55 protein-coding genes and 1 pseudogene (2 of these 56 cut by a window edge) are annotated in these 56,633 nt (G+C 58.0%); 25 read left to right on the top strand and 31 right to left on the bottom strand.

From position 1 onward, the window contains the following. The 4 genes in view from AC1ECK_RS16210 to AC1ECK_RS16195 are tightly spaced (at most 18 nt apart) and all read left to right on the top strand, a layout consistent with a single transcriptional unit that may run on beyond the window. On the top strand, positions 1-509 hold the final stretch of the coding sequence (locus tag AC1ECK_RS16210) for an NAD(P)/FAD-dependent oxidoreductase (RefSeq protein ID WP_480320837.1). The gene continues 679 nt to the left of window position 1, outside the view; only the last 509 of its 1,188 coding nucleotides appear in the window; its start codon lies off the left edge, out of view; the stop codon is at positions 507-509. Between the two features lie 10 nt (positions 510-519). Next, positions 520-1,119 carry a HutD/Ves family protein gene (locus AC1ECK_RS16205; protein ID WP_480320835.1) on the top strand — a complete coding sequence of 200 codons (600 nt, stop codon included), beginning with the start codon at positions 520-522 and terminating at the stop codon, positions 1,117-1,119. Positions 1,120-1,137: 18 nt separating this feature from the next. Continuing rightward, positions 1,138-1,887 carry an electron transfer flavoprotein subunit beta/FixA family protein gene (locus AC1ECK_RS16200; protein WP_480320833.1) on the top strand — a complete coding sequence of 250 codons (750 nt, stop codon included), beginning with the start codon at positions 1,138-1,140 and terminating at the stop codon, positions 1,885-1,887. Then, positions 1,888-2,817 carry an electron transfer flavoprotein subunit alpha/FixB family protein gene (locus AC1ECK_RS16195; RefSeq protein ID WP_480320831.1) on the top strand — a complete coding sequence of 310 codons (930 nt, stop codon included), beginning with the start codon at positions 1,888-1,890 and terminating at the stop codon, positions 2,815-2,817. Positions 2,818-2,925: 108 nt separating this feature from the next. Here the strand turns inward: AC1ECK_RS16195 and hutG are convergent, their stop codons facing one another. The 12 genes from hutG to AC1ECK_RS16135 form a co-directional block, all read right to left on the bottom strand. Further along, positions 2,926-3,726: an N-formylglutamate deformylase gene (hutG, locus tag AC1ECK_RS16190; RefSeq protein WP_480321071.1), complete on the bottom strand. Its 801-nt coding sequence runs from the start codon at positions 3,724-3,726 to the stop codon at positions 2,926-2,928. A gap of 7 nt (positions 3,727-3,733) precedes the next feature. After that, a complete protein-coding gene (locus AC1ECK_RS16185; protein WP_480320829.1) occupies positions 3,734-4,921 on the bottom strand; it encodes an alpha-hydroxy acid oxidase in 1,188 nt (395 codons plus the stop codon). Then, a complete protein-coding gene (locus AC1ECK_RS16180; RefSeq protein WP_480320827.1) occupies positions 4,921-6,372 on the bottom strand; it encodes an FAD-binding oxidoreductase in 1,452 nt (483 codons plus the stop codon). Before AC1ECK_RS16180 ends, AC1ECK_RS16185 begins: the two co-directional genes overlap by 1 nt. A 7-nt stretch (positions 6,373-6,379) precedes the next feature. Then, positions 6,380-7,483, bottom strand: a complete 1,104-nt coding sequence (locus tag AC1ECK_RS16175) for an ABC transporter ATP-binding protein (protein WP_480320825.1) — start codon at positions 7,481-7,483, stop codon at positions 6,380-6,382. A gap of 92 nt (positions 7,484-7,575) precedes the next feature. Then, positions 7,576-8,430 (bottom strand): ABC transporter permease, encoded by an 855-nt coding sequence (locus AC1ECK_RS16170; RefSeq protein WP_480320823.1) that lies wholly within the window; start codon positions 8,428-8,430, stop codon positions 7,576-7,578. Next, positions 8,427-9,263, bottom strand: coding sequence for an ABC transporter permease (locus AC1ECK_RS16165; RefSeq protein WP_480320821.1), 837 nt, complete (start codon positions 9,261-9,263; stop codon positions 8,427-8,429). Before AC1ECK_RS16165 ends, AC1ECK_RS16170 begins: the two co-directional genes overlap by 4 nt. A gap of 58 nt (positions 9,264-9,321) precedes the next feature. After that, positions 9,322-10,392, bottom strand: coding sequence for an ABC transporter substrate-binding protein (locus AC1ECK_RS16160; protein WP_480320819.1), 1,071 nt, complete (start codon positions 10,390-10,392; stop codon positions 9,322-9,324). Positions 10,393-10,420: 28 nt separating this feature from the next. After that, complete coding sequence (gene dapA / locus AC1ECK_RS16155; protein ID WP_480320817.1) at positions 10,421-11,320, bottom strand: 4-hydroxy-tetrahydrodipicolinate synthase; 900 nt, start codon at positions 11,318-11,320, stop codon at positions 10,421-10,423. A 450-nt stretch (positions 11,321-11,770) separates the two neighbouring features. Beyond that, positions 11,771-13,381, bottom strand: coding sequence for an L-glutamate gamma-semialdehyde dehydrogenase (gene pruA / locus AC1ECK_RS16150; protein ID WP_480320815.1), 1,611 nt, complete (start codon positions 13,379-13,381; stop codon positions 11,771-11,773). A gap of 255 nt (positions 13,382-13,636) precedes the next feature. Beyond that, complete coding sequence (locus AC1ECK_RS16145) at positions 13,637-14,638, bottom strand: LysR family transcriptional regulator (RefSeq protein WP_480320813.1); 1,002 nt, start codon at positions 14,636-14,638, stop codon at positions 13,637-13,639. Between the two features lie 77 nt (positions 14,639-14,715). Further along, positions 14,716-15,567, bottom strand: coding sequence for an N-formylglutamate amidohydrolase (locus tag AC1ECK_RS16140; RefSeq protein WP_480320811.1), 852 nt, complete (start codon positions 15,565-15,567; stop codon positions 14,716-14,718). Between the two features lie 251 nt (positions 15,568-15,818). Further along, positions 15,819-16,973 (bottom strand): porin, encoded by a 1,155-nt coding sequence (locus AC1ECK_RS16135; protein WP_480320809.1) that lies wholly within the window; start codon positions 16,971-16,973, stop codon positions 15,819-15,821. A 538-nt stretch (positions 16,974-17,511) separates the two neighbouring features. Between AC1ECK_RS16135 and AC1ECK_RS16130 the strand changes: the two genes are divergently transcribed. The 8 genes from AC1ECK_RS16130 to cydB all read left to right on the top strand — a co-directional run bounded on the left by AC1ECK_RS16130 (position 17,512) and on the right by cydB (position 26,368). Next, positions 17,512-18,393: a hypothetical protein gene (locus AC1ECK_RS16130; protein WP_480320807.1), complete on the top strand. Its 882-nt coding sequence runs from the start codon at positions 17,512-17,514 to the stop codon at positions 18,391-18,393. Positions 18,394-18,439: 46 nt separating this feature from the next. Further along, positions 18,440-19,321, top strand: coding sequence for a LysR substrate-binding domain-containing protein (locus tag AC1ECK_RS16125; protein WP_480320805.1), 882 nt, complete (start codon positions 18,440-18,442; stop codon positions 19,319-19,321). Positions 19,322-19,652: 331 nt separating this feature from the next. After that, entirely contained in the window at positions 19,653-20,591 is a 939-nt protein-coding gene (locus AC1ECK_RS16120) for a LysR family transcriptional regulator (protein ID WP_480320803.1), read from the top strand. A 495-nt stretch (positions 20,592-21,086) separates the two neighbouring features. Continuing rightward, positions 21,087-21,830, top strand: coding sequence for a (Fe-S)-binding protein (locus tag AC1ECK_RS16115; RefSeq protein WP_480320801.1), 744 nt, complete (start codon positions 21,087-21,089; stop codon positions 21,828-21,830). Further along, on the top strand, positions 21,827-23,203 hold the full coding sequence (locus tag AC1ECK_RS16110; RefSeq protein WP_480320799.1) for a lactate utilization protein B: 1,377 nt from the start codon (positions 21,827-21,829) through the stop codon (positions 23,201-23,203). Before AC1ECK_RS16115 ends, AC1ECK_RS16110 begins: the two co-directional genes overlap by 4 nt. Beyond that, complete coding sequence (locus AC1ECK_RS16105) at positions 23,200-23,808, top strand: LutC/YkgG family protein (protein ID WP_480320797.1); 609 nt, start codon at positions 23,200-23,202, stop codon at positions 23,806-23,808. The genes AC1ECK_RS16110 and AC1ECK_RS16105 overlap by 4 nt, the downstream gene beginning before the upstream one ends. 133 nt (positions 23,809-23,941) lie before the next feature. Further along, a complete protein-coding gene (locus tag AC1ECK_RS16100; RefSeq protein ID WP_480320795.1) occupies positions 23,942-25,333 on the top strand; it encodes a cytochrome ubiquinol oxidase subunit I in 1,392 nt (463 codons plus the stop codon). A 36-nt stretch (positions 25,334-25,369) separates the two neighbouring features. Beyond that, positions 25,370-26,368 carry a cytochrome d ubiquinol oxidase subunit II gene (cydB, locus tag AC1ECK_RS16095; RefSeq protein WP_480320793.1) on the top strand — a complete coding sequence of 333 codons (999 nt, stop codon included), beginning with the start codon at positions 25,370-25,372 and terminating at the stop codon, positions 26,366-26,368. 279 nt (positions 26,369-26,647) lie between these two features. Here the strand turns inward: cydB and AC1ECK_RS16090 are convergent, their stop codons facing one another. The 5 genes from AC1ECK_RS16090 to AC1ECK_RS16070 all read right to left on the bottom strand — a co-directional run bounded on the left by AC1ECK_RS16090 (position 26,648) and on the right by AC1ECK_RS16070 (position 32,270). After that, positions 26,648-27,346, bottom strand: coding sequence for a TonB family protein (locus AC1ECK_RS16090; RefSeq protein ID WP_480320791.1), 699 nt, complete (start codon positions 27,344-27,346; stop codon positions 26,648-26,650). Then, entirely contained in the window at positions 27,343-27,735 is a 393-nt protein-coding gene (locus tag AC1ECK_RS16085) for an ExbD/TolR family protein (protein ID WP_480320789.1), read from the bottom strand. The genes AC1ECK_RS16090 and AC1ECK_RS16085 overlap by 4 nt, the downstream gene beginning before the upstream one ends. Positions 27,736-27,743: 8 nt before the next feature. Beyond that, positions 27,744-28,415 carry a MotA/TolQ/ExbB proton channel family protein gene (locus AC1ECK_RS16080; protein WP_480320787.1) on the bottom strand — a complete coding sequence of 224 codons (672 nt, stop codon included), beginning with the start codon at positions 28,413-28,415 and terminating at the stop codon, positions 27,744-27,746. 141 nt (positions 28,416-28,556) lie between these two features. Next, positions 28,557-30,860, bottom strand: coding sequence for a TonB-dependent receptor (locus AC1ECK_RS16075; protein ID WP_480320786.1), 2,304 nt, complete (start codon positions 30,858-30,860; stop codon positions 28,557-28,559). Between the two features lie 66 nt (positions 30,861-30,926). Beyond that, the gene (locus AC1ECK_RS16070) at positions 30,927-32,270 is read right to left on the bottom strand and encodes an alkaline phosphatase family protein (RefSeq protein ID WP_480320785.1); all 1,344 of its coding nucleotides are present in this window, start codon (positions 32,268-32,270) and stop codon (positions 30,927-30,929) included. On the opposite strand from AC1ECK_RS16070, the gene AC1ECK_RS16065 reads away from it, so the two are divergent. Together AC1ECK_RS16065 and AC1ECK_RS16060 are read left to right on the top strand one after the other, a co-directional pair. Next, complete coding sequence (locus AC1ECK_RS16065; protein WP_480320784.1) at positions 32,232-32,597, top strand: hypothetical protein; 366 nt, start codon at positions 32,232-32,234, stop codon at positions 32,595-32,597. The two genes, AC1ECK_RS16070 and AC1ECK_RS16065, sit on opposite strands and share 39 nt — an antisense overlap. Before the next feature lie 364 nt (positions 32,598-32,961). Further along, the gene (locus AC1ECK_RS16060) at positions 32,962-33,492 is read left to right on the top strand and encodes an acid phosphatase (protein ID WP_480320783.1); all 531 of its coding nucleotides are present in this window, start codon (positions 32,962-32,964) and stop codon (positions 33,490-33,492) included. A gap of 61 nt (positions 33,493-33,553) precedes the next feature. Here AC1ECK_RS16060 and AC1ECK_RS16055 read toward each other — a convergent pair whose 3' ends face one another. The 6 genes from AC1ECK_RS16055 to AC1ECK_RS16030 form a co-directional block, all read right to left on the bottom strand. Then, on the bottom strand, positions 33,554-34,924 hold the full coding sequence (locus AC1ECK_RS16055; protein ID WP_480320781.1) for a sensor histidine kinase: 1,371 nt from the start codon (positions 34,922-34,924) through the stop codon (positions 33,554-33,556). Next, the gene (locus AC1ECK_RS16050; RefSeq protein ID WP_480320779.1) at positions 34,911-35,585 is read right to left on the bottom strand and encodes a response regulator transcription factor; all 675 of its coding nucleotides are present in this window, start codon (positions 35,583-35,585) and stop codon (positions 34,911-34,913) included. The genes AC1ECK_RS16055 and AC1ECK_RS16050 overlap by 14 nt, the downstream gene beginning before the upstream one ends. A 638-nt stretch (positions 35,586-36,223) precedes the next feature. Continuing rightward, positions 36,224-37,381, bottom strand: coding sequence for a porin (locus tag AC1ECK_RS16045; RefSeq protein ID WP_480320777.1), 1,158 nt, complete (start codon positions 37,379-37,381; stop codon positions 36,224-36,226). Positions 37,382-37,458: 77 nt separating this feature from the next. Further along, positions 37,459-37,959, bottom strand: coding sequence for a hypothetical protein (locus tag AC1ECK_RS16040; RefSeq protein ID WP_480320775.1), 501 nt, complete (start codon positions 37,957-37,959; stop codon positions 37,459-37,461). 25 nt (positions 37,960-37,984) lie between these two features. Then, a complete protein-coding gene (locus AC1ECK_RS16035; RefSeq protein ID WP_480320773.1) occupies positions 37,985-38,542 on the bottom strand; it encodes a cytochrome b in 558 nt (185 codons plus the stop codon). A gap of 319 nt (positions 38,543-38,861) precedes the next feature. Further along, entirely contained in the window at positions 38,862-39,833 is a 972-nt protein-coding gene (locus AC1ECK_RS16030) for a LysR substrate-binding domain-containing protein (RefSeq protein WP_480320771.1), read from the bottom strand. Positions 39,834-39,934: 101 nt separating this feature from the next. On the opposite strand from AC1ECK_RS16030, the gene metC reads away from it, so the two are divergent. Genes metC through AC1ECK_RS16010 form a run of 4 tightly spaced genes read left to right on the top strand, consistent with a single transcriptional unit; the run spans position 39,935 to position 43,388 of the window. Further along, entirely contained in the window at positions 39,935-41,089 is a 1,155-nt protein-coding gene (metC, locus tag AC1ECK_RS16025) for a cystathionine beta-lyase (protein WP_480320769.1), read from the top strand. Between the two features lie 41 nt (positions 41,090-41,130). After that, the gene (locus tag AC1ECK_RS16020) at positions 41,131-41,967 is read left to right on the top strand and encodes an ABC transporter substrate-binding protein (protein ID WP_480320767.1); all 837 of its coding nucleotides are present in this window, start codon (positions 41,131-41,133) and stop codon (positions 41,965-41,967) included. 3 nt (positions 41,968-41,970) lie between these two features. Further along, positions 41,971-42,621, top strand: coding sequence for an amino acid ABC transporter permease (locus AC1ECK_RS16015; RefSeq protein ID WP_480320765.1), 651 nt, complete (start codon positions 41,971-41,973; stop codon positions 42,619-42,621). Continuing rightward, the gene (locus tag AC1ECK_RS16010; protein ID WP_480320763.1) at positions 42,618-43,388 is read left to right on the top strand and encodes an amino acid ABC transporter ATP-binding protein; all 771 of its coding nucleotides are present in this window, start codon (positions 42,618-42,620) and stop codon (positions 43,386-43,388) included. Before AC1ECK_RS16015 ends, AC1ECK_RS16010 begins: the two co-directional genes overlap by 4 nt. Positions 43,389-43,864: 476 nt before the next feature. Here AC1ECK_RS16010 and AC1ECK_RS16005 read toward each other — a convergent pair whose 3' ends face one another. Next, on the bottom strand, positions 43,865-44,803 hold the full coding sequence (locus AC1ECK_RS16005) for a GlxA family transcriptional regulator (RefSeq protein ID WP_480320760.1): 939 nt from the start codon (positions 44,801-44,803) through the stop codon (positions 43,865-43,867). Between the two features lie 116 nt (positions 44,804-44,919). Between AC1ECK_RS16005 and AC1ECK_RS16000 the strand changes: the two are divergent. The 7 genes and pseudogenes from AC1ECK_RS16000 to AC1ECK_RS15970 form a co-directional block, all read left to right on the top strand. After that, positions 44,920-45,252, top strand: a pseudogene (locus AC1ECK_RS16000) (SDR family NAD(P)-dependent oxidoreductase); the annotation flags it as partial. A gap of 258 nt (positions 45,253-45,510) precedes the next feature. Beyond that, positions 45,511-46,200, top strand: a complete 690-nt coding sequence (locus AC1ECK_RS15995; RefSeq protein WP_480320758.1) for a type 1 glutamine amidotransferase domain-containing protein — start codon at positions 45,511-45,513, stop codon at positions 46,198-46,200. A gap of 107 nt (positions 46,201-46,307) precedes the next feature. Continuing rightward, positions 46,308-46,634, top strand: coding sequence for an EthD family reductase (locus AC1ECK_RS15990; RefSeq protein ID WP_480320756.1), 327 nt, complete (start codon positions 46,308-46,310; stop codon positions 46,632-46,634). A 68-nt stretch (positions 46,635-46,702) separates the two neighbouring features. Next, positions 46,703-46,930 (top strand): aldehyde dehydrogenase family protein, encoded by a 228-nt coding sequence (locus AC1ECK_RS15985; RefSeq protein ID WP_480320754.1) that lies wholly within the window; start codon positions 46,703-46,705, stop codon positions 46,928-46,930. Beyond that, positions 46,927-47,394, top strand: a complete 468-nt coding sequence (locus tag AC1ECK_RS15980; RefSeq protein WP_480320752.1) for an alpha/beta hydrolase — start codon at positions 46,927-46,929, stop codon at positions 47,392-47,394. The genes AC1ECK_RS15985 and AC1ECK_RS15980 overlap by 4 nt, the downstream gene beginning before the upstream one ends. A gap of 144 nt (positions 47,395-47,538) precedes the next feature. Beyond that, positions 47,539-47,829: a muconolactone Delta-isomerase gene (locus AC1ECK_RS15975; protein WP_480320750.1), complete on the top strand. Its 291-nt coding sequence runs from the start codon at positions 47,539-47,541 to the stop codon at positions 47,827-47,829. Between the two features lie 25 nt (positions 47,830-47,854). Next, a complete protein-coding gene (locus tag AC1ECK_RS15970; protein ID WP_480320748.1) occupies positions 47,855-48,826 on the top strand; it encodes an alpha/beta fold hydrolase in 972 nt (323 codons plus the stop codon). Between the two features lie 333 nt (positions 48,827-49,159). On the opposite strand, the gene AC1ECK_RS15965 is transcribed toward AC1ECK_RS15970, so the two are convergent. The 7 genes from AC1ECK_RS15965 to AC1ECK_RS15935 form a co-directional block, all read right to left on the bottom strand. After that, positions 49,160-49,999, bottom strand: coding sequence for a haloacid dehalogenase type II (locus tag AC1ECK_RS15965; RefSeq protein WP_480320746.1), 840 nt, complete (start codon positions 49,997-49,999; stop codon positions 49,160-49,162). Positions 50,000-50,211: 212 nt separating this feature from the next. Further along, positions 50,212-51,795: an MFS transporter gene (locus AC1ECK_RS15960; protein WP_480320745.1), complete on the bottom strand. Its 1,584-nt coding sequence runs from the start codon at positions 51,793-51,795 to the stop codon at positions 50,212-50,214. Positions 51,796-51,936: 141 nt separating this feature from the next. After that, positions 51,937-52,893, bottom strand: a complete 957-nt coding sequence (locus tag AC1ECK_RS15955) for an alpha/beta fold hydrolase (RefSeq protein ID WP_480320743.1) — start codon at positions 52,891-52,893, stop codon at positions 51,937-51,939. A 185-nt stretch (positions 52,894-53,078) separates the two neighbouring features. After that, the gene (locus AC1ECK_RS15950) at positions 53,079-54,047 is read right to left on the bottom strand and encodes a zinc-dependent alcohol dehydrogenase family protein (RefSeq protein WP_480320741.1); all 969 of its coding nucleotides are present in this window, start codon (positions 54,045-54,047) and stop codon (positions 53,079-53,081) included. 125 nt (positions 54,048-54,172) lie between these two features. After that, the gene (locus AC1ECK_RS15945; RefSeq protein ID WP_480320739.1) at positions 54,173-54,859 is read right to left on the bottom strand and encodes a glutathione S-transferase family protein; all 687 of its coding nucleotides are present in this window, start codon (positions 54,857-54,859) and stop codon (positions 54,173-54,175) included. A 68-nt stretch (positions 54,860-54,927) separates the two neighbouring features. Next, entirely contained in the window at positions 54,928-55,626 is a 699-nt protein-coding gene (locus AC1ECK_RS15940; protein ID WP_480320737.1) for a glutathione S-transferase N-terminal domain-containing protein, read from the bottom strand. A gap of 141 nt (positions 55,627-55,767) precedes the next feature. After that, positions 55,768-56,633, bottom strand: the 3' portion of a protein-coding gene (locus AC1ECK_RS15935) for a quinone oxidoreductase family protein (RefSeq protein ID WP_480320736.1). 121 nt of this gene lie beyond the right edge of the window; only the last 866 of its 987 coding nucleotides appear in the window; the start codon falls outside the window, past its right edge; its stop codon occupies positions 55,768-55,770.

The raw sequence follows: 56,633 nt of genomic DNA, 5'->3' as shown, positions 1-56,633 counted from the left end.
ATGCCGTGCTGGCGCTCGAATGCGATGCCGCGAAGTACACGTTCTCGATGCCGGTGTTCAAGGATCTGGCTTCTCCCGGCATGCTCTACTACCGCAGCTACGGCGGCAGTCAGATGCTGGTGAGCGAAGGCGTGGTTGGCGAAAAGCTCAACACGGCCGAAGTGGAGCAAGGCGATATCCCGATGGACTACGTCGTCGAAGTCGGCGCCCAGGTCGCCGAACGCTTCCCGGAATACGAAACCGCGGGGATCGCTTCGTCATGGACAGGCGTCTACGACGTGACGCCGGACTGGAACCCTGTGCTCGGCAAATTGCCCGGCATTGAAGGACTCGTGGTCGGCTATGGCTTCTCGGGCCACGGCTTCAAGCTCTCGCCGACTGTCGGACGCGTCCTCGCTCAGGAAGCACTCGGCTTGCCAACCGACGTATCGCTCAAGCCCTACTCCATCGAACGGTTTACGACAGGTGAACTGCTGACCGGCAAATACGGTCTCGGTGCGGTGTCCTGAGGTCGAGATCATGTCTTTGATCGATGTGCGTCCCATCGCATCGGTTCCTGAAGAACCCTGGCGCAACGGCGGCGGAACCACGCGCACCCTGGCGACGGGAAGCAATCAATGGCGAATCAGTCTGGCGGAGATCGAACGTGACGGCCCGTATTCACGGTTCGAAGGTATTGCGCGGATTTCACTGGTCCTTCGTGGCCGCGGTGTCATGCTGCGCGATAACCACGCAACCGTGCGGCTCAAGCCGTTTGAAGCAGTCGAATTCGACGGTGACGCTCAATGGAACGCGTCGCTGATCGATGGTCCGGTCACCGCGCTCAATGTGATGAGCAGCCGTGGCCGATATCGGGTAAGGGTGCGTGCGATCGTGGGCGCCACGAATGTCCCGCTGAACTGCGCCGCCGTCGTCGTGGCGCTCGATAGCGGCTGCACGTTTTCGGAGTCCGGTGCGCACCGCTCAGGCAACGTCGAGCGCGGACATGTGCTGGTCGTCAACGACGTTACGCGCCCCCTTCAACTGGCCCCCGCGAAAGCTGCCGCGCCTGGCGGCGAAGCGCCGAGACTGGCGTTTCTCGTGACCATCGAGCCGTCCGGTATCCGGATAAATGACTGAATCAACGAGGAAGATGAGATGAAAATTGTTACCGCGGTAAAGCGTGTGGTCGACTACAACGTCAAAGTCCGCGTGAAAGCCGATCAAAGCGGCGTGGATATCGGCAACGTCAAGATGTCGATGAATCCCTTCGACGAAATCGCCGTCGAAGCGGCCACGCGCCTGAAGGAAGCCGGCCAGGCGACCGAGGTAATCGCCGTGTCCTGCGGTCCGACGCAAAGCCAGGAAACGCTGCGCACCGCATTGGCGATTGGTGCGGACCGTGGCGTGCTGGTGGAAACGGACGCCGAGTTGCAGCCGCTCGCGGTTGCCAAGCTGCTCAAGGCGGTGGTCGAAAAAGAACAACCTCAACTGGTTATCCTCGGCAAGCAGGCTATCGACGGCGACGCGGGTCAGACCGGCCAGTTGCTCGCCGCACTGCTCGACTGGCCGCAAGCCACGTTTGCCAGCAATATCGAAATCGCTGACGGCGCCGCTACCGTCACGCGGGAAGTGGACGGCGGAGTGGAAGTCGTTTCGCTGCGCCTACCCGCAATCGTGACCACGGATCTGCGCCTGAACGAGCCACGCTACGTCACCTTGCCGAACATCATGAAGGCAAAGAAGAAGCCAATCGAAGTGGTCAAGCCTTCCGACTTCGGCGTTGACCCGGCGCCGCGTCTGAAGACACTGAAGGTCGCTGAACCTGCCGTGCGCAAGGCCGGCGTGATGGTGCCGGACGTCGCGGCGCTCGTCGAAAAATTGAAAACTGAAGCAAAGGTGATTTAAATGACGACGCTTGTTATTGCCGAACACGACAACGCTCAAATCAGAAGTTCGACGCTCCACACGATCGCCGCTGCGACGCAACTGTCGAATGGCGTCCATGTTCTCGTGGCCGGTAGCGACGCACAGACTGTGGCCGAGGCAGTCAGCAAGGTCGCCGGGGTGGACAAGGTCATCCTCGCCGATGCACCGCAATTTGCCGACGGCCTCGCCGAGAATATCGCTGCGCAGGTGTTGACGTTGGCCGGCAACTATACACATATCTTTTTCCCCGCCACTGCAGCCGGGAAGAATACGGCGCCGCGCGTCGCGGCGAAGCTCGACGCCTCGCAGATTTCCGACGTCATCGCCATCGAGTCGGCCGATACGTTCCAGCGCCCTGTCTATGCCGGCAACGCGATCGCCACGGTGCAGTCGTTCGATCCGGTCAAAGTCGCGACCATTCGCACGACGGCGTTCGATGCGGCCCGCACTGAAGGCGGCAGCGCGGCGATCGAAACCGTGCCGTCGGTCGCGGATTCCGGCCTCTCGACATTTATCCGTCGTGAAGTCGCCATGAGTGACCGGCCTGAGCTCACAGCGGCGCGTGTCGTCGTATCGGGTGGTCGGGGACTCGGCAGCAAGGAGAACTTTGCGCTGCTCGACCCGCTAGCTCAGAAGCTGGGTGCGGCGGTCGGCGCCTCTCGCGCGGCAGTCGATTCCGGCTATGCGCCCAACGACTGGCAAGTGGGCCAGACCGGAAAAATCGTCGCCCCGGAACTGTATGTCGCTGTGGGTATCTCGGGCGCGATCCAGCATCTGGCCGGGATGAAAGACTCCAAGGTGATCGTCGCGATCAATAAAGACGCTGATGCGCCTATCTTTAGCGTCGCCGATTACGGTCTGGTAGGCGATCTGTTCGAGGCGGTGCCGACACTGACTCAATCGTTGTAAGCGGTAGAGCGTTGCATGCGGCCATCGCGCCGCATTGCCTTTGCGCACAGTAATAAAAAAGGCACGTCGCATTCGACGTGCCTCGCTCGTGTGGAATAGCCAGCTCGATCAATCAGGCAGCGCGCGCATGGTCTCGACAGCAGTCGTGACCATGCGTTCCACCACCGGTCCGATCTGGCTCGCCAGATCCGGCCGATAAGCAAACGGCGCCGTTTCGTTCATATAGGTCGATTGACACATCTCAAGTTGGATCGCATGAATGCCCTGTTCGGGGCGTCCATATTCCCGCGTGATGTATCCACCTTTGAATCGCCCGTTCGCCACCCACGTGAATGACTGACCTTCGAGCGTCTGCGTAACGGCATCCAGGATACGGGCGTCACAGCTCTTGCCGGAGTTCGTACCAAGGTTCAGATCCGGTAGCTTTCCGTCGAACAGGCGAGGCAGTACGCTGGCAATCGAATGCGCTTCCCATAGCAGGACAGCGCCGAATTGGGCCTTCAGGCGCTCAAGCTCTTCACGCAGCTTCGTATGGTAAGGAGTCCAGTACGCCTTCATCCGGGCCGTCAGTTCCTGTTCGTCCGGGCCTGTGCCGTTGCGGTATAGAGGCTCGCCGCGAAAGGTTTCTCCAGGGCAAAGGCCGGTTGTCGTCTGTCCGGGATAAAGGCTCTCCCCACTCACTGGACGATTGAGGTCGATGACGTAGCGGGAGTATCGGGCACCGAGAACCGACGCGCCCGACATTCTGGCGAAGTCGTACAGCTTGTCCAGATGCCAGTCCGTGTCGGCGACTTGCGAGGCGACTTCGGTGAGCTGGCTTCGGACCGGTTCCGGAATCTCCGTACCCAGATGCGGAATCGAAATCAGCAAGGGCAGCTTGCCCTCGTGAAATCGGAAAACAGGTTCAATCACAGTCTTATCTCCGTAGTTTCGGCGGTCGATGCATAAATTCGCCCGCACACGAATCCCGCGTGCTCGCAACGTAACTCGCGTCGAGTAAACCGATGTCGGGACAGCCGAGAAGGCGCAAGCAGATCTCGAGTTCTTTTTTCAGCATCACAAGCACATCGTCTACCCCACGCGAACCCGAAGCGGCGAGCCCATAGAGCGGTGCACGTCCCAGCAGCACTCCGTCGGCGCCGAGCGCCACGGCCTTTGCAATATCGCTCCCACGGCGTACACCACCGTCAATCAGCACGATGAATTCGTGCGAAGTGGCAGATACCGTGTCGGCCAGAATTTCAAGCGCGCCAGGTGCGCCATCCAGTTGACGGCCACCATGGTTGGAAAGAACGATGCCGTCGACGTCATGCCGTGCAGCCTTGACGGCGTCGGCGACCGTTTGTATCCCTTTGACGAGTAGCTTGCCCGGCCAGTGCCGGCGGACCCAGGCAAGATCGCTCCAGCCCAGCGACATATCCATTTGCCGGCTCAGCGCTGCAGCCTGCGCCTCGATCCCCGGACCGATCCGGGCACTGCGCGCAAGATTGACGAGTTCGGGAACGCCATGCACGCCGACCATTGCAGTCCAGCGCGGATGGGTAGCAATGTCCCATAGCAGTCTTGGCGTCCACCGGAGAGGAAGCGTGAAACCTGTCCTCGCGTAGTGATCGCGTTGACCGGTTACGGGCGTATCAACTGTTAGCAGAAGGGTCGAAAAACCAGACGCTCTTGCGCGTGCCATCATGTCTTCCGCAATTCGCCTGTCCTGCTGGACGTAGAGTTGCAGCCAGAGATCGCCGTCCGATGCCTTGCGGACGTTTTCAAGGAGGCTGGTCGATGCCGTGGAGAGAACAAACGGCAGACCTGCCGCGCACGCGGAACGAGCGAGCGTCTCTTCCGCCTCGCGGCGGTAAAGTCCGTTCAAACCCGTCGGGCCGACCACCGCCGGCCACGCCGCGTTGGCATCGGCCAGCGTCACCCCGGTGTTGACCTGAGTGACGTCGATCAACACACGCGGCGCAAACGTGACTCGCTCGAAAGCGAGCCGGTTGCGTCGCATAGTGATTTCATCTTCTGCTCCCCCCTCCAGATAACTGAAAGCGAAATCGGGCAGGAATCGCTGCGTGGCCGAACGATAGTCAGCGATGCAGGAAAATACCATCAGGCGCCCTGAATCGCAGTCGCTTGTTTCGGCAGCACGCGGCCGGGGTTCATTGTGTCGTTCGGGTCGAGCAGTTGCTTGAATTCCCGCATCAGCGCCACTTCGTCAGCATCTTTATAGATACCCATCTCCGACACATGCAGCGAGCCGATGCCATGCTCCGCGCTAAACGTGCCCCCCATGCCGGCTGCGATGTCATAGAGCAGATGGCTTAGTTTCAGTTGAACGCCGGCCTTGTCCTCGACGCCAGCCCAGTATTCGTGCGTGAACATGGCGATGTAGTGAAGATTCCCGTCGCCCATGTGTCCCACCACGACAGGCACAGCCGCCGGGTAGTGTTCCGCCAGCGCCTGCCCCGCGAGTTCGGTGAAGTCCGGAATCCGGTACGTGGGTACAGCGATGTCATGCGTGAGCCCCATCCCCTCGCGGCCGTTCGCCTCGGTAACGTGATGCCGGATGCCCCAAAGCTCGGCGCGTTGCTGTTCATTCGACGCAATCAGCGCGTCCTGCACGACGCCATTGCTGATTGACTCGCCCAGCGCTTCCGTCAACCGGTCTGCCAGCGACTCGCTCGTACCCGTTGCGGCGGCGAGTTCGACGAGCACCGCCCACTTCGGCGTCTTCTGAAACGGATTCCTTGCGTTTTCAGCATGCCGCAGCGAAATGTCGAATTCGCTTTGCGAGATCAGTTCGAGTCCGACGAGTTCGCCGGGGAACGCTGCCTGGAGCTTGAGGCCTTCATCGACCGCGGCGGACACGGTGTCCACACCCAGCATCGCAGTCGCGATGGCACGCGGCCGTGGAAACAGCTTCAGGGTGGCCGCCGTCACCACACCAAGCGTTCCTTCCGAGCCGATGAAGAGGTTCTTCAAATCGTACCCGCTGTTATTTTTTCTCAACGAACGCAGACCGTTCCAGATACGACCATCCGCCAGCACGACCTCGATACCGAGAATCAGGTCACGCGTATTGCCGAAGCGCAGCACGTTCGTGCCGCCTGCGTTCGTTGCGATGTTTCCGCCGATCTGGCAGGAGCCTTCTGCACCCAGCGTCAGCGGGAACAAGCGATCGACTTCGAGCGCGGCAGCCTGGATGTCGGCGAGCACGCAGCCGGCTTCGACCGTCATCGAATTATTGCGCGGGTTCAGTTCGATGATGCGGTTCATCTTGCGCATGTTCAGCAGCACGCTCTGGCCGCTGTGGTCCGGCACGGAGCCGCCGCAGACGCTGGTGTTGCCGCCCTGCGGAAACACCTTGATGGCGTTGTCGTTACAGAAAGCGAGCACCTTCGACACCTGCTCCGTCGTACGCGGAAACACAACGCAGGCAGCCGTCCCGGAATGACGCTTGCGCCAGTCGACCAGATACGGCCCCATGTCGGACGGAGCGTCGATCACGTTGGCGTTCCCCACCAACTCCATCATTGCGGCAACGAGAGTATTTGAATTCATATCGGTATTATTTTTTCAGAACCGCGCTGTCGCGAGCCGACCAGCGGACGGTAAGCGGACGACCCAACGGCGAACGTTCGGCTGCACGCGCGGAGATGGTCTTGACCAGAAGCGATGGTCCACCGGTAGTCGTCATTTCGAAGCGGGTCATGCCGCCCACGAACGAAATCTGGGAGATGACGCCGGTGCATTCGTTCATGTCGTCGCCGCCCGAGACTGCGGGCTCATTCTCTTCGAGCACCGAAATCTTCTCCGGGCGCACCAGCACCTTCACCTTCGAACCAATCACATGCCCTTCCGTGCTGCGGACCTTCAGCAACCAGTTGCCGTTGACAGCAACCGTGTTTTCCGTCGCGACAACGCCTTCGAGCAGATTGGATTCTCCGACGAAGTCCGCGACGAATTCACTGGTCGGTTCGAAGTAAAGCTCATCCGGCGTGCCGAGCTGTGCGATGCGTCCGCCGTTCATCAGACATACGCGGTCGGAGAGATTCAAAGCCTCTTCCTGATCGTGCGTCACGTAAACCAGCGTTGTACCCAGATCGCGGTGCAGACGCTTGATCTCGCCTTGAAGCTGGTCACGTAGCTTCTTGTCGAGCGCGCCGAGCGGCTCGTCCATCAGAATCACCGAAGGCGAATACACGATACAGCGTGCAATGCCAACGCGCTGTTGCTGGCCGCCGGACATCTCGCGTGGCTTGCGATTTTCAAAACCAGTCAGCCCAACGCGTTCCAGTGCGTTGCGAACACGCTGCTGGATCTCCGACTTGGCCATGCCGCGAATGCGCAACGGGAAAGCGACGTTGTCGAACACATTCAGATGCGGCAGCAACGCATAGTTCTGAAAAACCATGCCCAGACCGCGTTCACGCGGCGGGACCGTCGACACGTCCTTGCCGTCCAGCAGGATGCTCCCCGTGGAAGGGGCGACCGCGCCCGCGATGATATTGAGGATGGTGCTTTTTCCCGATCCGCTCGGCCCCAGCAGGCTCAGAAATTCGCCTTTGCGAACAGCGAAATCAGTGGTGTGCAACGCTACCGAACTGCCATAGCTCTTGCTGATTCCCTGAAACACGATCATGTTGTCCCCGGTGTTGATTGAGGTCGACATGGTGTTCAGATCTCCGTTGATCGATGGGTTCGTCCGGGCCGAAGGCCGCCCATTTTTCTCGAGCAGTACATGTGACATGCTTTTCTCCGACCTCAATGTGACGATTCAGCTGCTGCTGGCTGCAAAAAAACCGAAATGCAGCAAAACACGAGTGAGAGCACCGTCAGCAGTGCCGATACGGTGGCAATGACGGGTGTGATATCCCACTGAATACTGCTGTACATCTTGACTGGCAACGTGGTCGTCGTCGGGCTCGTGAGAAACCACGCGATCACGACTTCGTCGAAAGACACGAGAAAAGCGAACAACGCTCCCGCGAAAATCGACGGCCGCAATTGCGGCAAGACCGCCTTGAAAAACACCGTTCGGCGATTGGCGCCCATGATGGTCGTCGCGAACTCCAGTGCTGGATCCAGCTTTTTGACACCGGCCATCACCGTCATCATCATGAACGGCGTGACGTACGCAACGTGACTCGCGACCAGGCCCGCTGTTGTGCCCACCAGATGCAGCCGCGACAGATAAAGGTACAGGCCAAGCGAAATGACGATGACAGGTACGAGAATCGGACTCATCAGCAGCAGCATCACCCACCGCTTTCCCGGAAATTCGAACCGCACGAGGCCGTACGATGCCGGCACGCCGATCAGAATCGAGATCACCATCGTCAAGCTGGCCACCTTGAGACTTTGCAGGATCGGCCCTACCCATGAGGACGAGCTGAATAGCTGCTCATACAACTCGAGGGACCATACGCGCGGTGGAAACGTCAATTCGCCGCTGCCCCCGAACGAGATCGGAATCACAATCAAGGTCGGCACGAGGATGAAGGCATACACCGAAAACGCTATTACATTGCGCAGGCTTACGTAGCGCCGCTCCAGCTTGTCGACAACGACGCCAGGCGCTTCGGCTACCGGGATAGCCATATCAATCGACGTTGTCATGCCATCACCCTTTTCTTCGCGTCGCGTCGCTGGAAGTGGTCCGCGCCCATTGCTGCGAGCGTGACGATTGCGAGCAGAATCACACCGATTGCGGAAGCCATGTTCCAGTCCATCGTTTCCCGGGTATAGAAGTCCACGAGATTGGACATCATTGCGTCCTTACGCCCCCCCAACAGCGCCGGGATCACGAAAAATCCCATGGACATCACCGTGGTGCTCAGCGTTGCGGCAGCAATTCCCGGAAGGCTCAATGGCAGCGTAATGCGGAAGAAGATACGCGGCGGCTTGGCACCCATGATTTCGGAAGCCCGATACAGTGACTTGTCAATTGACAGAAGGCTCGCAAGAATGGGAAACACAATGAAGGGAATCAGGTAGTTGGTCATCCCCACCATCACGCCAAACCGGTTAAACAGCAGAGGCAGTTGCACCCGCGTATGAAGCATGGCTGTGAGCATGTGGTTCACAAGGCCGTCCCGCCCCAGCAAGATCGTGAAGGCGTAGCTCTTTACAAGAATGCTGGTCCAGAATGGTACGAGTACCAGCACCATGTATATGGCCCTCTTACGCGGAGTTTGTTTGGCGAGATGCATGGCGATGGGATAACCCAGCAGCAGGCTAGCCACGGATGCTGTGATGCTGATCTGGAACGTCGACCACAACGTCCGAAGGAACAGTTCGCTTCCCAACAGTCGCTGATACGCAGACAAGGAGGGGCCATTCCCAATCCAGAAACTCGTATAGACGACGTAGGCGAGCGGAACGAACAATACGAAAAACAGGAATACCGTGGCTGGCCCTACGTACAGCAGTCCGTCAACACGTGATTTCATAACCCCTCCTTAGACAACGCTGCCGATGCATCCCGCCCACATCGGGAACCGGGCACAATTAGCCGAGCACCCACTCCTTGAATCGCAAGGTCAAGTCGTCGTAGTGGTCGGCCCACCATGCATCGTTGCTAATCACGTTCATCTTGTTGAATGGATCAGACATCCATTTACGGACTTCGGGCTTCACCATCTGCATGGCACTGCGACTCGCAGGAGTGTTGCCAAGCGCATTCATCAGGGCAGCCTGCCGATCCGGACGAAGGGCGAATTGCACGAACTTCATCGCATTCGCCTTATTGGGCGAGTTCTTGAGAACCACCAGGTACTCAAGTCCAATCAGATTCTGCTTGAACGAGAAGTTGATTGGCTTGTTTGCTTCCTGAGCCGCCTTCACGCGCGTCGAATAGGTGTAGCTGAAGTCAACCTGACCGGTCTCAACGAGCGTGACGGTTTGTGGCGTCTGGTCTACCCAGTTGCCGACAGACGGCTTGATACGGTCGAGCGCCTTAAACGCACGTTCGACGTCAAGGGGGTACAGCTTGTCCGGAGCGACTCCATCGGCAAGCAACGCGATTTCAAGTGTCTCACTCGCCCGGTTACGCAGCGTCCTCTGGCCGGGAAACTTTTTAACGTCAAAATAATCGGCAAAGGTCTGTGGATGCTTGCCGTCGGGAAATTTGCTGTCGTCCCAGCAAATGCCGCCTGTGAACCCATACAGGGGGACCGCATATTTTGTCATTGGGGCGATCAGGTCGCTGCGGTTGAACAGGGCTGGGTCAAGGGGTTCCCAGTAATCATTCTTCGCACCGGTCATCGCCATTGGGCCGACGGCGTCGAATACGTCCCACTGGACATTATTCGTCATCACCTGAGCCTTCACTTTCGCGAGGTCCGGGGTATCGACGAGAGTCACATGGACGCCAAACTCTTTTTCAAAAGGCTTCGCAAGTGCTTCTTCGACGCCTGCATGATAGTTTCCGCCCCAACTTACAACCGTCAGATTGCTAGCTGCCATCGCCTTGCGCGAGGTAATGACCATCGGCGCCGCAATCGCGGTCGAAAGCAGGGTGGTACCCGCCGCCTGCAAAAACCGGCGGCGGGGCATGATGATTTTCGAATCAGCTGACATGGCGCTGTCCCCTTATAGGATGATTGATCTACTCGGATTCACGCGCCACGATGGGCGCGATGACGGTCGCCAGACGACGCCTTAGCGCATCGGACGCACTCAACATGGGCGGCAGCACGTCGCCGAAGTCATACCCTTGCAACGCGAGCGCAGCCTTGATGGGGGCCGGGTTCGGCTCCGCGAAAATGGCGTCGATCATGGGTCGCAGCGTCGCATGCAGCGCCACGGCTTCGTGGAGTTTTCCACTGGAAGCAAGCGATAGCACCTTGGCCCATTGCTTCGGAATCAGGTTTGAACTCGAGATGATCCCGCCGACCGCGCCCATTGCGACATGCAGCGGCAACACATCCTCTTCGCCGCTCAGGATGGCGATTTTCGATGCGGCCAGTTCGGCTGCGCGCATCTGCTGCGCGAGGTCCGGATTACAGGCCTTGATGCCGACGACGCGGGTCAGTTCGGCCAGTCGCGCCACCGTCTCGTAGTGCAGCGAAACACCGGTACGGTATGGAATTTCATAGAGAATGATGTCGGCGTCGACTTCATCGGCAAACTTCTTGTAGTAGTCGACAATGCCGTCCTGCGTGGGACGGAAATAGTACGGCGTGACGACCATCAGGGCCTTTGCTCCAGCGGCGACGAAAGCCTTGGCGTTGTCCACTGCGTCGCCAAGACCCGGCGACAGGATGCCCGGCACCACATGAAACTTGTCCGCGCCCGCCTCGATCGAGGTCTCAACCACGCGCAGGCGCTCTTTTGCCGAGAGCGAAGTGTATTCGCCGGTCCCGCCTAACGGCACGACACCGTCGGCCCCGGCCGACGCCAAACGCTGAATGTGCTGATACAACGGTGCTGGCTGGAACCGCCCCTCCTTGTCCAGCGAGGTAGGCACTGCGGTCAGAATGCCCGCGTATTTGTGTTTCGTGCTCATCTGTACACCCTTGTCTGATGAAAATTCGCTGCGTCACCGCTGATCACCGAACTGCGCATAGTTGGCACGATAGAAAGACAAAAACAAGGGTGCGGCACCATCACAGGTCGTTACCATCTTCATAAGACGCCGTTATCTAATCGCTTCCCATGCCCGCGCGAATGATTCTGTCATTGGGACAAACCCTTGTCCGGCCGCCCGCCTTGGGTATTTGGGAGGCTCGGCGGATGTGTGGCTTGCGCAGCACGAGCACTGTGACAGAGCAGCCAGGCGCGAACCACCTGAATTCGAGTAGCACAGGGGAAAGCCGCAACGGAAGGGATTTGAAGGGCTAGGCGTGAAGCTTGGCCCGGAAGCGCTGCCTGTTGCAATCTTCCGCTTGAAGGCGCCTGGCAAAATGGGCATTCCCTGTCGCCAGGCGCTGTGACGCGTTTGAAGAAGGCGAAGCGCCTATGCGCCGAACTGCCAGTCGCGCGTCGGCAGGTAAGTTTCCTTGACCGTTCGCGGCGATGCCCAACGCAACAGATTCAGATACGAGCCCGCCTTGTCGTTGGTCCCGCTTGCGCGGCCGCCGCCGAACGGCTGCTGACCGATCATTGCGCCGGTCGGCTTGTCGTTCAGATAAAGGTTGCCGGCTGCGTTGACGAGCGCGGCCTCCGCCTGGTGCAGCGCAAAACGGTCGGTGCAGAAGATCGAACCGGTCAGCGCGTATGGGCTTGTCGCGTCGATCAGTTCGAGGGTCTCCGGCCACGCGCCGTCTTCGTACACGAACAGCGAGAGGATCGGACCAAACAGTTCTTCGGTCATCAGTGCATGCTGCGGATCGGACACCTGAAGCACGGTCGGCTCGACGAAGTAGCCCGGCTCGGACCACGTTTTACCGCCGGACACCACCTCGACCGCCGTGTCTTCCTTCGCTGCCGAAAGAACGCGGCTGAGCTTCTGATGGGAAGCCTGCGAGATCACCGCTCCCATGAACGTGCTGAAATCCGCGACATCGCCAACCTTCAGTTGCGCGAGGCGCTCACGCAATTCCTGCTCGACCGCGCCCCACAAGCTCTTCGGAATATAGGCGCGCGATGCCGCACTGCACTTCTGACCTTGATAACCAAAGGCGCCGCGAATCAATGCAATGGCGACTTCAGAAGCATTCGCGGAGGGGTGCGCCAGAACGAAGTCCTTGCCGCCGGTCTCGCCGACCAGACGCGGAATGGTCCGGAACGAATCGACCTTCGACGCGACGCCCTTCCACAGCGACTGGAACACCGCCGACGAGCCCGTGAAGTGAATACCCGCGAGATCGCGTGACGACAGTGCAACGCGCGTCGTCAGTTCAGCGTCACCCGGTACAAAATTGATCACTCCTGGCGGCAAGCCGGCTTCCTCGAGTGCTTCGAAGAAGATGTAGTTGGCCAGCGCCGACTTTTCAGACGGCTTCCACATCACGGTGTTGCCCATGATTGCAGGCGCGGTCGTCAAGTTTGCGCCGATCGCGGTGAAGTTGAACGGCGACACGGCATAGACGAAGCCCTCCAGAGGACGCCAATCGATGCGGTTCGCCGCGCTCGCCACCGACATGGGCTGCTCCGCGTACACGCGTTGCGCGTTATAAGCGTTGAAGCGCAGGAAATCGATCAGCTCGCAGGCGCTATCCGGCTCGGCCTCTTCGACCGTCTTGCTCTGACCGAGCATGGTCGCGGCGTTGATCTTCATCCGCGAACGCGTCGCGACGATTTCCGCGGCACGGTGCAGAATGGTCGCGCGGCTCGCGTGGGTCAGATTCGCCCAGTCGCGCGCAACGGCTTTCGAACTGGCAATCGCTTCGTTTATCTGTGCTTCGGTAGGGCGGTGAATGCGTGCAAGCAGCCGTTGGTGGTCATGCGGCGCGCGCACTTCCACGACGTCGTTCGAGAAATAGCGCTTACCGCCAATCACCGTCGGGATTTCGACGACGTCACGTTGTTCGAGTGCTTTGGTCAGCTCATTGGCAGCCGACGTTCCGCGGCCGAAATGCACTTCCGGCTCATTAGCCGGCAACGGGAATTGTGGACCTGAAATCACGCCTACTCCTTAAGAAAAGCCGTTAATTGAACCGACATCAGCGTGCACCCTGGCGTCGAAGGCAAGCTTTCGCGCGCTTCGCCGCTGCTTTGCTGCGACGGTTGACTGCAGTTTCGAGAGTAGTCGCGGCAAAAAGAGCGGGCGCTTGTTAAACCGGCGGTTATGAATTGAATCTGACGCAGTTATGGAAAACGCAGGCCCGGCGCGCGGCAAGGCACGCCGGAAACGTGCCGTCTTCAGGTCCGGGACTCCGTGCTAATCCGCTTCCGGCAGGCAAACGTCTTCGGGCTTCAGCGATAACGCCTGGGCGATATCGCGCGAAACCTGCCGTTCGTAGGCACGCCGCAGCAGGTCGTATAGATCGGAAGGAAGATGGCCGAGTTCGTTTTCCCGGAAAGCGAGAAAGAACGAGCGGCTGAGCCCGGCGTGCGACCGGCCATGCCGCGAAAAAGCCGACAACGGCACAACCCGCAGATCAGGTATGTAATGTCGCGACTGCCACACGCACAGCGGCGTGGTGATCGCGAAGCCGAGTCCGGCGGCGACGAGGCTAAGCATCGGGTCGGTCGCATCGAATTCACAGGTGCGTTCAACGCTTTCCGAATGCGCGGCCAGATAGGCATCGACGTGTTGCCCGATCACCGATCGCGCGCTGTAACGGATGAGCTGAAGATGCCGGCTCAGGTCCGCCAGCGTCGTCAGGCGGTCGACCTCGAAACTCTTCGGCAAAACCACGAAGTAGGGCTCGGAGAACAGTTTTTGGCGGCGGATACCGGGCGCTTGCGCGAGACCTGTGGTCGTCACCGCCATGTCGAGCTGACGCGCCTCGAGCTGGCCGTCCAGCGTAGGCGTGATGCCCGACCACAGGCGAATCTGGTGCGACGTGCCGGCCAGCGCCTTGATGATGATCGGTCCAATCGTGGCCGCAAACGAATCCACACACCCCAACCGGACGACCACGCGCTTCGCTCTCGTCACGTTGCGCACGCTCTCGACCATCTGGTCCGCGCCCTGCAAAAGCACGGTGGCATGCTCGAAAAGCCGCTGTCCCGCGGCGGTGGGCCGGGCGGGCCGGGTAGCGCGGTCGAGCAGCGTGGTATCGAGAATGGTCTCCAGCGCCTTGATGCGCTGCGAGACGCCGGCCTGCGAGATGGCGAGCCGGCTCGCCGCGTCCGAGATCGAACCGGCCTCGACCACGGCGACCCAACTGGCTAGCAGGTCCCAGTCAGGATACTGTTCGGGCGCGCTCTCTTTCATGGTCGGCGATGGATTGGCAACAGAGTCCGATTATATTGCCGCCGGGGCAATGCGACCGCTTCGGTGTGCTTCTGGTCCTAGGCACGCCCATCGGGTTCGGAGGCGGCATGGACGGCCTGCCGGTTCCGCGGCAGCTTCTTCAGGACTGCCTCGAGCGCATCGAGCATCGTAGCCGGTGCAGCATCATGCCCCGACTCGCTGTCCGGCGGCATCGCGCTTCGCTGCTCGCAATCCTTACGCCAGCGGCCCGCTACTTCGACCTCGATTGCGTGAACGCCGCTCGCCGGCAGACCGTAATGTTGCGCGGCGAATACGTCGGCAAGCTTGCCGTTGACTACCCATGACCGGCTGAATGCCTGAACCGACTCGGTAATCGCGGCGACCAGACGCCTGTCGCAAGCCGCGCCGCGATTAGTGCCGATGTTGCAGTCCGCGGCACCCGGCTGTTCGCGATACGGAGAGAGCCACGAACTGGCGTGCGAGACGAGAAGCAGGACATTCTCATGCATGGCGGACAGTCGCAGCGCTTCTTTGGCAACCGCCGCGTGGAACGGTTTCCAGCAAGCTTCGACACGCTCGCTCACCTCTGCTTCGGAGGGCTCTTGCCCTTCCGGATACAACGCTTCGCCTCTGGATGTATGTGTCCTGCACAGTCCCACGCGATTGAGCCGGGGCGATAACGGCCTGTTATCGAGCGCGACGTTGAAGTCGATGACGCAAGGATGGTAGCGGGCGGAGACGCACGTCACGCCCATTTTCATCGCGGCCGATTGCAGCAGCGCTCCAAAGGGATCAGCCAGGCGGCCCTCCACGGGGACCCACGCGGGGTTGGACAGCAACTGCGCCGGCACGGACGTTCCAGTATGTGGAGTCACGACCAGCACTGGCGAATCGCCTGGGGAAATCTGGCCGTACGGCAGGTTCTGCATGTGAATACCCTCGGGTTCGCAACGACACGCCTTTGCTCGCGCGTGACCGGACGTGACGCGATACCTGCGACGTTAATCGAACAGAATCCCGGAGTTTTCTTCTTAAGCCCCGGTTTATCTGTTCATAAGCGGCGCTTACGAAAATTGGGCACGGCGACCGCCGATGCCGTGCCGCACCTCTTTTGATGTGTGGCCAGCGCGTCACTCCGCGCGCCCGTCGCGCCCCTTCACCCGAGTCGGTGCGGATGCCCTTAGAATTTGTGCCGCATCCCAACGATTGCGAGCACCTGATTCTGCGTCGTCGACGCGGACAGGAAGTTGATATTGGCTACAGCACGCGCGCCCGTCGAGTCCGTGCCGGAAGCGTGCTGGAAAACGCCGTCGACGTAGACATCGGTGCGCTTCGACAGGAAGTAGTCGACCCCGAGCACGCCCTGCTGGTATTGGGCGTCGTTGACGCCGTAGCCTTTGGTGTAGTCATAGGCAGCACCGGCAAGAAAAACCGGCGTGATCTGATACTTGAAGTTGACTTCGACATTGTGAAACTTCGCGTCGCCACCCGAACCCGTTGCCGACAAGCCAGCCAGGGCGCCGATATCCTTGAACTGCGTGTTGCTATAGGTTGCGCCGAACGTCGCCGCGCCGAACGTGTAGGCACCGCCGGCCGTAAAGATCGCCTGGGTTTTCGCCGATGCGTAGCCCGAGTACACGCGGCTCGCCGTCATGTTGGACGCCGTCGTGCTGGAGGTCGAGTTATTGCCGAAATATGAGAAGTTGGGGTCTCTGGCATCAACGTACGCAACAGCCAGCGCGAACGGTCCGTTCGTATAGCCCGCACCCAGCGACCAGATCTGATTGCGGCTGAACTGGCCTGCGACACCACCCAAACTGTACATGCCGCCGAACGAGAAGCCGCTATAGTTCAGACTTTTGAATTTGATCGCGTTGTTGACCCGGTTCGTGTTGTTCATGTTGTCGAGATCGCCCGGATGCGCGCCATAGTACGGCGACCACTGATCGGCCACTTCGAATACACCGGTGAAATCGGCAATCGAATCGTACTGGCGACCCGCGGTGACCGTACCCATACGGGTCGAAGACAAACCCACGTAGGCTTGACGTCCGAACTCGTCACCGCCCTGCCCCAGCTTTCCGGTCGCCACGCTAAAGCCGTTCTCCAGAACGAACAATGTCTTCAGGCCATTGCCCAGATCTTCCGTGCCACGCAGTCCCCAACGACTGCCCTGGATGTTTCCGCTGCTCATCTGGTACTGGCTGTGACCGCCGGCATTATTCGAGTAAGCGATGCCAACATCGATGAGACCGTACAAGGTCACGCTGCTTTGCGCGTGCGCGACAACTGAGAAACCGCTAAGCGAAGCTAGCAGGAAAACTGACTTTTTCATTGGTATCTAACCGTGTTGAAGGTTGCAGAGACGCCGCGCGCAAGCCCCGAGCGGGAGCGCCGTTCCTACGTCATATGACGAAACGACCAGGTGTTAAGACAGCAACCAGATTAGAGGGCCCAAAATTCTGCCGTGAGTTGAATTCCCTTTTATTATGTTTTGCAGAAAGTCTGCTAATGGCGGACGGCGGCCCCGTTCCCCGCCGGCGCTCAGGGGAGCACTGGGATCACCAACACTCAACCGCTGGGTAGCCCGACCTAACGCCGGTGGCTCAGCCCGCCGAGACGACCAACCAGCGATGCCTCACGGCTAGAACGCCGACGTGATGCCCGGGTGTCGGCGGGGCCGCTGGGATATCAGATCCCATTAAAATGCGTTATTCATTTGCAATAATCCAAACAAAGTCTGTGATTATGCAGCGAATGTCTGGTAGATTACATAAAGCGACCCTATCCATAACAAAAGCAGTTTCTATTGCCTACTTTGCCTTCTCGGACCGTCGGAAAATTAACTGTGCGAACGAATAGGAGGGTGGAACGTGAAACGACTCAATGACCTGGCGGTCACGGCGCTTGGCACCGCTTTTCTTCACTTTTACCCAACGACCGCGAGCGCACAAGCCAGTGCGCCGGCCGTTTCGGTGAGTCCCGTGTCGGCGATCACGAAAATCGTCTCTACGTCTTCCTGTCCGAAAGTCGACTGGAAGAGTCGCGGACCTGCCCCGAGGTCTTATGTCGTCGGCATATCCCTAGTCTTTGCACGTTCCGTCTGTCATCCAACGAACGCCGATGTCGTGGTCGCGTCTCGCGCCGTCGCCCCCCAAAATCAGAATACCGACGGACTGGCTGTATACAACTCGGCCTTCAAACAACTGGGTATGAGCAACGACCAATCGGGTGTAAGCACCTTGCGGCACACATACCTGCTGCTTCTAGGTCTAGGGATGCGCGAGAGTTCAGGAAAGTACTGCGAAGGACGAGACGTGAGTCAGTGTTTCAACGAGCCAGACAGCGCCGAAGCAGGGCTTTTTCAAACATCCTACGGCGCCCGGCGAGCCGATCCCTCCCTTGATGCGCTCTTTCAGAAATACCAGACGAGTCAGGACGGTTGCATGCTGGATCAGTTCAAAGGCAATGTGTCTTGCGCCATCAGACTGAGTCACAATCCGAAATGCCCGGATGCCACTAGTGATGTGGTGGGCGCGGGACCCGGCGCGGACTGGCAACGATTGACAAAATCTTGTCCAGCCTTCTCCACCGAGTACGCAGCGGTAGTTTTGCGCAAGAGCGGCGGCTTGAAGGGGGAATTCAATCCGATTCGCAAGCAACAGGCGCAACTCATTCCGGCCTGCGACGCTATGCTTCAGAAAGTTCAAAGCTACGTCGAACAAACATCCGGTGCTTGCGCCTCACTGCCATAATGATCCACATCGGCCCAGGTTCTCACACGATGTGATCCCTTTCACTATGGCTACCTCGCGCATCCCCTCCATCCAAGGACTGCTGGCGTTCGAGACGCTGGCCCGGTTGCGCAGCGTCACGCTCGCCGGCGAGGAACTCAGTGTCACGCCCAGCGCTGTTAGCCATCGCATCCGGCAGCTCGAATCTCAACTGGGCATCAAGCTTTTCGCTCGCCCCGATTTCAGCCTCAGCACTGAGGGTGCGGTCTACCTGAATCGGGTACGCGAGGCGCTGGCCGTGCTACAGCAGATTCCCAGCCATGGCAGTGCAGCCGGCACCACACGGTTGCGTGTCGCGGTTACGCCCACCTTTTCCCGGCAGGTGCTTTTACCCAAGCTGGCGCTGTTTCGCCACGCTTACCCGGAGATTGACCTGGTGCTCCAGGTCACGATCCCAATGCTCAACGTGACGGCCGAGGAGGCCGACATCGAAGTGCGCTTTGGCACCGGCCCCTATCCGGATCGCGAATCGTTGCGCCTCTCGTCCGACGAGGTGACTCCCGTTTGCAGCCCCGAATACTTGAACGAAGCCGGGCAGCTCCATGAATTTGCCACACTCGACGCGGTTTCGCGCGCCCGCTTGATCCGCTGCCCGCTCGAACCTTGGCGTACCTGGTTCAGCGCAAACGGCATCACCCTGGACGAACCGCGCGAGGGTTCGCAGTTCAACGACATTGGGCTCGTACTCGATGCGGCGGTCGCCGGTTTCGGCGTCGCCCTGATGCGTCTGCAGCTTGGCGCCGCCTGGCTGGACAGCGGCCAACTGGTTCGCCTCTCGCCACGCAGTGTGCCCTCGCCGCATCACTTCTTTCTGTGCTGGAAGCCTGGCACGCTCGACCGCTGGGAATGCGCGTCCTTTGTCGAGTGGTTGAAGCACACGCTTAGCTGAGCTCCCACCCGCCCGTTTGAAAATCTTTCACGCCGCAGCAACCAACGATTCATCCCAAGCCGCTCGCCGCCGACTAAATTGTCGTCTCAACGGCGGATTAACTGCGCTGTGCTGCGCAAGCCGCTTCGGCATGCCGATCTCACGTGGGAATTGAGCCGCGCGTTTTCGCAGCAGAACAAAGAAGGGGTTGGATGACGGGTAATCGGCCACAGACCGGAAAACCAAACCGGTAGTTCACGACGCACCGATTTCAGTTTATTGAATTGAGAAATGGGAAACGTCTTCAAGTACGTTACTCCGGATCTCACCAGAAATACAGGTATTGTCAGTCATGAATTTCCGGCATTTAAAATTCCTCGTAATGCTAACGGATGAACTGAACTTCAGCCGCGCTGCAGAACGTCTTCACGTCGCACAGCCCGCTTTGAGCCGGCAAATCGGCTTGCTGGAACAACGTCTCGGCGCACAACTGTTCGACCGTAGCGCCCGCCCGTTGCGTTTGACGGAAGCGGGACATTATTTCAGCGCCGAGGCGCGTCACATGCTGTCCAACTATGAGCGGGCCAAGCTCGCCACGCGTGAAATCGGGCTTGGCAAGCGGGGTTGGCTCGGCATTGGCTTCACGCGCTCGGCGATGTACAGCGTGTTGCCTGCCGCCCTCAAGGCCTTCGACCGCAGTCACCCGGGTGTCGAGCTCAAACTGTTCGAGATGCTCACCGAAGAACAGCCCGATGCGCTGCACGAACATCGAATCCACGTCGGCATTGGCCGGCAAGCGCAAGCCATAGCAGGGTGCTCCTCGCTACTGCTGCTGCGGGAGCGGGTGATGATTGCGCTTGCGCCCGATCACCCCCTGGCGGCAAACAAGGCGGTACACATGGCACAGTTGGAACAGTCCCCGCTTGTGCTCTATCCGAAGCATCCCAATGCACGATTCTCGCGCTTTGTCGAATCGCTGTACCAGGACGCGGGATTGACGCCGCGCGTCGCGTACCACGCGCAGGAAATTCAGACTGCGATCGCGCTGGCGGGGAGCGGACTTGGCATCACTTTCGTCGGTGAATCGGTTGCGCGCCACAGCCGCCCGGATGTGGTTTTCCGGTCGCTGCAAGGGGTCGGCGCATCCCGGATCACCACGCTGACAGCGAGCTTCCGCAGTGACGATCTCGCGCCGCATTTGCATGAGTTCATCAAAACGCTCACGCCAGACAAAGCCCTGCCTAGAGCACCGGCGCCCCGCCACTATAAGAAAAAAGACATGGAAGGATAACAAGCTGGTCTTGGACCGTCTTTGCGCGAAGTCGTAGCATGACCCTTCATATCTTCCATTGCGAACTGACATCGAAACGGGCGCGTGCGGACAGTCGGTCTTTCTTTATCTATTGACGAATTGCAATGTCATTTTCACGCTGGCTACTATAAATATTAATAGCCCGTGTTAATGAGCAACTTACCTTGATTTCGCGGTTGGTTATCCGGATTTCTCAAAAATTCGAAGGAGCAACGTTATGCAGGAAGTCGTCGAAACAGACTGCGCGTGGTTCTATACCATGGCCCTTCTCAGTCCCGATGGGGACTTCCCGGTCCGGGCTCAAGCGTGCGTTCGAAATGCCGGGACCGGTGATCGTCGGAGTACACGTCGATTACAGGGACAATCACAAGCTCTTTGAAAGAGTCCATGCCGATGCATTCCATTGAATAGATGATCTGGGTATTTGGGGCGTTTAAGTTGATCAATTTTTTAATGGATTAGGAGTCCACATATATGAATATAGCTCTATTCTTACCCTGCTTTATAGATGCATTCTTTCCGGAAGTTGGTATTGCGACACTCGAATTGCTGGAGCGCCTGGGCTGCAACGTCTTCTATCCGCTCGATCAGACCTGTTGCGGCCAGCCAATGGGGAACAGTGGATGCGAAAGCGATGCGGCTGCCACCGAAGCGCTCTTTGTCAAGAATTTTGCGGACTTCGACTACGTGGTCGCGCCGAGCGGCAGTTGCGTACATCACGTGCGAGATCATATGACGGCGATTGAACAAAACGCCGCCGTGCAAAAGGTCCGCAGCCGCACGTTCGAACTGGTGGAATTCCTGCACGACGTGCTCAAGGTCGAAGCGTTTCCGTGGGCCGAATTTCCGCACAAAGTCGGATTGCACAATAGCTGCGGAACATTGCGCGGCCTGCACACCGCGAAGATGTCGGAGATCAACGGTCCAGCGTTTTCGAAACCACTCGATCTGCTGAACAAAGTGAAGGACATCGAGTTCGTCATACCCTCGCGGCCCGATGAATGCTGTGGGTTCGGAGGCACGTTTTGCGTGACCGAGGAGCCAGTTTCGGCACGCATGGGTCAGGACAAGGTACGCGACCACGCACACGCCGGCGCTGAGTACATCGTGTCCGCAGATTCGTCGTGCCTCATGCACCAAAAAGGGTGTGCACAGAGGCTCGGGCTTGACCTCAAGTTCATCCACATCGCCCAGATTCTTAACGGAGCAAGATCATGACACGTGTTGACCACGAGAAGCTCTCAAAGCGATTCATTGGGCACGAAGCCAACCTTGAATTTCATGACAAGCGCCTATGGCAGTTGCGCCAGAACCGGGACCAGGTGACTTATGCGATTCCGGAATGGGAGGAACTTCGCTCTCTTGCGTCGGCGATCAAGGAACACACGCTCACACACCTGTCGGACTATCTCAAGGAGTTCGAACGTAACGCGACGCGCAACGGCGTGACCGTGCATTGGGCGGCCGATGCGGCTGAACACAACCGCATCGTCCACGAAATTCTGCAGGCGCGCGGCGCGAGCAGGCTCGTGAAGAGCAAGTCGATGCTGACTGAGGAATGCGAGCTGCGGCCCTACCTCGAGGCGCGCGGGATTTCGGTGATCGAAACGGACCTGGGTGAGCAGATCCAGCAGCTCGACAATGAGCAGCCGAGTCATGTCGTGGTGCCCGCCGTGCACAAGCTGGCATCCGACGTAGCCGAAGTGTTCGCGAGAACGATCGGTACCGATCCTGCCGACAGTGACATCCATCACCTCGCCGAAGCGCAGAGGCAACGCACCCGCCCCTTCATTCTCGACGCCGACGCAGGCATGACAGGCTGCAACTTTGCCGTCGCAGAGACGGGCACCGTCGTCACGTGCACCAATGAGGGTAATGCCGATTTGTCGGCAAACGTGCCGCCGCTTCATATTGCGTCGATCGGCATCGAGAAGCTGATTCCGCGCCAGGAGCATCTCGGTGTTTTCATCCGTATGCTGGCGCGCAACGCGCTCGGATCGCCGATCACGCAATATACGTCTCACTTTCGCGGACCCCGCAAGGGCGCAGAGATGCACTTCGTCCTCGTTGACAACGGACGCTCCGAACGTCTGACCATGGACGACTTCTGGTATTCGTTGAAATGCATACGCTGCGGGGCATGCATGAACACCTGCCCGGTGTATCGCCGCAGCAGCGGCTTGAGCTACGGCGGCGTTTATTCGGGGCCCATTGGAGCGATCATCAATCCGACGTTCGATCTCAAGAAATACAGCGCGCTGCCTTTTGCGTCGACGATGAATGGCAGTTGTACGAACGTCTGCCCCGTGAAGATCAATATTCACGAACAGATTTACAAATGGCGGCAAATCGTCACGGAGCAGCACGAACTGCCCTTCATCAAAAGGCAGGCAATGCGCGCAGCGGGCGTGGTCATGGCTAATCCAAAAATCTTCCGGCTTGCCGTTGAAGGTGCAGAAAAGGCCGTTGCTGATCTGCCGCGCGCGTTTCTCTACAACCCGTTCAACGCATGGGGCAAGCAACGTGAATTGCCCGAGGCGCCTGAATCGACGTTTCGCCAGTGGTATTTGAAGAACAGGGGAATCAAATGAGCAGCCGCGACGCAATTTTGGAAAGAGTACTGCGAGCACGCAGAAATCCGGTCGATCTGCCGGCCGTTCCGATGTTCGATGAACACTTGCCGCCGGCCCGCGAGCAATTCCCCCAGCTATTGGCGGCGATGGGGGGCACATGGGCAAGCGCTCCAGCCGATGGGGACATCGAGGCCATGATCAGGAGACTATTTCCGGACGCAAAGGTGGTGTGCTCAGCCGTGCCGGAAGTGGCGGGTACCCGCCGAATCGAAGACGTGGTGGACCCGCATGAACTGGACGATGTCGATGTCGGCATCGTGCGCGCGGCCTTCGCTGTTGCAGAGACGGGTTCGATCTGGTTGAGCGAGGCCGAGTACCACGTCAACGCGCTCGGTTATCTCTCGCAGCACCTGGTAGCGCTTCTCGACGAACGCGACATCATCGGCAATCTCCACCAGACCTACCATCGGCCCGAATTTTTGCAGGCCAACTACGCCGTCCTGATGAGCGGTCCCTCTGCTACAGCGGATATCGAGGGTGTATTGATTCGAGGCGCGCAGGGCGTCCGGTCACTGACTGTGGTACCCGTGCCACGCGGCGCTCATTCTGCGAACACCCGTTAGGGGGATTGCCCTGGCCGTAGGTTGCGTATAGCCTCGGTCGCTAGCGAAATTTGCCCGGGTGTGAGGTGGACGAACGCACGCCGTCTCATCACCCTGGCGACCGGGTCATACGCTCACACGTGGAGTCATTGTCATGAGTCTCAGTGCCCTGGATCTATCGAGAATACAGTTCGCCTTCACCGTATCGTTTCACATCATCTTCCCGGCATTGAGCATTGGTTTGGCCAGCTTCATCGCCGTGCTCGAAGCGGCATGGCTGCGCACCGGCAAGCAGCACTACAAAGACCTGTGTGTTTATTGGTCAAAGATCTTTGCGGTTGGATTCGGCATGGGGGTCGTGTCCGGAGTCGTCATGGCCTATCAGTTCGGTACGAACTGGTCAGGTTTCTCGAGCTTCGCCGGACCGGTGACAGGGCCTCTGTTGACCTACGAGGTCATGACTGCTTTCTTCCTCGAGGCCGGCTTTCTCGGCATCGCGCTATTCGGCTGGGACAAGGTGGGCCGCGGTGCACATTTCGGTGCGACGGTGATGGTTGCGGTCGGTACGCTGATCTCGACGTTCTGGATTCTCGCGTCCAATAGCTGGATGCAAACGCCGCAGGGCATTTCGATCGAAAACGGCCATGTGGTCCCTGTCGATTGGTTGAAAATCATCTTCAATCCCTCGTTTCCATACAGGCTGCTGCATATGACGCTAGGCGCATTTCTTGTCGCCGCGCTCGTGGTGGCGGCAACCGGAGCGTGGCACCTGCTGAAGGGCAGGCGAGATCCGGCGATCAGGACAACGTTCTCGATGGCTCTGTGGCTATTGCTCGTCCTCGCACCTGTGCAGGCCCTGGTTGGTGACCAGCATGGTCTCAATACGCGCAAATACCAGCCAGCCAAGATCGCCGCTATCGAAGGCCTATGGGAAACGGAACACGGTGGCACGGCCCTCAACCTTGTCGGGCTTCCCGACATGGACGCGGAGGTCACACGCCATGCGATCAAGATCCCTCACCTGGGCAGTCTCATCCTTACGCATAGCTGGACGGGCGAGATTCAAGGGCTAAAGGAGTTTCCAAAAGCGGACCGGCCGAATTCAAGCATCATCTTCTGGACGTTTCGCCTGATGGCTGGATTAGGCATGTTGATGATCTTTACGGCGCTTGTCGGCGCATTGTTGCGATGGCGCGGACGCCTGATGTATTCCAGGTGGTTTCAGCGACTCGTCGTTGCAATGGGACCCCTCGGATTTGTGGCACTGATTGCCGGATGGATCACCACCGAGGCGGGCCGACAGCCTTGGGTCGTATACGGCGTATTGCGCACCGCGGACGCCGTTTCGCCCCTCACTGCGCAAAGCGCGGGTGTGTCGTTGATGATGTTTGTGGTCGTGTATTTCCTCGTGTTCGGGACGGGAATCTATTACATCTTGCGGCTGATTGCTCAAGGACCCGCCGTACCCGAAACGCCACGCAAACCGATCACGCAGCCCCAAGTCATCGATCAATCCGGACGCAGGCCTCTCACCGTTCTGGAGTGAAAGAGCGCCATCCATTCGACTCAACGGGAGCCGTAAATGAGCATCACGCTTGCTTGGGCAGCGATCATCGCATTTGGTCTATTCATGTATGTGTTGCTGGACGGGTTCGATCTCGGCATCGGCCTCATTTTTCCGTTTTTCCCGGACGACCGGGAGCGCGACATGATGATGCATGCTATCGCTCCCGTCTGGGACGGCAACGAGACCTGGCTTGTGCTGGGAGGTGCGGCACTCTATGCGGCATTCCCAGCGGTGTATTCGATCGCGTTGTCCGCATTGTATCTACCGATCGTTTTCATGCTGATATGTCTTATCTTCCGCGGCGTCTCTTTCGAAATCCGCGGCAAGGCATCACGCACCAAAAATCTTTGGAACCTCGCTTTTATCGTGGGCTCAGCAGGGGCATCGTTTTTTCAGGGGGTCATTCTTGGAGCCTATCTGAAAGGGATTCCGATCTCCGGCGGCCGCTTCAGCGGCGATCCGTTCTTCTGGCTACAACCGTTTAGCCTGTTGACCGGACTCGGTTTGATGTCCACGTATGCGCTGCTCGGCGCGGCCTGGCTCGTCATCAAGACCGGCGGGGACTTGCAACGCCGAATGCACCAGCTCGTTTGGCCGTTGACCGTAGTCTTGCTGATCTTCATGGTTGCAGTTTCGGTTTGGACACCGTTGTCGGACGCGCAGATCGCCAGTCGCTGGTTCGACTCGGGATTGCTGCCGCGCCTGGTGATTGCTCCCTCGCTGGCCGTCATCGCTGCCTTCTGCATGTTCCGGGCCGTCAAGCGGCGCGCGAGCGTGGCGCCGTTTGTTCTTGCGCTTGTGCTGGTACTTTTGGGGTATGTCGGCCTGCTCTTCAGCATCTGGCCGTACGCGATTCCCTATTCCTTGACCCTCGCCGACGCCTCTGCGCCGAGGTCGAGCCAGCTATTCGCGCTGGTCGGCGCGGTCGTTATTCTGCCGATCATCATCGCGTACACGACGGCAGGGTATTGGGTGTTTCGAGGGAAAGTCGCCGACGGTGCCCAGTATCACTAGCGGTTGACAAAAAGCGCGGCGCACCAAGGCCAGGAAAACACGTCCAATGGGGGATGAAATGAAAAGCCGATCCATCTTCTGGTTCGCCGCGCTCTGGTGTGCCGGTGTGGCTGGCGCCGCATTGCTCGCGCTACCGTTCGAGGTACTGATGCGTCTTGCCATGCGCTGAGGTTCACAGCCGAACTGCGGTATGTTGACACTTCATCAACTACATTTTTGTCAGAGAGCAGGCCCTTCCGCCCAGCCCCGTGAAAACGGCGGGCGCCGGAATTGCGTTGGCTAACCAGCCTCAAACCTGACCGTGACCCGAAAGGTATGCGCGTGTCCATGCAGGTCGGCAGGCGCCTGCGGCATCGTCGCGGCCTGAACCGCAGCAAGCGCCGCTCGATCGAACGCGGCGGCCTGGCCACCGCGCACCACTCGCAGTTGCCGAACCTCGCCATCCTCATAGACAAACTCGACTTCAACCTTGGCGTCGAGCCTCATGTCCCGAAGCGAAAACGGGTAAACCACGGCCGCCTGGATTGCGGCGCGCAGTCGCGCGGCGAACAGATCGACAGGGCTCGGCCCGGTGCTTTCCGCAGGCGCAGCGGGCGGTGAGATGGGCTCGGGTGGCGACGCTGCAGCAGCGGTTGGCACCGTCGCCTCGGTCTGAGCGGGCGGTAGCGGTGCCTGCGCAGCAGGGAGCGTCGGGCGTGGCTGCGCCGTCGGGTGCTGCACCGGGTGCGGATTCGGGGTTGGCAGCTTGGGCGTCGGCCTCGATTCCGGTTTGGGTGCGGGCGGCTGCGTATCGGGCACAGGCGTGGGCGCCGACATAACCAGACTGACGATATGTTCGGGAATCACGTCCGATGTTCGTTGGGTGTGCTGATGTAGCATCCAGCCGCCGCCCAGGAGCAACCCGCCTTCAATAATCAGCGCTAGCACCATCGGCCGAATCGGCCACGAATTCTGACGGTAAAAATGGGGCGAACTCATGGCGTCTGACGTGCAGCGATACCGATCTGAGTCACGCCGGCTTTCCGACAGGCATCCATCAGGCTGGTCAGGTTCTGGACACTGGCGGCCCTATCGCTGGCGACAGTGACGACGGTGTGCTCGGGATCATGGGCACGCAGTTGCTCTGTCAGGGCGTCAAGTGTCAGCTTCTGGCGATCCATCTCGATTGAACCATCAGACTGCAATGTCACCACCACCTTGGTATGTGGCAGATCCTGCGTAGTCGCGCTGCCTGGAAGCCTGGTCTGCAAACCACTGGCGGGGATCATCCTGATCGCAGCCATGATGAAAAACACCAGCAGAAAAAACATGATGTCGATCATCGGCACGACTTCAATGCGAGCTTTCTTGCTCTCGAAATAGCGCATAACAGATCTCAGACGGTGGCACGGTCGCGACGCGACGCGGGGCTGACAGGGTCTGCGGCCCGCTGACCGACGGGTCTGCGGTTCAGGAGCAAACGCTTGAGTGTCTCCATCTGATGCACGATCTGTCTGACGGAATCGTTCATGCCGTTGAAAAACCAGAGATGACTGATCGCGATTGCCAACCCGCAGGCCGTAGCGATCAGCGCTTCCGCGACGCCGGAGGTCACCTGTGTCGGATCGCCGCCGCTTTTGCCGAGTACATCGAATGCATTGAACATGCCGACGATGGTGCCGAAAAGTCCAAGCAGCGGTGCGACGGTGATGACCGTGTCGAGCACCCACAAGCCGCGGTCGACATGCGGCACCTCGAGATAGATGATCTCTTCCAGTGACGCATCGAGCGATCCGCTGTCCGCATCGTCCAGCCGGTGTTTGTAACCCTGCAGTAAGCGCCCCAGCGGCGAATCCGCGCAAGCCTCGGACAGTCGTTGCGCCTGCGCAGTATCGACTATGCTGAGCGCGCTGACATCGCGGATCAACCGTGCGCCATGCCGGAGGTTGCGACGCATCCACAATCCGCGATCGATGATCACCGTCAGGCCGACAAATACCAGCACGGCCATCAGGTATAGCGTGCCGCCCGAACCGAGGGCCAACTGATTAATGTGAGTCAAATCCATGCAAAAATCTTCCAGATTGGTTGATCAAGGAACCTTCAACGACATGCAATAGCCCGGCGTGAACGGTGGCAGGATGGCCCGGAGGCACCTTAAGGATGCTCGCACGCACTTGACCTGACACCGCCCAGGCCGAACCGGAAATCAGATTTCAGCACGCAAGGAGACGTAGAAACTGCGGCCCGGCACGAAGTAGTAGAGGTACTGGCTCGGATCCTTACCGCCGCTCGTATCGCTGGCGGCAGGCCCAAGGTTATCGGTGATCTTGTGAGAATTGAACAGGTTATCCACCCCGAATGACACACGCACGTTCTTGATCAACGGCCCCACCTCTCTTATATCGCGTGCCAGCATCAGGCTGGTGACCGCATAAGAGCCGACCTTGTAGATCGGACCGTCGGCTTCACCGTTACTGCCCTGATACATCGCGCCGACAAACTTGGTGCTCAGGCTGCCGTGCCACACGTCCTGGTCGTAGTTGAGCGAGACCGCCGCAGTGTATTTCGGCACAAAGGAAATCTGTTCCCCGGCTTTCCAAGTCTGCGAGCCGATGCCGTTTTGCGTGTACACCGCCTTGTTCAGCGAGCCATTGGCATAGAACGAAAAACCCCTGCCCAGCAAAACGTTGCCTTCCGCTTCCAGACCTGTGTAACGCACGCCTCCGGCATTCATATAGGTAGCATTGGCGCCGGACCCGGTTTTGGTAATGTAGTTGTTGAAATCGACCATATAGACATCGGCGTTGAACGTATACCGCTCGCCCTTAAGCACCGTGCCGATCTGGTAGGCGATCGAGTTTTCCGGGGAAACATTGTCGTTCCCGGTCGGGTTAGCCGAGTACAACGTATTCAGGTTAGGGGCCAGCGTTCCTTTTGCTATCTGCGCGTAGCCGGACCACAGCGACGTGAAGCGGTAGTTCGCATTGATGCTGGGCAGCACGCTGTTCCAGGTCTTGTGCACTGTGTCGCCGTTGGTGCCCGGCAGATTGTTCTGGTTGACTGTCGCCCACAGCGAACGTGTAAAACTCTGGAGCCGCACACCGGGCGTCACCGTTAACGCCGGCGTTGCTTTCCAGGCGTATTCGGCAAAGGCCTGCTCCGTGTCGACGTGGTCGACCATGTTGTAGTAGGTATTGCCGTACGTCTTGTTCTCGTTGACCGGGTTCCCCGTCGTGAAGTCGTAGGCGTAGCGGTTACGCGTGTTGTTGGTACGCTCGACCCAGATGCCCGTCGTGAACGTGCCGAGCGTATCGTCGTGGGTCACCGCAAGCGTATCGCCGAAGGTGCGATACTCGTTGAGCTTGAGCGCGCCCGCGATATCCGTTGCTGCATTGCCATTGACGTAAGGCTTGGCCGCGCTGAGCCCCGACAGCGGCGATGACGTGCCGTCGCCATTCAGTTCGTGGCTGAGGTTATAGTAGTAATAGGTGTAAAGCTTGTTCTCAATAGACCAGTTGTGGCCGAAATCGTGCTTCAGGCCGATATAGGCGAAGTCGGTTTCCTTGTCCTGGTAGTTATAGCCATAGTAGTTGGCACTTCTCGGATTGTTGTTCAACCCGTAGTCGTACCCATACTCGGCCACCTGCTGCAGCGTCGCGCCACCCGGATTATTGAAGTGGATCTTGTTATAGGTATAAACGAGCGTCAATACCGTGTCGTTGCCAATCGGCGTGACATCCTTCAAATAGATATTGCTATTGCGTGTATCGCCGTTGGTCAAGGCACCATTTGATTCCGCATGCTCCACGTTCAGGAAGATGTTGCTGTCACTGAGTTGCGGAATGATGCCTGTGGTGACACCTAGGTCGGTCAACCAGGTGGCGTTCGAACCATAGACGGCCGTCGTCGTGATCTTGCCCTTCGGGTCCAGCACCGGCGAGAGGAGATTGACCGAGCCGCCGAATGTTGCATAGCCAATAGCGCTTGCGTCGCCCGGGCTACGATCGATATTCACCCCGCCGATCGTTCCAGCGGGGAAATAAGATGTCGTGTGGTGGGTAAAGTCGTTGGTATCGCCGAACGGAAGGCCGTCGTAAGTGACATTGAACTGCCCGTCCGGAAAGCCGCGCAGCGTCTGGTTTTTCGCTTCCGATAGGCCTGGACCGTTCGGCGAGGAACTGCTGTAGCTCGGCGCGATGCGAATGATCGTACCGTAGTCCGCAAGGGGGGTCACTTGATTCTTGATGTAATCGGTACTGATGTCCGTTTGCGGCGAGGTCGCATTCAGCGGCGCCTGAGTAATGGCTTTCGCCGCCGCGGCAGTCGGTGCCTTTTTGCTCGCGGCGGGCGTAGCTGCCGTCGCAACACCTGCACTTCCGTTCGCCGAGACGTCCCCGATATCGGTAACCTGGTCGGCCCATGCGTGACTCGTTATGATGGCGAGTGCGATCGTGCTGAGGCCGACTTTCTTCGCATTGACCTGCTTTGCAAGTAACGCTCTGTTTTTCATAGCTATGGAATCCAAATTGAATGGTTTGTTCGCGAGCGATCCGCCGTCGCCTCGCGTCGCCTGTTGTTATCGCCGGAGAGCGGCTGAACCAGGCAATGAAGTGGTGTGTTCCAGTCGAACCGCTTGCAGCTCCTGCGGATTCAGCCCCAGTGCGCGTAGCACGGTCGGTGCAACCTGTTGAGTCCCGACCGCAGTGTCGACTTCTGTAGCGGCGAGATCCGGGCGTGAAAGCATCAGTGCGACGTGACGATCGTCGTCCGCCAACCCTCCGTGTTCGGCGATCTTCTTGCCGCGGGTGTAGACGACACCGGGCACCGTCTCAATCACAATGTCGGGGGTACGCGCGTCACGCGCTGCGCGTCCGAAGCCTGGTGGCATATCGTTGCCCGCGTAGACGTGGGCAATCCCCAACTCGCCGGCTTGCGCGCGCAGCACCGCAACGACTGCCGCGGTACGCCGCTGGTCCTTGATCCACAGCAGACCGACATCGTCGAGTGCAGCCTTCGCGACCAGATCGGGCGCGACAGTGTTGACCCGGTCGATCACGCGCTTGCCGTCAATACGTTGGAGGCGAGTCAGGTCGATTGGCGACTGGCCATGTTTGGCTGTCACCACAACTAACGTCGATGCATACAGGTCATTGCGCTTTAATGCGTCGATCAGACGTCGAACTGAATTGTCGATGTGTTTGAGTGCGCCTTCGATTGCCGTACCCGGCTCTGCATGGGCATCGACATAACCGTCGCCCGATTTCTGCGCCACGCTGAGATTCTGAAAATTCATGCCGAACAATTGCGGCACGCCTGCGGCATGTGCGTTACGACTGTCGTGACTCTCGATCTGCCTGAGGACCGCATCGACTTTCAGGTCGTCGTAGGCAGGAAAGGCCTGCAGCTTCTCGCCGACCGCCGCGATCTCCGGCGTGTACAAATTATCGACCCCGGTACCGCTCGGGCCATTCACGAAGTCATATGCGAGGTGCTTGTCGGCCCAGGCGGTGCTGCCGCCAGCCTGATGAATCACTTCGAATACGGTATTGACGCGAATGAACTCGTGCGGGTAAACCGGGCGACATCCATGCGTAGGGTCGCGCGGCAGGCGCGCTGGGTCAATTGCGCCACCGCCGTCGAGTGCTTTCCCGTTTGCATCGATGGAATCGTCATACACCACTTCCGCACCACGCGTCGTGCAATCGCTGCCTGCAGGCGATAGATCGCGTGCGTAGCTATCGTCGTAATAGATGCCAGAGGTTCTCGGGCTCGCGCCGCTGATCAGCGCAACAAGGCCTGGAAACGAATCGGACGGAACAGGAGTCATCGCCCGGCGATACACGATAGCGTGCTGGGCAAGCTCAGCAAGCGCGGAGGCAGGATGAGCGGCGATGAAACGCGCGAGATCCTCTTCGTGCATTCCGTCGATGCTGATGAGCAACACGTGTTTTGTCTGCGTTGGCGCCGTTGCCTGCGCCAGCGCAGACGCTTGCGCGAGGCTTATGCTCACGCACGGGACGCTTGTCAAAGTCAATGCCGAGGTCAAAGCGATAAGAAGTTGACTGATTTTCATGGCAAACGAAGTCCGGTGCGCGAGGCACACCTGGTTCAGGTTGATCGACTGGAGCTGGCGGATGGCGTGGCACGCCATCCTGGCTACGGAATATTTTTAATTCCAGACTGCGCGGCGAACTTTATTCAGCCGGCGTTATCTCGATATGACGGAAAACTAAACAAGATGAACTGATGCGTTGATCCGTTAGCTCGCGTGTCCTTTAGCAATCCGCATTCCGCTTACCGCTTCTTACCCGCTCTTCAAAGCCGGCCGAAAACTAAAAAGTGCTGAAAGCTTTTTGCGGTCAAGATTTCATAATTGCGCCGTAGGCTCCGCGTCTTTATTCCACAGAGAGACAAGACTCATGAGAGAAAGACCCACACGTCACTGGCTTCGAGGCACGACGGCGCTGTTTCTGCTGAGCGTCGCCAGCGTTGCGGCGGCAGCCGACAGCACCTATCTGGCTGGCCATGCACCTGACCTGACGGTCCTGATTTCACCTCCTCCCGCATTGAACTCCACGACCGGCCGACAAGACCTTCAGCAGGTCCTGTCCTTGCAAAACACGCGCAGCGCAGATCAGCTCAGGCTTGCCGACGGTGATACGCAAAAGAGCGTATTTCGGTTCGCCGATGTTCTCGGACCGGATTTTCGTGCCGAGCGTCTGCCGGTGACCCAGGCTTTCTTCAAACGGATTGCGCAGGAGGGCAAAGAACCATTGAAGCAAGCCAAGGACTACTGGAGGCGCGCACGCCCATACAACAGCAGCAGCGATGTTCATCCTGGGATCAAGACTGAAGGGACAACCCCAAGCTATCCAAGCGGCCATGCGACGTTCGCCTATCTGAGCGCAGTCGTGCTGGCCGAGATAGTGCCGGAAAAGCGGGCAGAGATCTTCTCACGCGCCGAGACTTACGCGGACGGACGGGTGCTCGGGGGCGTGCATTACCCAAGCGATGTCGAGGCAGGCAAGCTTAGCGGCACGCTAATCGCTGCGGCAATGTTGCAGAACCCGCGGTTCCGTGAAGACCTCGCGGCGGCAACCGCCGAGACCCGCCTTGCGCTGGGACTGCCGCCGCTGCAGTAAGCGTTGGGCACGAGAGCGCCTGCACAACTTGTCAATGGGCCGCCGTGTCCGGTTAGCCGGATCAACCTGACGCGGGAAAACATAACTGGACCCGGCACCCGGGACTGGCGTCCTCGATTTGCAGCGAGGCATTGTGCAAACGTGCAGTAGCGGACACCAGGCTCAAGCCGAGCCCATACCCCGGTGTCGGCATGCCCACTGCGCAGGCGCTGCGGTAGAAGGGGCGCAAGACAGCGTCCCGATCTGCCGCGGCTATGCCTGGTCCCGTGTCGCGGACCTCGACAACCGCACGCTGCGGCAACACTTTCAGGGATAGCGTGACGCTACCGCCAGCCGGGGTAAATTTCAGCGAGTTATTGACGACGTTCTCGATCGCACCAAAAATCAGATCGCGGTCGCCCAATACCGGCGGCGACTCATCCGTCTGGACCTCGATGCGAACGCCGCACTGATCGGCGATGGGCTCGTACAGTTCAGTAACGTCCTGCAGAATTTCCGCCAGATCGATTGGGCGGAAATGCTCGCGTCGCGCATGGGCTTCAATCTCTGCGATCCGCAGCAGCGCGGAAAACCGGTCCAGCACCCGATCGGCCTGCACCACCGCGTGATCGACTGCCACTTCATACTCTGCCGTCGATCCCGCACCGCGGCGGACCCGTTCAAGGCCTGCGCGCATACTGGTCATGGGCGTGCGCAGATCATGTGCGATCCACGCGCAAACACCGCGTAGCTCGACGACCAGTTGCTGAGTGTCGTCGAGCATCGAGTTCACGATCACCACCAACGCATCCATATCGCTGTTGGTGCCGCTCAACGGCAAACGCCGTTCAAACTGGCTCGATACGATCTCCTGGCAGGACTCCCGGATTGCCCGGATACGGAAGGTCGAGGCTCGATACAGCGCGTAGCCACATGCGGCGCCGAGAAGAATCGTACCGGCGAGACCGCCGAGCGCGATGCGAATCAACGTTTCGTCGAAGCGCTTGACATCGTCGATGGCCTGTCCGACGACGATCCGCTCACCGTCCGGTAAGGACGAGGCAATGGCGCGATAGCGCTTTGCATCGAGATCGCCGTTCTTGTCCCGCACCTGTTGCGTATATTCGAACGGCTTCCAGTCGGGCTGCGCGGCAGGCAAGTGCTCGATATTGCCGGCGACACGCACGCCCGCGCCGTCAAACATTGCGTAGGGTCGCTGACCGGCCATTTCGCGCCTACCGCGTTCGTCGACGTTCAAGCGCGCTTCCGTCGGCGTTCTATGAATCATCTGGAGACTTTCCCGCTTCAGACGGGCGTCGACCTGATCGATCAAATAGCCGCTGGTGAGCCAGTACACGACACCGAACAGGACTCCTGCCAAAATGATGAAGATCCCGAAGATCGGACCCGCACTCAATATGGTTCGCAGAAAGCTACGTTCAATTGCCGGCACTGAACACGTATCCTGCACCGCGAACGGTGTCAATCATTTGGGACTTTGTACCATCCACGGATATTTTCCGGCGCAGGCGGCCGATGTGAACGTCGATCACGTTGGTCTGGACCTGGTGGTGATATTTCCATACCGCCTCGAACAACAGTGCACGGGTCACGACCTGGTCTGCATGCCGCATCAGGTACTCGAGCAGTTGCAACTCACGGGGCTTAAGTTCAATCGCCAGCCCATCGCGCGTGACCGTCTGGTGCACCGTGTCCAGTACCAGATCGCCGACGCGCATCAGGTTCGGGGACTCGACCTCGGCCCGGCGGCGTAGCAGTGCATCTAGCCGAGCGGTCAGTTCATCGAAACTGAACGGTTTGGTCAGGTAATCGTCGCCGCCTGCACGTAGGCCCCGCACCCGCTCGTCGACCGTGTCGAGCGCGCTGAGCAGCAGCACAGGAGTATCGACACCGACGTTGCGGACAGTAGACAGGACCGACAAACCGTCGACGTCGGGCAACAACCGATCCAGCACGACACAATGGAAGGTGCCTTCGAGCATGCGCGTCAGCCCTCCCTGGCCGGTGCTTGCAAGTTCCGCGGCGAAACCGTATTCGCGGAGGGCAGCAAGGATTTCTCTTGCGGTTGCAACGTCGTCTTCGACTACCAGCACGCGTCTGGTGGCCGACGCGAAACAGACGGAGGAAACTGGCTGGACCACGATAAGATATTTGTAAGTTAGCAGGTGCGGAACTGTAACCAAAAGGCGTGATGTTTTGGTGACGTTCTGTTTACTGAAATCGGTGGGGCACAGACAAGACTCTCTTTCAAGTCCAGTGTGCCGTGAACCGGCTATCCAGGGAGATGCTTCGACTTCGAAAAGCTTTGGATGTTGAGAAAGTTCGTCTTCGTGCGTGCTCCGGTGCTCGCGACCGAGAGAGGGTCTGCGACCAGCGAAATGAAGAAGGGTTACATACGAACGCGGAAGCAAGTGCGAATTACCCGAAGCTGTAGAAAGCTTGTTGATTGACGAGGCATTCTATCCAGAGGCACATATCGTGCGACCACGCGGCCGACTCATGCCACCGGCGCACGGCGCTTTTTCGAATCGTCAAGTAAGGCTGCTCGTCGCAGGCATCGAAAGCAGACGTCCCGTCTGCAGTTGCTACATTGCGCTGGCAAATGACGGACCCGAGATAGTTGCAGAACTCTCGGCGAAACTGGGCATGGATGTGTCTTGAGCGCGGCGTCGCAAAGGGCCGTCCGTTGCTAGTGTCTCTATCTGGACGGCTTGCCACGATGCGCCATTGATTAGAACTTGTGCCGTATGCCCACGACAGTCACAAGTTGGCTGCCGGTTCCAGAGTTTACGCCGTATGAGCCGACCGAGGCGTGCGCCGAAATGAGCGCCCCCGTGGCAGAGAGATTCGTGCCATTTGCTTTCTGGTAGCCCTCCGTCCAGTAAAGTGACGTGCGCTTGGACAGCAAATACTGCGCGCCAAGATTGGCCTGGTGATATGACGCGTTCGCCGGTCCATTGAGTCTGGTGAAGTTATAACCGACACCCAACAGAACGTCGGGACGTGGAACATAGTTCACATAGACGGCGCCGTTGTCAAATCTTGCGGCATCGGCGAAACGGGAGTTCGCGTCGCGGTTGTATTGACTATGGCTGTAGCCCGCGCCGAGAGTGAATTTCCCAAGGGCATACTGGATTCCCGCGTGGATGATGTCAATCGACTTCGCGGATGCGAAGCCTTGATTTATCGCTGAGAAGAACAGCGAGTCCGAACTGCTTGTCCATGTACGGATGCCATTCGTGAGAGTATCACCGCCGTCCGCATGAAAGTAGCCGGCGGCCGCGCCAAGCGGGCCGGACGTATAACTGATGGCCGCGGAGTATGTCTGGCCTGAGCCAGTGCTTCCAGCTACCCCACCAAAGGCGTAAAGCGCTTCTACCTGTACGCCTGACATGACCGGGCTGATGTACTTGATGGCGTTGCTTACACGAAGGTCGTTGTCGTAGTTGTCAACGTCACCCGGCGTAACGAACAGACCACTGAAAAAATTGTCTTCGGTCAAAGGCTGCACAAGGTCCGTCACCGGGTCATATGTTCGTCCCAGCTTGACCGTACCGTAACGGCTGGACAGGCCGACTATCGCCGAGCGACCAAACATCCGGCCGCCTTGTCCGAGCGCACCCGTTCCCGGGTTATATCCGTTCTCCAGTTGGAAGATGGCAGACAATCCCGAACCAAGGTCCTCAGTGCCTCTCAGCCCCCAGCGGGAACCCATCAACGCACCGCCAAACTTCACTTGCGTCGACTGGTTTCCGGTTGACGATTGCGAGTTGTGGATATACCCAATGCCAGTATCGACGACACCGTAAAGAGTGACGCTCGATTGGGCAAATGCCTGGGAGGTTATCGCGCATCCTGCCAAGGCTAACAATACGCCGCTTTTCTTCATTTCAGTTCATGTCGTTGAGTGCCGGGCCTAAGAACAGTCCGGCTTGGTTACCCAGGGCTCAGCCAGATGCTGCCGGGTCAGTTCGGGAAAGCAATGGCCTGAATGTTCGGGTAGTAAACTTCAATCTCATCCGTGTCGCCGTCCATCCTCTGGAAGGTGACGGTGAACGTGTGTTTGCCTTCCGGCGCCTCATAGACTGTCGAAGCGTCAAGATTCTGGCGGTCGTGCTCATACTTGTCGACTTCCTGGACAGCCGGTGAAGCGACATTCACACGCTTGACCGGTCGGGCAGGCTCTCCGTCCATCGTCACGAAAGCGCGGACTGAACAGGGACAGCCTTTGGCGTTTTCATCGGCGATGCCGCTGGTGAATTGAACGAGAACCTTCGAAGCCGTCTTCAGGTTCAGCTCAACCGATGCCACCTTTACCGGGTCTTTGCCCTTCAGGTAGACCGCGGTGTGAGAGTCAGGCTTGTTGAAGTAAGCGATGGTCGGCACGCCAGCAGCAAATGCAGCTGAGCTGATTGCCAGCGCAACGGCACTGACTGCGAGACCTGCGGGGAACTTGATTGATTTCATTCGGTATCCTTTATATATAGGTTTTTTAAAAAGGCTTCATCCGGTTGATGAGCCCGTCTTTCAGAAAATAGTGGTGGTAAAGCGCAGCCAGCGAATGAAGTACGCTGAGTGCAATCAGCGCAATCGCCGTGTAGTAATGCCAGTCAGTAAGGAAGTGGCCCATCGCGACGTTCTTGGGCAGCGGCGCGGGAATCTTCAGGCCGAAGAATTCCCACCCGATTCCGTACGCGCCCCGCCAGACCTTGAGCGCCGGGACAACGATGAGTAGCGTGACGAGGGCACGCTGGGTCAGCTTCGCGGCACGGGCGCGCCAAGGGACATCTTGCAATGCCTGGGGCGACGGACGGCGAAAGCGCCAGAACACGCTAAACAACATGACAACGAAGACCGTTTCCCCAATCGAGCGGTGCCAGTAGTAGTAATTGTTGTAGCTCTCGGACTTGAAGTCGAGCTTGTAGAAAAGGAAACCGATGATGCACAGCGCGACCACACAGACGAAAATGAGCCAGTGGATAGCGATGGAAACCCGGTCATAAGCGGCGCGTCCGGTGGACCGCACGGGCGCCTGGGATGTCGTGTACATATCTGCTCCGCCGTCGATGGCGTTTGGGTTGATGGGGTGCGACGGAATGGATAGTAGAAGTGCAAAAGGAAAACGTAAGCGTCCGACAAAATTAACTCTATAAGTCGGGGTTATAGGTTTCGATTTGACGACGTCTTTGCTACGTCACGCCCTCCCCCTGCGGATAGGAGGACGGCGGAAGGATGAGCGAGCCTGAAACGCCGATGGGGCGGCCGCGAACAACTGCGTGCCCAACTATAGAAGCGGCCGTTGGCTGGACGGCCGGAAGTGACGAATAGGCAGGGACTCAGGAGAGCCGATTCTGTCGGTCCAGATGGAATCAGCCGGGCCGATTTCCGGTGCGAACACTTTGTTTGCTCGCACCTTTGACGGTGTCTCGGGTTTTCATTGCGCGCACGAGTTCGTCCTGGTCCAATCCGAGCTGGACACGCATCTGGCGCAAGAATTTTTTGGCGTTTTCAGCGAGCGGTGTCCCCGGGCGGAACACCAGCACTCCAGTGAACAGCACTTCAACATCGACAGGCTTGATGACCAGCCCGCGCCCGACGAAGTCGAGAGCTACGATAGGGTGAGCAATGCCAAGCCCAACGCCAGCCAGCGCCAGTTCGCAGACCGTATGCGAATAAGGCGTCTCAACCACCGGCTTGAGTCGGATGTCCCGAGCGGAGAGCTGAGTATCCAGACAGAGTCGGGTGCTGTCCTCTGGGTTAAGTGCAACAAAAGGCAGGTCCATCATATCTTTCATGCGGATGGAAGACGAGCCGGCCAGCGGATGCGACGCGTTCATGACTGCAACGCCGGGCATGCGAACGAACTGCGAGTGTTCTAGTCCCGCCATCGACATTTCGTCTGACATCAGACCGAAATCAGCCTCTCCGGCAGAAACCTTTTCGTGTACCTGTCGCGAGCTCATGACCTGCAGTGAAATCTGGATGCCTTTTGACGACGCATCGAACGCGGCGATGACCCGTGGCAAGAACCCCGTTCCTAGCGCAGGGAAAGTCGCAATTGCCATCCGGCCGAGCCCATACGAGCGAAGACTTCTGATTCGGTGCTCGATTACTTCGTAGCCAACAAAGTAGCGGTCTACATCGCGCATCAACGCGATGGCCTCCTGGGTTGGTACCAGCCGACTGCGTACGCGCTCGAACAGCTTGAAGTTCGCCATGTCCTCGAGACGCCGAATAGCCTGACTGACGGCGGGCTGTGAGACACCCAACAGTCCGGAGGCTTTACTCGTACTTCCCGCGTTCATGACGGCACGGAAAATTTCAATATCTCTGACGCTCATAACATAAACTTATTGACCTAATTATTTCCGATGTTGCCGGCGGTTGAGCGAAAAGTAAACTGACGAATATTGGTTCACTATCCGACAACCCTTCAGAGCACATGATGAAAAGTTCCACTCAGCCGTTCCGCAGTCTTTCACCCGCGGTGATGCGGGCCTCCACGGTAGTGTTTGACTCCCTTGCGGATTTTGCGCGACGCAAGGAGCGTCAACCGGACGGCTACAGTTACGGCATTACCGGCACTCCGACTGCACGCGAACTCGAGCGCCGAATCGCCGCGCTTGAGGGAGGCGCCCATTGCGTGGTCACTCCGTCTGGACAGTCTGCGCTGATGACGACTGTCATGGGCTTCGTGCGCGGCGGCGACCATCTGCTCATTTCGGCCGCGTGTTATGGCGCATTGAAAACCTTTGCACAGAAATGGCTTGCAGACTTCAACGTCGAGGTCGAACTTTATGCGCCGGCTATCGGAGCCGAAATCGAGAAGCTCATCCGACCCAACACCCGAATGATTTGCATGGAGTCGCCGGGCACGGTCACGATGGAGATGCCGGATGTCCCCGCAGTCGTGGCCGCAGCAAAGCGTCACAACGTGATGACGATGATGGACAACACATGGGCGAGCCCGTTGGGATTCAAGCCGCTCGAGCACGGTGTTGACTTCAGCATCGAAGCTGCCACCAAGTTCTTTGGTGGTCATTCGGACCTGCTGCTCGGCAGCATCAGCATGAACGACTCGGACTATTACGCTATTTTGCGGGAGACGCAAAGTATTCTTGGTCAGCAAACAAGCCCGGACGACTGTTTTCTGGTGATGCGTGGTCTCGAAACGCTGAAGGTCCGCTACTTCGCGCAGAGCGCCTCGACGTTGCGCATCGCAGAGTATCTGGAGAAACACCCGCAGGTGGAAAAGGTGTTATTTCCGGCCCTTCCCTCTGACGCGGGGCATTCCATCTGGAAGCGCGATTTTTCGAGTAGCGGATGTCTCTTCTCGCTCATTCTGAAGGATGCTCCGGAAGACGCCTTCACTGGTTTTTTCGATTCACTCAAGCACTTTGCAATCGGCGCCAGCTGGGGCGGCGTCCACAGCCTTGCGGCATATTACCCTGCACCCTTGCAGGCAAACCGTCCCTTCCCATTGACGGACCGATCAGTTATCCGAATCTCCATCGGGCTTGAAGATACCGATCTGTTACTCGCTGACCTGAACGCTGCGTTGGAGGCATTCGGCCGTGCTCGTTCTGAACAGGCTTAAATACCTTCAACTGCATCACTCAGGACAACAATGAGGAAAATATGAGACTGACCACAATTGTGCGACATGTGCTTGTAGCAACGACAGCAGTCCTCTGCCTCGCCAGCGTTACATCTGGCAGCGCCTTCGCGGCAGACCTGCTCGCACAGGCAAAAGCGAACAAGATGCTGCGCGTCGCAAACACGCAGAGCAGTCCGCCCTGGAGCCTGCTGGACGACAAAAATCAACCCGCGGGTTACGACGTTGCAGTAGCAAAGGAGGTCGGAAAGCGGATTGGAGTTCCCAATGTCGTGTTCATTGCCGACTCGTTCAAAAATTTCGTCGAGGGACTCAAGGCGGACAAGTACGACATTGTAATGAACGACCTGACGCCCACAGCGGAGCGGGCAAAGCAAGTTGATTTCGGTGACCCATATGGCGTCGAAGAATTTCGAATCTTCGTTCGAACCGAAAATAGCAGCATCCATAGCCGGGCGGACCTGAAGGGCAAGCGTGTCGGCGTAACGACTGGCTCAAGCAACGAATCTTGGTCCCGGGCTCATCTCAAGGACTCGGACATCCGGGCCTATGACAACGGTGGTCTCGTGTTTAACGACCTCGGCAGTGGCCGTATCGATGCTGTAATCATTTCTCATTTCGGTGGGATGAAATATGCGAACGTCAATCACCTCCCAGTGAAGGAAGTGGGTGAGCCTCTCATCTATCAGCTTTCTGCGCCTGCAATGGCAAAGGGACAACCGGCGCTTCGCGCCGCCGTCGACAAGGCAATCGCGGATATGACTGCTGACGGTACGCTCGAAGCCCTTTCCAGGAAATGGGTCGGACCAGACTTTGACATGGTCGGCACTATCGCCAAGGCGAAGGAACAGAAGGAGTAAGCCATGCTGGAGCTTTTCGAGCGCTCGTTACCGCTACTTAAGAGCGCAGTATCGATGACAATCTTCCTGGGGCTCACTTCCTTTGTGCTGGGCTCGACGCTCGGTCTACTCGTCGCCTTATGTCGGATTTCGGACATGCGCATCCTCCGAGGCATCGCTTTCGCGTACGTATCAATTTTTCGCGGAACACCGCTGCTCGTACAAATCCTCCTTATCTACTTCGGATTGCCGCGGTACGGCATCACACTGGACCCGGTACCTGCGGCGTTACTGGCACTGACATTATTTTCCGCAGCCTACCTCAGTGAGAACTTCCGCTCAGGAATTAACGCAGTGGACAAGGGGCAGTGGGAAGCCGCGATGTCTACAGGCATGGGCTATTGGAAAACGATGTCGCGAATCATCCTTCCTCAAGGGCTTCGCATCGCCATTCCACCGGTTGGCAGTCGCATGATTGCGCTTATTAAAGATACATCTCTTGCGTCGACTATCACAGTTGTCGAACTGACCCGCGTTGCAGACCAGGTTGGCGCGTCCACCTTCCGATACATGGAGATGTTTCTGATGGTCGGGCTCATCTACTGGTTGATTAATCAACTGCTGACCGTCGCCCAGACGATTCTTGAAGGCCGTGTATCGAGGCGGTATGTATGAACCAAAACCCTAAGACTGTCGAAGTTCGCGGCTTGCAGAAGCGTTTTGGCGATAACCTCGTACTTCAAGGTGTGGACTTTGAAGTATCGAAAGGTGAAGTCGTCGTCATCATGGGGCCATCGGGCTCCGGGAAAACTACGCTCCTCCGGTCTTTGAACTTTCTTGAGAAGCCCGACGCCGGAACAGTCACTGTTTGCAACATCGATGTCAACTGTACTGGTCTTAACAAGCCATCTCGCGAGACGCAGAAAAAGATTCGCGAGATTCGCCAGCGAACTGCGATGGTGTTTCAGTCATTCAACCTGTATCCACACATGACAGTCTTGCAGAACGTCATGGAAGGACCTGTCAGCGTTAAAGGCGTGAAAAAAGCTGAAGCCGCGGCACGGGGCATCCGACTGCTGGAGCAGGTAGGTCTCGCGACCAAAGCAGATGAATATCCAGGCCGTCTGTCGGGCGGACAAAAGCAGCGCGTGGCGATTGCTCGTGCGCTGGCGATGGAGCCTGAGGTTATTCTTTTCGACGAGCCCACTTCGGCGCTGGACCCTTCGTTGCGAGAGGACGTGCTTCGCGTGATGCGCGACCTCGCTGGAAAAGGCATGACAATGCTAGTAGTGACTCACGAGGTTCGATTCGCGAGAGATGTCGCAGACCGAATCGTCTTCATGGATGGTGGGGTGGTAGCTGAAAACACCAACCCTGAAAAGTTCTTCGGAGCAATGAGCAGCCCACGCGTGCGGCAATTTCTAAATCTGATAGAGACTTAAAACCCTAACGGCTTCGTTACGGTGGGCTTGCAATTACCCACTTCGATTCAGGGCGAGTTCATACCCCAGTTGAATATCGGTGAGGCGCCGTATGCCACGCCACATGGCGGTATTACCTGGAGGCGCATCACTGGCTCGACCCAGATATCCGGCCACGCCCAAGTAAGCGCTAATGGGGAACGGCGGTCCCATTCCCCGCCGACCGACGTGCGCTGGGAATGCCGATGGCACCCCTGCCCCTATCTGAGGATCAAAGGAGAACCCGCCGGCAGCCTTGCTTGCGCTGAAAGGCGGGACCGGAGAAGCCATGAAGGTTGTGCGCGTCGCCGATCCATCGAAAGTCAAAGTCCGTCGTCAGTTCAAGCCGCTTTGGCAAGCAGGAAGCGGGATACGAAATGGAGGCCATGCAAAGAGTGGCACCGGATCCAAAGCATGAGGAAGTTGGGGTTCGAAGCGCTACAAGCAACTTTAATCATTTATGTCGCAGCGCGAGCGTTGCGTCTGATGACCTGCGGCGGTTGTCCGAAGGCACGCAAGAATGCTCTTCTCATACGGTCGCGGTCGGCAAAGCCGGTAAGTTGCGCCACCGTGTCGATCGGGTGACGACCTTCTTCCATCATCAGTCGAGCCGCCTCAACACGCAAATTCTCGACAGCCTTTGCGGGCGATTGGCCAGTCTCAGCGTGAAAAGCGCGACTGAATTGGCGGGGGCTGAGCCGAGCGGCCTCCGCTAGCTCCGGAACCGTCAAAGGCGCGTGAAGGTTGCTCTTGGCATATGCAATAGCATTCTGGATCCGATCGGATTTTGGTTCGAGTTCGAGCAAGGCTGAAAACTGCGACTGACCACCCGCGCGCCGATGATAGACGACCAGTTTCTTCGCGACGATTCTTGCAAGCTCGACACCTAAATCTTGCTCCACCAGCACTAACGCCAGGTCAATCCCTGCGGACATACCGGCCGAGGTCCACACCGGGCCGTCGTTGATAAAAATCCGGTCCTCCTCCACTTTAACCTCGGGGAACTGAGCCTGCATGGCTCGCGCGTAAATCCAATGGGTCGTGGCACGGCGCCCGTCCAGTAGCCCCGCCTCGGCAAGAACGAAGGCTCCGCTACAGATTGAGGCAATCCTCCGAGTGCGCCCAAACGATTGTCGGACAAAGGCAACCAAACCTGCGGTAGGCGGTTCAAACTCGCCGCTGCCTCCGACGATAAGCGTGTCGTAGATTGTGTCGTCGAAGGCTTCCGTTCCGATGTTCATTCCGATCGAAGTTCGGATATCACCGCCGGTTTCCGAGAGGATGTGTACGTCGTAGACCGGTTTGCCGGCCTGCTGATTGGCAATCTCGAACACCGAAAGCGCGGCGAACGCCATCACCTGATAGCCAGAAAATACGATAAAGCCGATGCGCTGCATGACTGCCTCCGGGGCGTCCTAAAACGTCGCAAATACGACATTTGAGATACAGCATAGCACGCTTATATTCTCGCTCAAGACGGAGCGGCGACCGGCCGTTCCCCAGGAAGCGAGATATGACCATCACTGCACACAAGGGCACGGCGCTGATCACTGGCGCATCCACCGGTATCGGCGCGGTCTACGCCGATCGCCTGGCCAAACGGGGGTATGACCTGATTCTCGTCGCGCGGAACCGGCGGAAGTTGTTGTCGCTCGCGGAAAAATTGCAAGCTGAGACCGGGCGTGAGATCGCTACCTTGGTCGCCGATCTCACCGAGAAAAATGATCTCGCTCGCGTCGAGAACAGGCTTAAGACAGACGTAGATATCACGATGCTCGTGAACAACGCGGGCGTGGGTGCGATGACCCCATTGCTGGACAGCTATGAAGCTGCCCGCAAGGCTATGTCCCCCAGATTGTCGAATTCGGTTCCCGCTTCCCGCTACGGACTCGCCGCTGACGCCTGAGTCAAAGTCACGGTTAGACGAGATTTGGAAGGAGAGTCTGGAAAACCTACCCAAGATCTTTAGCTGCATGGCAATTGGTTAGTGATGGCATTCGAGCGGTGCGTCACGAAAATCTCTCCGCTCAAAACCCTGCAGCTTCGACCTCGTTGCCTTACCGCGGCAGATGTCGAGACGTTGCTTTACACATGAGGTAATACGATGAAAGTATTATTTATTATTTCGGGATCCGAAACGGCATTCTGGCTGTCGGAAGTCACCCACCCCTACTGGCATCTTATCGAGCGTGGCATAGAGGTCGATTTCGCCAGCCCGAAGGGCGGCAAGGTTGTTTACGATGCCTACAGCGACCCGCATTTCAAGGATTCGCTGGAAGCAGAAGACCTCGTGAGCAAGGGCTATCTGTCGGACAAGCACCTCGTTGCCAAGTTCGAAAACACACTGAAGCTGGCTAGCGTCGATCTGAACCAATACGACGCAGTTCACGTCGCCGGTGGCCGTGGCGCTACGTTCGATCTGTTCCCGAACGACGACGTCGCCAAGGCACTCGAGTACTTCTGGGCGAAAAACAAGGTCGTCGGCGCGATCTGCCACGGCGCAATCGCGCTGGGCAACAACCCGGCCCGTATCCGCGGCAAGCGCACGACAGGCTACACGCTCGAGGGTGATCTGGCGCTGCAAAAGATGTTCGGCCCGGATTTCCTCATTCCGCACTATCCGCAAACGGTGCTCGAAGAGACAGGTTCGATCTACTCGCGCCTGGGCAACAACGACCCGTATGTCATCCGTGACGGCAAGTTGGTGACGGGTCAGAACCAGCAATCCGCATCGGAATACTCGATCGTCTTGCTCGCAGCAATTACCGGCGGAAGCCCGGTTTCGGTCGCTTGATTGGCCCTCAAATGAGGCTTTAGTCAGTTGATCGTCATCGCGGTGGATGCAATCCGCCGTGATGACGCTCTCCACTGGCCTCGCATCACCTTGATCTGGAATGCATCATGATAAAAGTCAGCGTCATGTATCCGTATGAGCCGGGCGCCCGCTTCGACCACGAGTACTACCGAGACAAGCACATGCCGTTAATTCAGGCGTTGCTCGACGAAAGCTGCAGCTACTACACGGTCGATAAGGGGCTCGCGGGTGGCGAACCCGACAGCACACCGGCGTATGTCGGCATGTGCCACATCTTCAGCAAGTCGATCGAGAGTTTCCAGGCAGGAATGGGACGAGAGGGTTCAAAGATCCTTGCGGACATCCCGAACTATACGGACATCAAGCCCCTGATTCAGATCAGCGAAGTCGTTGTCGGTTACTCCGATCGCTAGATCAACTGATCTGTCGAATCTCGGACGCCTAACCGGCGCTTTCGTGAATTCCAACTGAGGACAAGAATATGGGTTATTCCACAATCAATCCGTTTACCGAAGAACTGGTGAAGGAATATCCACAGCATACTCAAAAGCAGGTCGAGTCTGCGCTCGCCACCGCTGACGCGGCGTTTCATTCGGACTGGTCGCAAGGGCCTATCGAGCGACGCGTGGCGGTGCTCACGAAGCTCGCCGACCTGCTGACTGAACGGACCGAAGAATTCTCGTCGGACATAGCTATGGCGGAGGTGTGATCACGGAAGCAGGCAACGATCCGAAAGTAGCCGGTTTGGTCTATGTCGCAGCTTTTGCCCCGGACGAGGGCGAAGCGCTAGGCGCATTGCTTCAGAGCAAACCCGGTGCATCGACAGGTATCACTAAATCGGACGACGGCTTCCTGTTCCTGGATCCGAAGGTTTTCGCGGCCGACTTCGCGGGCGACTTACCCAAGGCTACCGCTAGCTTCATGACGCTATCGCAAATGCCTGTGGCTGCCAAAGCATTTGGTACGCCGATTACCTCGCCCGCATGGAAAGTTAAGCCAAGCTACGCGATTGTTGCCACCGAAGACCGGATCATCAATCCCGACTTGGAGCGCTCGATGTACAAGCGTGCAAACGCCCACGTCACAAATATCAAGGGCAGCCACGCGGTCTTCATTTCTCAGCCCCGTGCAGTAGCTGATGTCATCGAGCAAGCTGCCCGCGAAAGCAAGTAGCAAACGGGAGGCGGCTTCGGAAATCGGCGACTGACGACTGGCGATTCGCGTGGTCGTCGACCGGAGCTTTCGGCTGCACCAAGGCTTCTTGCCGCGCCCAGGAAAATGCAGCCTCGATAGAACCCTAAACGCAAGGTAACTAACATGCTCTACTTTGTCGAAATCGACGTCAAAATCCCCGACGAAATCGATCCGGCTCGACTGGACGATCTGAAGGCGCGAGAGAGGATCGCCTCGGGCGAATATCAGCGCTCAGGCGAATGGCTGCATCTCTGGCGCATCGCGGGAAAGTTCGGCAACGTCTCAATCTTCAATGTGTCCGATAACGATCGTCTTCACGAGATTCTTTGGTCGCTTCCGCTGTTCCCGTTCATGACGGTTCGAGTGCTACCGCTTGCGCGGCACCCCGCAGCCCTCGATCTAAGTCCAAATTGATCTCCGACTGATCAGGAAAAAGAAAATGTTTAGAGATACCCTGACGCCGTTCATGCGAACGGTCGCAATCGCTGCGTTTGCAACCGCAGTCAGCATGCCGTTTCCCTCGATGGCCGCAAGTGCTACCGCCCCGTTCAACGGCGAGAGCAGCTATACGCACCAAACAGCGCCGACGTTATATATCGACGTGAACGGAGTGCGTCTGGCCTACCGCCGTTTCGGCAAGGCCAGCGGAGTGCCACTGGTTTTCTTTCAGCATTTTGTTGGAAACATGGACAACTGGGACCCGGCGGTAATTGATGGGCTGGCACGGGGACGAGAGGTCGTGATTTTTGACAACGCGGGAGTCGCCAGTTCCGCAGGAGAGGTGCCGAAGACGGTTGAAGGTATGGCAGCCACCGCAATTGCGCTACTCGACGCCCTTAACATCAAAAAGGCCGACCTTCTGGGGTTTTCGTTGGGTAGTCTAGTTGCACAGGATGTGGCGATCGAACGCCACGATCTAGTACGCCGCCTCGTACTGGTTGGCAGCGGCCCGCGCGGCGGAGTCGGCATGGCAACGCTCACCCCGGAATTCGAAGCGATGCTTAAGAAAAAGCGCGCCAATCCGGATGATCTGCTCCTCGACGTCTTCTTTACTCAAACGCCCGCCAGCCAGGCCGCAGGTCGAGAATTTCTCGACCGCCTGAATGCGAGACAAGTGAACCGTGACTCGGCCGCAAACGATAGCGTCGCTCCTGCGCAGGTTGCTGCATTCGCAGCTTGGGGTACACAACATGCAGACTCAAACGACTACCTGAAGAATATCACGCAACCTGTCCTCGTCGTGGACGGCAACCACGATATTGTTCACTACCCGATCAATTCGTTCACGCTCGAGGAAAACCTACCCAACGCTGAACTGATTGTGTACCCAGATTCCAATCACGGGCCGCAGTATCAGTATCCTGACAGGTTCGTAAGCGATGTCACCGAATTCCTCGATCGAATCAATTAAGGTTCGAGGATATCTGTCGATCGGGGCCTAGCAAGGTGACGAATCACGGGGCGAGCGCAGCGTCAAACTCGTTCCTGATCGCCTGGTTAAAGATAGCAAGAGATCACGCGAGACGCTGCCTCAATCGCGTTGTCCTGAGAAAGTTTAGCAACTCGACGGCTATCTCGCGCACGAACAATGTGCTCCCTGGGAACACGACTATGTGAAGAGGTAGCGCCGGTTGGTCGATATGCGGCTAGGCTTCAATCCCGGATCCGAAAGATATGGGCAATCGCAAGCGTGACCAGACGGTTACAGTTCGCCCGCCAAGGCAGACGCAGAAGGCCTCGATCATTAGGTGCACATTAGTGTGGCAAGGTCATTGATGTCTTTCACGTACAGGTCGACGAACGGCTTGGGCGCCGTATCGATCGTATGCCCTGGGCCGTTCTCCAGGGGCCTTGGCCACCAAGCGGTCCGATACCCCTGTTTTTTTGCGCCGCTTAAGTCAGCAAAGTGAGTTGCACAGTAGAGAACTTCCTCGGCGTTATATCCGAGCAGCGATGTGACAAGTTCGTAGACCTGCGGCGCGGGCTTATAGGCACGAACGAGCTCGCCCGTCAAAACCTGGTCGAATGGAAGCGCGTGCCGATGGACAATCTGGAAAACCGACGCCATTGACGCGTTTGACAACGTTGTCAATGCGTATTTCCGTTTAAGGCGCGACAGGCCCTCCACTGTGTCCGACCAAGGCACCATTCGATTCCAGACATTGGTCATCTCAGCACGCTCTGCATTGCTAAAATATACGGAAAGCTGCATCTGATCCAGAAGAAGATCAAGCGCTTCACGATATATCTGGGCGACCGGTACGTAGTTTTCCCTGTGGGCGCCGATTCCTTCGATGAAGTTGTCTGTCCACGCCTTCGTGAGGATTGCCCAGTCTAGCGAAAGGCCTTTACTAAAATTCAGAGTCAAACCCATCTCGTTAATCGGAGCAAATGCATTGACTACGCTTCCCTGAAAATCGAATGCAAGTACCTTAATACGACCAAGATCAAAATCGTTTTTATCAAACGAGGCATTCGATGTTTTGGGGAATGCAATTGGCGTGGCGAGTCCGATCGCCGCGCCGGCTGCAACCTTTAGAATCCTGCGTCTGCTACCGTTGAGCCCCGATACTGATATCGTCATTCCATTTCCTGCTGGTGAGTGTTTCTTCAAGTTAGCGAGTCAGCCCGTAAAACTTTCATTCGCGGGTGGACCTGTCGGGAGGAATTTTTTGTGAAAGGTAGTACGCTGCCACTTTAGAAAGTTGGGAGAAAGATGCCGTTTTGAACGCTACGGCTCTCCGTGTGCCGCCGTGCATATGGGGGAACCCGCTTCGGGCATCTGTCGGCAGACGGCTACTCCGTTATCGAGACCGGATGCCGACCGATCGCGTGATCGGGTGCGGTGTCATCCGCGCGCACCATACAAAATGCGAGTGTGCCGGTCGTAGCGGCCACGGCAGCAGCGACAAGACTGGCAGCGGCAAAGCCACTCGAGAATGCTGCCGAGGCTGCGGCATGCATGGGGACTTGCAGGGCATTGGATACACCGGGGAAAGCGCCGACAAGGTCGCCCGACGCTACCCTTTTCACTGCAGTTGTTGCGATGCCGGTCGGCAGACCCAGGGCGGCGCAGGCGGCCAAGAACGGACGTACAACGCCGTGGGACAGTATGGCGCCGAAAGCGGCTACTCCCAACAGGAGCCCGACGAATCTAGTGGTAGCAGACATGCCCGATGCCATCCCGGCCCGCTGAACAGAGACGGCACCCTGCAGCACCTTGGCTGTTTCGCTATTGAGAAGTCCTGCTCCAGCGCCCGCCACAAGCATGCCAACCACGAGGACGGCATATGGAGCCCCAGTTGCCGCAAACGCATAAAGCAACAAATTGCCAAGCATTGTCGCGGCGAGACCGATGGCCAGTATGGTGCGCCCCGAGTACTGCGTCGATAACCCAGCACCGAGCCGTGGGGTGAGAAACATGGGCAATGCAAACGGCAGCATCCCCAGTCCGGCGACAGTAGGCGAGAACGTGTAGACGTTTTGCAGAAACAAGGGGAGGAAGAAAATGAGGACTTGCGCGCTCCCTGAATAACCCAGCATCGCGAAAACTGCGCCGAGAAATGTCGGTTTCCTGAACAGTGCGAAATCCACCATCGGCCGCGCTTGTCTACATTCAATCACAACGAAGGCGGTGAGCAAGACCGCGGCCCCGACCAGTCGCGCGATGATCGCCGCGGTAGTCCAACCGAGCACGTTACCGTCGACGAGTGCCCAGACGAGCAAAAACAGGCCTGCGCTGAAAGTGATGATGCCAGCAAAATCGAGTCGAATCGCATCGGGATCGCTCGACTCCGACATGACAAGAGATGCGAAAACGAACAACACAATGCCGACAGGCAAGTTAACCAGGAACGCTGAGCGCCAGCCGAACACGTCAGTGATCACACCTCCGGCGATGGGCCCGAGGGTGATGGCAATTCCCAGGCAAGCTCCCCAGAAGGCATACGCCTTCGCGCGGCGAGCACCAGAGAACGCTTGATTGATGACTGCGATAGAGGCTGTCAGCAGCAGAGCACTTCCGATCCCCTGGAGAGCCCTGGCCAGATTTAGCAGCAGCGCGGTAGTGGCCAAAGCGCACAGTCCCGATGCTGTGGTAAAGATCACCAGTCCGATTAGAGTGGCCTTTTTGCGACCATGCCTGTCCGCAAACGATCCAGCGGCAAGCAGCAGCGCGGCAAAGGTGAGCACGTAAGCGCTCACCACCCATTCGATATCAGCGAATGTCGCGTGCAGCGATCGAGCGATCGCCGGCAGCGACACCGCCACGATGTTCGAGTCGAGCATGATCAGCGACGAAATCAGCGAGGCAATCAACAAGACAATGAACTTACCTTCTCCGTCAGGAGTTTGGACAGGTTGTTCTGGATGTGCCTCCACAATGGCTCCCTATGTGCTTCGATATACTCGCTTTTCGGAGATCAGTAGACGCGCAACATCACGCATCCCCTAGGACGGACTTGCACGACCTGGAGTCACTATCCGACAACCTCGAGATGCTCCAAAACGGAGCGCTGACGTTTAGTTAGTCGCAGCGGTAGCTTCTTGACTGAAGACTTCTCGAATACGCCTGGCGATGTCGACACTTTCTTCATCCAGTGCGAAGTGTCCGGTGTTGTAGCGATACACCAGCGCGGAAGGATTCAGTTTTTTCACAGCGTCGGCGCCCGCAGGTGCGAAATGTGGGTCGTTGACGCCCCACACCACTAGCGTTTTTGGCTTCGCGGTGCGGATGTAGTCTGCCCAGGCCGGATAGCGCGCCAGGTTGCTGGAGACGTCCAATAGCAAGTCGGTCATGATTCGTCTCTTTTCGGGATCAGCCAGCGCGAAGGCGTCGCCAGCCGACGAGTCCGGATTGAGCGCTTCCGGATGTGCAGCTCCGGCTGTGTGCAGAAAATGAGAAGTCGCCTGAGTCACCAGCGCCTCTGCTGCCGCGCGCCGTTCAGGAGTTGCTGGTCCTAAGTTCGCCTGAACTGCCTTAAGCTGCGCAGGGAGAAAGCCATCAAGGGTGAGCGGCGTATTTTGGACGATCAGCCCGGCGACCTGTTCTGGATGCTTTAGCGCCAAACGCATGCCGACAGGCCCCCCAAAATCAACCATGTACAAAATGTACTTTGTGGTATGCAATTGTGTCAGTAGATCACCCATTACGCTGGCCACGCTATCAAACGTCGCAGTGAAGCTGGCCGCGGGCGGAGCATCGCTGTAACCCATGCCTGGATAATCCGGTGCCAGAATATGAAACTGCCCGGAAAGCAACGGGATCAGGTTCCGAAACATGAACGAGGATGAAGGAAACCCATGCAGCAGTACCAGGGTGGGTTTGTTGGGGTCACCTGCCTCGCGGTAAAAAATGTTGATCCCGTCAACGGTCGCGTGCTGGTACTTAACAACATCTGCGCGCGCCTCATTGGATGAGAACCCCATAAACGACAGCACCAAAAACGCTGCGCTTAAAACTATTCTCTTAACCAGCATGGATACCTGCCCTTTTCTATCATCCGAAGCTGAGTTGCTCGGGTGGTTAAATTGACCTGCGTTTCCCATCGACGAACGGGCTACGTTTCGATCGCCTGAGTCAGCTGGCCGCATTTACGCAAAAAACTCTGCGCATACGATCGGGACTCTAAAAAATGCCGCGAGTTCTCGATAGTCGACTCCGCCTAGGCTATCTTCAGCAACACCTTTGCCCCGTTTCCGGTCGCACCGATAGCCTCTCGAATTTCCGTAAGGGGATAGACCGCAGCTACGGGTACGTGCAGCTCATTTTTTGCGATGAGATCAGCTGCTTCGCGAAGAGACGCCGCGAAACGACCCGAGATGTGCAGTCGTGGGTAAGCTAGCCAGAAGCCTCTGATAGAGATGTCCCGGAAAATGACATCGAGTTGGTTTGCCACACCCGGCACTTCGCTCATCGCGGAGTAGACTGCCATGGTGCCTCCTGGGCTGATCGCGCTCGACAGTGCCGCCATCGACGGTCCGCCGACACCTTCCAATCCAAGCTTGATCGGCGCGTTGTTGGTTGCTTCGAGTACTGCGGCGGCAAGACCGTCTCCTTGCATCAAGACCACATCTGCACCCATCGCCATCAAATCCTCGATGACATCCGCACGACGAACGATGTTGACAGTCTTAAAGCCTCGCGCTTTTGCAAAGGCGATCACGCTGCGACCCACGCCCGAATTCGCAGCGTTCTGGATTACCCAGTCGCCACGCTGGAGGTCGACATACTCGCTCAGAAGCAAAGCGGCGGTCGGAGGGTTCACTCGCAGCATCGAAAGCTGCTGCTGATCCGCACTCGGAGACAGCGCGAACAAAGGCTGCGCCGGCACAACCAAACGTTCGCACCAGCCGTAGTAACCGTTTGGCAAGTGAACCAAATCACCTACCTTCACGTTTGAAACGTCCTGGCCCGCAGAGAGAACCCGGCCAACGCCTTCCGCACCGATAATGGCAGGAAGCGGCGGCGAGGGGACGACGCCACGCATAGTGCGCAGGTCGTACGGGTTGATCGGCGAGTAAAGCATCTCGATCAAAACTTCACCGGCGCGCGGTGCCGCGGGTTCTGCAATGTCAATCAGGTCGACCACATCGAGTGGTAGTCCATGGCGCGATATTTGAACGGCTTTCATTGATATCAACCTTTCTCAGTGAACCGGCTCTGAGACGCCCGGAGCGTGGAGCTTAAAAACGGTGTAACGAGACACGAGAACGGCCGCCGGAACGACGCTTCGACAAGCGCGAAGCCGAACACGGTTCAGAGACCAAAGCGCTTGAGGTCTTCGGCCAAATACGTCCGCCCACTACGATTCTTTACGCTCGGCAGTTCTGCCACCTTTGAGCGCCAGGCGGCAAGAGCAGTGCAGTTCTCCGGAATCACGAGTCCAGCTGCTTCCGCAAAATCAAGGCTGACGAAGACAGTAATGTCGGCCATCGAAAACGTGTCGCCGGCAACAAACGCTTGGCTTTTCAATACTTCGTTGAAGTACGTCATGCCGCGAACCGCCCTGGCGCCCTGCCGTTCGCCCCATTCCTTTCTGCCAGCCCATTCCGGGCTCACATAGGGCTGCATCTCAGGGCCTAAGCCGGTCGTTGCGTAGTGGAAATAGCCGTCCACGCCGTCCATCAACTCAGTTTCGGCACGCCTCTGCATCATGTGTATGACGGCCCTTTCTCGAGGTGTTCTACCGGTGAGAGTCGGATTGCTGTCGAGATGATCGAAGTACTCCGTGATGGCAGTGGATTCAGAAATCAGCGTGCCATCATCTAGTTCGAGAAGCGGAATCTTTCCTGACGGGTTCATCGCCAAAAAAGGAGCTTGCTTATGCTCGGCGCCTATGAGGTCGACGGATACGAACTCAACGCGGTCCTCAAAGCCTTTTTCAGCCAGAACGATGCGGATACGGGACGGATTGGGAAAACCCGAACGGTCATAAATTTTCATGCGAAGACCTCTTTTCTCAATCGTGCAGCCACGGCAAACTGGTTCATTTGCTCGGCCGAGGTAAATAACTACGCGGGAATCGACAGTGCTCGGGCAACCGCCGGACGAGCCAGCCCACGGTCGAGCCAAGCCGGGACGTTCTTCAGGGTGTCGTACTCAACCAGGTCTCGCGCGCCATACATGCCGAGCAGGATGCGGACCCAACCAAATAGCGAGATATCCGCGATCGTGTAGTCGTCGCCCATGATCCATGTCCCCGTCGCAAGACGAGTGTCGAGCACCCGAAGCAGACGTTTGGTTTCATCGCGGAATCGATCCAGCGGACGCTTGTCCTCAATGGCCTTGCCGGCAAACTTATAAAAGAAGCCGAGTTGCCCGAACATCGGCCCGACCGCGGCATTTTGAAAGAACAGCCATTGGATCGTTTCATAGCGACGCGCGGGGTCGCTTGGCAGCAACTTGCCCGTCTTCTCAGCGAGGTAGAGCAGGATCGCGCCCGATTCGAAGAGCGCGATTGGTTTGCCTCCCGGCCCGTCCGGGTCGATGATCGCGGGGATTTTTCCGTTGGGATTGAGCGAGAGGAAATCGGGGGTCCAGGTCTCGTTCGCCATGACGTCGATGCGGTGCGCCTCATACGGGAGACCCAACTCTTCAAGTACCGCTGAAATCTTCACGCCATTAGGTGTCGGGAAAGAGTAGAGCTGGATCCTGTCAGGATTCTGAGCTGGCCATTTAACGGCGATAGGGAAGGAAGAAAGGTCTGTCATGGTGATCTCAGTTGGAGACCTGATTGAAGGTGAGTGCGAGGTTGCTTCCTCGAAGTATCGGCAGGAATGCATCCGGGGTTCGAGTCGGAGGGCCACAACCGCCCCCCGGTTCGAGAAGCTGTTGTCAAATTGCCCACCGGCTTAAATTGCCGATGGCTCCTGGATGGTCAGGATGACGCGACCAAGCGGACGATCTTCTGTGAGGTGCCGCAACGCGTTCGCGGCGTCTTCAAGGGCGAAAGTCTTTGCGACGATTGGCTTTACTGCGCCCGATGCGAGCAGTTCCGAAATGACTTCCCATGCGGCCGCACGAGTAGCGACGCTTTCCGTGAAGAGCAGAAAGCCTTTGATGCTCGAGACCTTCCAGATCAGGTTCGTCACGTTGATTGTCGATTCTTGCCCACCCGCATAACCCAGCGTCGTGAGCGAGCCACCCTGTGCCAGAATCGTCAGCGCTTCACTCAGAATCTTGCCGCCGATGGCATCGATGACAATGTCGGCACCGTAGTTGTCGGTAACGCGATTAACGCCGGCAGCCAGACCTTCGGCTGTAAGGTCGATGACGTCGGAGAACCCCAGCGCCTTTGCCTCAACGGCTTTCGCGTGATTCGTGGTCGAAGAAATGCTGTGCTTTGCGCCAAGCGCTCTGGCCAACTGGGTCACCGCGTTACCGACCGAGCCACCAATTGCAGGTGCGAGAACGACCTTCCCCGCTTCAAATCCCGCGTTCTTCAGTGCGATGTAGGCAGTCAGATAAGCAACCGGGATACCGGCGGCTTCGATGTCGCCGATGTTGCTCGGAATTCGGAACAGCAACTCCTTGGGCACCGCAACGTATTCCGAGTAGGTTCCGTTCTCAAACACGCCGAACGGGCCGAAAAAGAGCACGCGGGTGCCATTGGGAAAGTCTGTATCTCCACCTTCGATCACTCCTGCCCCTTCGTTCCCAAGCACCAGCGGTGCCGTCGACAGAGGGAAGTGTCCGGTAAGAATCGTATGATCGAGCG

The sequence above is a fragment of the Paraburkholderia sp. SSBN10T genome, assembly GCF_056619545.1.
Note: the sequence above shows the minus strand (reverse complement) of the source record. Positions and strands in the feature narration are given on the sequence as shown.

What these genes read in the sequence shown, in the direction of transcription:
- AC1ECK_RS16020 (WP_480320767.1), top strand. Translation starts at nt 41,131, where the DNA reads ATGAGACTGACCACAATTGTGCGACATGTGCTTGTAGCAACGACAGCA.
- AC1ECK_RS16090 (WP_480320791.1), bottom strand. Translation starts at nt 27,346, where the DNA reads ATGAGTTCGCCCCATTTTTACCGTCAGAATTCGTGGCCGATTCGGCCG.
- AC1ECK_RS15995 (WP_480320758.1), top strand. Translation starts at nt 45,511, where the DNA reads ATGAAAGTATTATTTATTATTTCGGGATCCGAAACGGCATTCTGGCTG.
- AC1ECK_RS16070 (WP_480320785.1), bottom strand. Translation starts at nt 32,270, where the DNA reads ATGCACGAAGAGGATCTCGCGCGTTTCATCGCCGCTCATCCTGCCTCC.
- AC1ECK_RS15975 (WP_480320750.1), top strand. Translation starts at nt 47,539, where the DNA reads ATGCTCTACTTTGTCGAAATCGACGTCAAAATCCCCGACGAAATCGAT.
- AC1ECK_RS16040 (WP_480320775.1), bottom strand. Translation starts at nt 37,959, where the DNA reads ATGAAATCAATCAAGTTCCCCGCAGGTCTCGCAGTCAGTGCCGTTGCG.
- AC1ECK_RS16140 (WP_480320811.1), bottom strand. Translation starts at nt 15,567, where the DNA reads ATGCAGAACCTGCCGTACGGCCAGATTTCCCCAGGCGATTCGCCAGTG.
- AC1ECK_RS15955 (WP_480320743.1), bottom strand. Translation starts at nt 52,893, where the DNA reads ATGCTGGTTAAGAGAATAGTTTTAAGCGCAGCGTTTTTGGTGCTGTCG.
- AC1ECK_RS15940 (WP_480320737.1), bottom strand. Translation starts at nt 55,626, where the DNA reads ATGACAGACCTTTCTTCCTTCCCTATCGCCGTTAAATGGCCAGCTCAG.
- AC1ECK_RS16205 (WP_480320835.1), top strand. Translation starts at nt 520, where the DNA reads ATGTCTTTGATCGATGTGCGTCCCATCGCATCGGTTCCTGAAGAACCC.
- AC1ECK_RS16120 (WP_480320803.1), top strand. Translation starts at nt 19,653, where the DNA reads ATGAATTTCCGGCATTTAAAATTCCTCGTAATGCTAACGGATGAACTG.
- AC1ECK_RS16135 (WP_480320809.1), bottom strand. Translation starts at nt 16,973, where the DNA reads ATGAAAAAGTCAGTTTTCCTGCTAGCTTCGCTTAGCGGTTTCTCAGTT.
- AC1ECK_RS16200 (WP_480320833.1), top strand. Translation starts at nt 1,138, where the DNA reads ATGAAAATTGTTACCGCGGTAAAGCGTGTGGTCGACTACAACGTCAAA.
- AC1ECK_RS16185 (WP_480320829.1), bottom strand. Translation starts at nt 4,921, where the DNA reads ATGGTATTTTCCTGCATCGCTGACTATCGTTCGGCCACGCAGCGATTC.
- AC1ECK_RS15945 (WP_480320739.1), bottom strand. Translation starts at nt 54,859, where the DNA reads ATGAAAATTTATGACCGTTCGGGTTTTCCCAATCCGTCCCGTATCCGC.
- AC1ECK_RS16010 (WP_480320763.1), top strand. Translation starts at nt 42,618, where the DNA reads ATGAACCAAAACCCTAAGACTGTCGAAGTTCGCGGCTTGCAGAAGCGT.
- AC1ECK_RS16105 (WP_480320797.1), top strand. Translation starts at nt 23,200, where the DNA reads ATGAGCAGCCGCGACGCAATTTTGGAAAGAGTACTGCGAGCACGCAGA.
- AC1ECK_RS16115 (WP_480320801.1), top strand. Translation starts at nt 21,087, where the DNA reads ATGAATATAGCTCTATTCTTACCCTGCTTTATAGATGCATTCTTTCCG.
- cydB (WP_480320793.1), top strand. Translation starts at nt 25,370, where the DNA reads ATGAGCATCACGCTTGCTTGGGCAGCGATCATCGCATTTGGTCTATTC.
- AC1ECK_RS16170 (WP_480320823.1), bottom strand. Translation starts at nt 8,430, where the DNA reads ATGACAACGTCGATTGATATGGCTATCCCGGTAGCCGAAGCGCCTGGC.
- AC1ECK_RS16005 (WP_480320760.1), bottom strand. Translation starts at nt 44,803, where the DNA reads ATGCAGCGCATCGGCTTTATCGTATTTTCTGGCTATCAGGTGATGGCG.
- AC1ECK_RS15990 (WP_480320756.1), top strand. Translation starts at nt 46,308, where the DNA reads ATGATAAAAGTCAGCGTCATGTATCCGTATGAGCCGGGCGCCCGCTTC.
- AC1ECK_RS16045 (WP_480320777.1), bottom strand. Translation starts at nt 37,381, where the DNA reads ATGAAGAAAAGCGGCGTATTGTTAGCCTTGGCAGGATGCGCGATAACC.
- AC1ECK_RS16035 (WP_480320773.1), bottom strand. Translation starts at nt 38,542, where the DNA reads ATGTACACGACATCCCAGGCGCCCGTGCGGTCCACCGGACGCGCCGCT.
- AC1ECK_RS16075 (WP_480320786.1), bottom strand. Translation starts at nt 30,860, where the DNA reads ATGAAAAACAGAGCGTTACTTGCAAAGCAGGTCAATGCGAAGAAAGTC.
- AC1ECK_RS15970 (WP_480320748.1), top strand. Translation starts at nt 47,855, where the DNA reads ATGTTTAGAGATACCCTGACGCCGTTCATGCGAACGGTCGCAATCGCT.
- AC1ECK_RS15985 (WP_480320754.1), top strand. Translation starts at nt 46,703, where the DNA reads ATGGGTTATTCCACAATCAATCCGTTTACCGAAGAACTGGTGAAGGAA.
- AC1ECK_RS16080 (WP_480320787.1), bottom strand. Translation starts at nt 28,415, where the DNA reads ATGGATTTGACTCACATTAATCAGTTGGCCCTCGGTTCGGGCGGCACG.
- AC1ECK_RS16175 (WP_480320825.1), bottom strand. Translation starts at nt 7,483, where the DNA reads ATGTCGACCTCAATCAACACCGGGGACAACATGATCGTGTTTCAGGGA.
- AC1ECK_RS16015 (WP_480320765.1), top strand. Translation starts at nt 41,971, where the DNA reads ATGCTGGAGCTTTTCGAGCGCTCGTTACCGCTACTTAAGAGCGCAGTA.
- dapA (WP_480320817.1), bottom strand. Translation starts at nt 11,320, where the DNA reads ATGAGCACGAAACACAAATACGCGGGCATTCTGACCGCAGTGCCTACC.
- AC1ECK_RS16110 (WP_480320799.1), top strand. Translation starts at nt 21,827, where the DNA reads ATGACACGTGTTGACCACGAGAAGCTCTCAAAGCGATTCATTGGGCAC.
- AC1ECK_RS16065 (WP_480320784.1), top strand. Translation starts at nt 32,232, where the DNA reads ATGAGCGGCGATGAAACGCGCGAGATCCTCTTCGTGCATTCCGTCGAT.
- AC1ECK_RS16145 (WP_480320813.1), bottom strand. Translation starts at nt 14,638, where the DNA reads ATGAAAGAGAGCGCGCCCGAACAGTATCCTGACTGGGACCTGCTAGCC.
- AC1ECK_RS16180 (WP_480320827.1), bottom strand. Translation starts at nt 6,372, where the DNA reads ATGAATTCAAATACTCTCGTTGCCGCAATGATGGAGTTGGTGGGGAAC.
- AC1ECK_RS16165 (WP_480320821.1), bottom strand. Translation starts at nt 9,263, where the DNA reads ATGAAATCACGTGTTGACGGACTGCTGTACGTAGGGCCAGCCACGGTA.
- AC1ECK_RS16085 (WP_480320789.1), bottom strand. Translation starts at nt 27,735, where the DNA reads ATGCGCTATTTCGAGAGCAAGAAAGCTCGCATTGAAGTCGTGCCGATG.
- AC1ECK_RS16030 (WP_480320771.1), bottom strand. Translation starts at nt 39,833, where the DNA reads ATGAGCGTCAGAGATATTGAAATTTTCCGTGCCGTCATGAACGCGGGA.
- AC1ECK_RS16160 (WP_480320819.1), bottom strand. Translation starts at nt 10,392, where the DNA reads ATGTCAGCTGATTCGAAAATCATCATGCCCCGCCGCCGGTTTTTGCAG.
- AC1ECK_RS16195 (WP_480320831.1), top strand. Translation starts at nt 1,888, where the DNA reads ATGACGACGCTTGTTATTGCCGAACACGACAACGCTCAAATCAGAAGT.
- AC1ECK_RS16100 (WP_480320795.1), top strand. Translation starts at nt 23,942, where the DNA reads ATGAGTCTCAGTGCCCTGGATCTATCGAGAATACAGTTCGCCTTCACC.
- AC1ECK_RS15950 (WP_480320741.1), bottom strand. Translation starts at nt 54,047, where the DNA reads ATGAAAGCCGTTCAAATATCGCGCCATGGACTACCACTCGATGTGGTC.
- AC1ECK_RS16125 (WP_480320805.1), top strand. Translation starts at nt 18,440, where the DNA reads ATGGCTACCTCGCGCATCCCCTCCATCCAAGGACTGCTGGCGTTCGAG.
- AC1ECK_RS15965 (WP_480320746.1), bottom strand. Translation starts at nt 49,999, where the DNA reads ATGACGATATCAGTATCGGGGCTCAACGGTAGCAGACGCAGGATTCTA.
- metC (WP_480320769.1), top strand. Translation starts at nt 39,935, where the DNA reads ATGATGAAAAGTTCCACTCAGCCGTTCCGCAGTCTTTCACCCGCGGTG.